General features: G+C 69.3%; 48 protein-coding genes, 1 tRNA gene and 1 other RNA gene (2 of these 50 running past the window's edge). 19 read left to right on the forward strand and 31 right to left on the reverse strand.

All coding sequences use genetic code 11. The annotated features are described in order from the left end of the window. On the reverse strand, positions 1–963 hold the 5' portion of the coding sequence (locus HFP89_RS03840; RefSeq protein WP_168716315.1) for a penicillin-binding protein activator. 828 nt of this gene lie to the left of the window's left edge; only the first 963 of its 1,791 coding nucleotides appear in the window; its start codon is at positions 961–963; its stop codon lies off the left edge, out of view. Positions 964–1,066: 103 nt separating this feature from the next. On the opposite strand from HFP89_RS03840, the gene rsmI reads away from it, so the two are divergent. The 3 genes from rsmI (at position 1,067) to HFP89_RS03855 (ending at position 4,091) form a co-directional block, all read left to right on the forward strand. Continuing rightward, entirely contained in the window at positions 1,067–1,939 is an 873-nt protein-coding gene (gene rsmI / locus HFP89_RS03845; RefSeq protein ID WP_206212209.1) for a 16S rRNA (cytidine(1402)-2'-O)-methyltransferase, read from the forward strand. Between the two features lie 11 nt (positions 1,940–1,950). Next, positions 1,951–2,625: a zinc metallopeptidase gene (locus HFP89_RS03850; RefSeq protein ID WP_168716377.1), complete on the forward strand. Its 675-nt coding sequence runs from the start codon at positions 1,951–1,953 to the stop codon at positions 2,623–2,625. Between the two features lie 134 nt (positions 2,626–2,759). After that, positions 2,760–4,091 (forward strand): substrate-binding domain-containing protein, encoded by a 1,332-nt coding sequence (locus HFP89_RS03855; protein WP_168716317.1) that lies wholly within the window; start codon positions 2,760–2,762, stop codon positions 4,089–4,091. A 392-nt stretch (positions 4,092–4,483) separates the two neighbouring features. On the opposite strand, the gene HFP89_RS03860 is transcribed toward HFP89_RS03855, so the two are convergent. Then, entirely contained in the window at positions 4,484–4,774 is a 291-nt protein-coding gene (locus HFP89_RS03860) for a ferritin (protein WP_168716318.1), read from the reverse strand. A 266-nt stretch (positions 4,775–5,040) separates the two neighbouring features. On the opposite strand from HFP89_RS03860, the gene HFP89_RS03865 reads away from it, so the two are divergent. The 4 genes from HFP89_RS03865 (at position 5,041) to HFP89_RS03880 (ending at position 7,522) form a co-directional block, all read left to right on the forward strand. Next, positions 5,041–6,348 carry an N-acetylmuramoyl-L-alanine amidase gene (locus HFP89_RS03865; RefSeq protein ID WP_168716319.1) on the forward strand — a complete coding sequence of 436 codons (1,308 nt, stop codon included), beginning with the start codon at positions 5,041–5,043 and terminating at the stop codon, positions 6,346–6,348. Positions 6,349–6,452: 104 nt separating this feature from the next. Then, positions 6,453–6,881, forward strand: a complete 429-nt coding sequence (gene rplM / locus HFP89_RS03870) for a 50S ribosomal protein L13 (RefSeq protein ID WP_168716320.1) — start codon at positions 6,453–6,455, stop codon at positions 6,879–6,881. Between the two features lie 19 nt (positions 6,882–6,900). Then, on the forward strand, positions 6,901–7,293 hold the full coding sequence (rpsI, locus tag HFP89_RS03875) for a 30S ribosomal protein S9 (RefSeq protein ID WP_168716321.1): 393 nt from the start codon (positions 6,901–6,903) through the stop codon (positions 7,291–7,293). Positions 7,294–7,448: 155 nt separating this feature from the next. After that, positions 7,449–7,522 (forward strand) — tRNA-Gln (locus HFP89_RS03880). Between the two features lie 402 nt (positions 7,523–7,924). Here HFP89_RS03880 and HFP89_RS03885 read toward each other — a convergent pair. Then, the gene (locus HFP89_RS03885; protein ID WP_168716322.1) at positions 7,925–8,737 is read right to left on the reverse strand and encodes a hypothetical protein; all 813 of its coding nucleotides are present in this window, start codon (positions 8,735–8,737) and stop codon (positions 7,925–7,927) included. A 173-nt stretch (positions 8,738–8,910) separates the two neighbouring features. Here HFP89_RS03885 and HFP89_RS03890 point away from each other — a divergent pair, with 173 nt between their 5' ends. Together HFP89_RS03890 and HFP89_RS03895 are read left to right on the forward strand one after the other, a co-directional pair. After that, the gene (locus tag HFP89_RS03890) at positions 8,911–10,743 is read left to right on the forward strand and encodes a DUF1800 domain-containing protein (protein ID WP_168716323.1); all 1,833 of its coding nucleotides are present in this window, start codon (positions 8,911–8,913) and stop codon (positions 10,741–10,743) included. Positions 10,744–10,756: 13 nt separating this feature from the next. Beyond that, on the forward strand, positions 10,757–12,193 hold the full coding sequence (locus HFP89_RS03895; protein ID WP_168716324.1) for a DUF1501 domain-containing protein: 1,437 nt from the start codon (positions 10,757–10,759) through the stop codon (positions 12,191–12,193). Positions 12,194–12,215: 22 nt separating this feature from the next. Here the strand turns inward: HFP89_RS03895 and queA are convergent, their stop codons facing one another. Continuing rightward, on the reverse strand, positions 12,216–13,238 hold the full coding sequence (gene queA, locus HFP89_RS03900) for a tRNA preQ1(34) S-adenosylmethionine ribosyltransferase-isomerase QueA (protein ID WP_168716325.1): 1,023 nt from the start codon (positions 13,236–13,238) through the stop codon (positions 12,216–12,218). Positions 13,239–13,678: 440 nt separating this feature from the next. Here queA and kynU point away from each other — a divergent pair, with 440 nt between their 5' ends. Both kynU and HFP89_RS03910 read left to right on the forward strand, forming a co-directional pair. Continuing rightward, on the forward strand, positions 13,679–14,905 hold the full coding sequence (kynU, locus tag HFP89_RS03905; RefSeq protein ID WP_168716326.1) for a kynureninase: 1,227 nt from the start codon (positions 13,679–13,681) through the stop codon (positions 14,903–14,905). Positions 14,906–14,956: 51 nt separating this feature from the next. Continuing rightward, positions 14,957–15,691 carry a VTT domain-containing protein gene (locus tag HFP89_RS03910; protein ID WP_168716327.1) on the forward strand — a complete coding sequence of 245 codons (735 nt, stop codon included), beginning with the start codon at positions 14,957–14,959 and terminating at the stop codon, positions 15,689–15,691. A gap of 6 nt (positions 15,692–15,697) precedes the next feature. Here HFP89_RS03910 and nadD read toward each other — a convergent pair whose 3' ends face one another. The 6 genes from nadD to HFP89_RS03940 form a co-directional block, all read right to left on the reverse strand. Next, positions 15,698–16,402, reverse strand: coding sequence for a nicotinate-nucleotide adenylyltransferase (gene nadD, locus HFP89_RS03915; protein WP_168716328.1), 705 nt, complete (start codon positions 16,400–16,402; stop codon positions 15,698–15,700). Continuing rightward, on the reverse strand, positions 16,399–17,424 hold the full coding sequence (gene holA / locus HFP89_RS03920; protein WP_168716329.1) for a DNA polymerase III subunit delta: 1,026 nt from the start codon (positions 17,422–17,424) through the stop codon (positions 16,399–16,401). Before holA ends, nadD begins: the two co-directional genes overlap by 4 nt. After that, entirely contained in the window at positions 17,421–17,909 is a 489-nt protein-coding gene (gene lptE, locus HFP89_RS03925; protein WP_168716330.1) for an LPS assembly lipoprotein LptE, read from the reverse strand. The genes holA and lptE overlap by 4 nt, the downstream gene beginning before the upstream one ends. Beyond that, complete coding sequence (gene leuS / locus HFP89_RS03930) at positions 17,909–20,506, reverse strand: leucine--tRNA ligase (protein ID WP_168716331.1); 2,598 nt, start codon at positions 20,504–20,506, stop codon at positions 17,909–17,911. Before leuS ends, lptE begins: the two co-directional genes overlap by 1 nt. A 165-nt stretch (positions 20,507–20,671) precedes the next feature. Continuing rightward, complete coding sequence (locus tag HFP89_RS03935; RefSeq protein WP_168716332.1) at positions 20,672–21,229, reverse strand: hypothetical protein; 558 nt, start codon at positions 21,227–21,229, stop codon at positions 20,672–20,674. A 44-nt stretch (positions 21,230–21,273) separates the two neighbouring features. After that, the gene (locus tag HFP89_RS03940) at positions 21,274–22,329 is read right to left on the reverse strand and encodes a beta-eliminating lyase-related protein (protein WP_168716333.1); all 1,056 of its coding nucleotides are present in this window, start codon (positions 22,327–22,329) and stop codon (positions 21,274–21,276) included. A 145-nt stretch (positions 22,330–22,474) separates the two neighbouring features. Here HFP89_RS03940 and HFP89_RS03945 point away from each other — a divergent pair, with 145 nt between their 5' ends. Then, entirely contained in the window at positions 22,475–23,794 is a 1,320-nt protein-coding gene (locus HFP89_RS03945; RefSeq protein ID WP_168716334.1) for a hypothetical protein, read from the forward strand. Continuing rightward, positions 23,791–25,833, forward strand: a complete 2,043-nt coding sequence (locus tag HFP89_RS03950; RefSeq protein WP_168716335.1) for a TonB-dependent receptor — start codon at positions 23,791–23,793, stop codon at positions 25,831–25,833. Before HFP89_RS03945 ends, HFP89_RS03950 begins: the two co-directional genes overlap by 4 nt. Before the next feature lie 24 nt (positions 25,834–25,857). On the opposite strand, the gene msrA is transcribed toward HFP89_RS03950, so the two are convergent. Both msrA and msrB read right to left on the reverse strand, forming a co-directional pair. Further along, positions 25,858–26,505, reverse strand: a complete 648-nt coding sequence (msrA, locus tag HFP89_RS03955; RefSeq protein ID WP_168716336.1) for a peptide-methionine (S)-S-oxide reductase MsrA — start codon at positions 26,503–26,505, stop codon at positions 25,858–25,860. Beyond that, positions 26,502–27,035: a peptide-methionine (R)-S-oxide reductase MsrB gene (gene msrB, locus HFP89_RS03960; protein WP_168716337.1), complete on the reverse strand. Its 534-nt coding sequence runs from the start codon at positions 27,033–27,035 to the stop codon at positions 26,502–26,504. Before msrB ends, msrA begins: the two co-directional genes overlap by 4 nt. 144 nt (positions 27,036–27,179) lie before the next feature. On the opposite strand from msrB, the gene HFP89_RS03965 reads away from it, so the two are divergent. Together HFP89_RS03965 and HFP89_RS03970 are read left to right on the forward strand one after the other, a co-directional pair. Then, positions 27,180–29,276 carry a TonB-dependent receptor gene (locus tag HFP89_RS03965; RefSeq protein WP_168716338.1) on the forward strand — a complete coding sequence of 699 codons (2,097 nt, stop codon included), beginning with the start codon at positions 27,180–27,182 and terminating at the stop codon, positions 29,274–29,276. Between the two features lie 138 nt (positions 29,277–29,414). Continuing rightward, complete coding sequence (locus HFP89_RS03970; RefSeq protein ID WP_168716339.1) at positions 29,415–30,311, forward strand: NAD-dependent protein deacetylase; 897 nt, start codon at positions 29,415–29,417, stop codon at positions 30,309–30,311. A 28-nt stretch (positions 30,312–30,339) separates the two neighbouring features. Here HFP89_RS03970 and HFP89_RS03975 read toward each other — a convergent pair whose 3' ends face one another. Next, positions 30,340–30,972, reverse strand: a complete 633-nt coding sequence (locus tag HFP89_RS03975) for an ECF-type sigma factor (RefSeq protein ID WP_168716340.1) — start codon at positions 30,970–30,972, stop codon at positions 30,340–30,342. 333 nt (positions 30,973–31,305) lie between these two features. On the opposite strand from HFP89_RS03975, the gene HFP89_RS03980 reads away from it, so the two are divergent. Beyond that, positions 31,306–32,142 carry a hypothetical protein gene (locus HFP89_RS03980; protein WP_168716341.1) on the forward strand — a complete coding sequence of 279 codons (837 nt, stop codon included), beginning with the start codon at positions 31,306–31,308 and terminating at the stop codon, positions 32,140–32,142. A gap of 261 nt (positions 32,143–32,403) precedes the next feature. After that, complete coding sequence (locus tag HFP89_RS16290) at positions 32,404–34,470, forward strand: NADPH-dependent 2,4-dienoyl-CoA reductase (protein ID WP_168716342.1); 2,067 nt, start codon at positions 32,404–32,406, stop codon at positions 34,468–34,470. 814 nt (positions 34,471–35,284) lie between these two features. On the opposite strand, the gene secA is transcribed toward HFP89_RS16290, so the two are convergent. Further along, on the reverse strand, positions 35,285–38,026 hold the full coding sequence (gene secA, locus HFP89_RS03990) for a preprotein translocase subunit SecA (RefSeq protein ID WP_168716343.1): 2,742 nt from the start codon (positions 38,024–38,026) through the stop codon (positions 35,285–35,287). Between the two features lie 354 nt (positions 38,027–38,380). Here secA and HFP89_RS03995 point away from each other — a divergent pair, with 354 nt between their 5' ends. Continuing rightward, a complete protein-coding gene (locus HFP89_RS03995) occupies positions 38,381–38,707 on the forward strand; it encodes a DciA family protein (RefSeq protein ID WP_168716344.1) in 327 nt (108 codons plus the stop codon). Positions 38,708–38,734: 27 nt separating this feature from the next. On the opposite strand, the gene lpxC is transcribed toward HFP89_RS03995, so the two are convergent. The 16 genes from lpxC to rnpB all read right to left on the reverse strand — a co-directional run bounded on the left by lpxC (position 38,735) and on the right by rnpB (position 55,668). Continuing rightward, positions 38,735–39,649, reverse strand: a complete 915-nt coding sequence (gene lpxC, locus HFP89_RS04000) for a UDP-3-O-acyl-N-acetylglucosamine deacetylase (protein WP_168716345.1) — start codon at positions 39,647–39,649, stop codon at positions 38,735–38,737. Between the two features lie 217 nt (positions 39,650–39,866). After that, entirely contained in the window at positions 39,867–41,063 is a 1,197-nt protein-coding gene (gene ftsZ, locus HFP89_RS04005; RefSeq protein ID WP_206212211.1) for a cell division protein FtsZ, read from the reverse strand. Between the two features lie 132 nt (positions 41,064–41,195). Next, the gene (gene ftsA, locus HFP89_RS04010) at positions 41,196–42,431 is read right to left on the reverse strand and encodes a cell division protein FtsA (RefSeq protein ID WP_346775186.1); all 1,236 of its coding nucleotides are present in this window, start codon (positions 42,429–42,431) and stop codon (positions 41,196–41,198) included. Then, positions 42,421–43,182, reverse strand: coding sequence for a cell division protein FtsQ/DivIB (locus tag HFP89_RS04015; protein ID WP_168716347.1), 762 nt, complete (start codon positions 43,180–43,182; stop codon positions 42,421–42,423). Before HFP89_RS04015 ends, ftsA begins: the two co-directional genes overlap by 11 nt. Next, positions 43,179–44,117: a D-alanine--D-alanine ligase gene (locus HFP89_RS04020; RefSeq protein ID WP_168716348.1), complete on the reverse strand. Its 939-nt coding sequence runs from the start codon at positions 44,115–44,117 to the stop codon at positions 43,179–43,181. The genes HFP89_RS04015 and HFP89_RS04020 overlap by 4 nt, the downstream gene beginning before the upstream one ends. Further along, positions 44,114–45,532, reverse strand: coding sequence for a UDP-N-acetylmuramate--L-alanine ligase (gene murC / locus HFP89_RS04025; protein WP_240955927.1), 1,419 nt, complete (start codon positions 45,530–45,532; stop codon positions 44,114–44,116). Before murC ends, HFP89_RS04020 begins: the two co-directional genes overlap by 4 nt. Beyond that, positions 45,529–46,662, reverse strand: coding sequence for an undecaprenyldiphospho-muramoylpentapeptide beta-N-acetylglucosaminyltransferase (gene murG / locus HFP89_RS04030; protein ID WP_346775185.1), 1,134 nt, complete (start codon positions 46,660–46,662; stop codon positions 45,529–45,531). The genes murC and murG overlap by 4 nt, the downstream gene beginning before the upstream one ends. Then, positions 46,659–47,843, reverse strand: coding sequence for a putative lipid II flippase FtsW (gene ftsW / locus HFP89_RS04035; protein WP_168716349.1), 1,185 nt, complete (start codon positions 47,841–47,843; stop codon positions 46,659–46,661). The genes murG and ftsW overlap by 4 nt, the downstream gene beginning before the upstream one ends. Then, positions 47,843–48,919, reverse strand: coding sequence for a phospho-N-acetylmuramoyl-pentapeptide-transferase (gene mraY, locus HFP89_RS04040; RefSeq protein WP_168716350.1), 1,077 nt, complete (start codon positions 48,917–48,919; stop codon positions 47,843–47,845). Before mraY ends, ftsW begins: the two co-directional genes overlap by 1 nt. Continuing rightward, entirely contained in the window at positions 48,913–50,280 is a 1,368-nt protein-coding gene (murF, locus tag HFP89_RS04045; protein WP_168716351.1) for a UDP-N-acetylmuramoyl-tripeptide--D-alanyl-D-alanine ligase, read from the reverse strand. Before murF ends, mraY begins: the two co-directional genes overlap by 7 nt. After that, the gene (locus HFP89_RS04050; protein WP_168716352.1) at positions 50,277–51,728 is read right to left on the reverse strand and encodes a UDP-N-acetylmuramoyl-L-alanyl-D-glutamate--2,6-diaminopimelate ligase; all 1,452 of its coding nucleotides are present in this window, start codon (positions 51,726–51,728) and stop codon (positions 50,277–50,279) included. The genes murF and HFP89_RS04050 overlap by 4 nt, the downstream gene beginning before the upstream one ends. Beyond that, complete coding sequence (locus tag HFP89_RS04055) at positions 51,725–53,428, reverse strand: penicillin-binding transpeptidase domain-containing protein (protein ID WP_168716353.1); 1,704 nt, start codon at positions 53,426–53,428, stop codon at positions 51,725–51,727. The genes HFP89_RS04050 and HFP89_RS04055 overlap by 4 nt, the downstream gene beginning before the upstream one ends. Beyond that, a complete protein-coding gene (gene ftsL / locus HFP89_RS04060) occupies positions 53,421–53,690 on the reverse strand; it encodes a cell division protein FtsL (protein ID WP_168716354.1) in 270 nt (89 codons plus the stop codon). The genes HFP89_RS04055 and ftsL overlap by 8 nt, the downstream gene beginning before the upstream one ends. After that, positions 53,687–54,637: a 16S rRNA (cytosine(1402)-N(4))-methyltransferase RsmH gene (rsmH, locus tag HFP89_RS04065; protein ID WP_168716355.1), complete on the reverse strand. Its 951-nt coding sequence runs from the start codon at positions 54,635–54,637 to the stop codon at positions 53,687–53,689. The genes ftsL and rsmH overlap by 4 nt, the downstream gene beginning before the upstream one ends. 3 nt (positions 54,638–54,640) lie before the next feature. Beyond that, entirely contained in the window at positions 54,641–55,093 is a 453-nt protein-coding gene (gene mraZ, locus HFP89_RS04070; RefSeq protein WP_168716356.1) for a division/cell wall cluster transcriptional repressor MraZ, read from the reverse strand. A 220-nt stretch (positions 55,094–55,313) separates the two neighbouring features. Beyond that, positions 55,314–55,668, reverse strand: an RNA gene (gene rnpB, locus HFP89_RS04075) — RNase P RNA component class A. A gap of 222 nt (positions 55,669–55,890) precedes the next feature. On the opposite strand from rnpB, the gene HFP89_RS04080 reads away from it, so the two are divergent. After that, a complete protein-coding gene (locus HFP89_RS04080; RefSeq protein ID WP_168716357.1) occupies positions 55,891–57,627 on the forward strand; it encodes a hypothetical protein in 1,737 nt (578 codons plus the stop codon). A gap of 40 nt (positions 57,628–57,667) precedes the next feature. On the opposite strand, the gene HFP89_RS04085 is transcribed toward HFP89_RS04080, so the two are convergent. Next, positions 57,668–57,671 carry the 3' end of a hypothetical protein gene (locus HFP89_RS04085; RefSeq protein ID WP_168716358.1) on the reverse strand. Its footprint extends 680 nt past the window's final position, so only the last 4 of its 684 coding nucleotides appear in the window; its start codon lies off the right edge, out of view; it ends in the stop codon at positions 57,668–57,670.

Raw genomic sequence — 57,671 nt, forward strand, 5'->3', positions numbered from 1 at the left:
AGCCGGGATCTGGGCCCGGTCGAGCGGCCCGAGCACGAAGTCGGCGCCGCGCTCGCGGGCCTCGAACCAGGCGCCGACCGCGGCGTCCGGGCCGCGGCCGACGGCAATGAAATCCAGCACCGGCCGGCGCGCTTCGGGCAGCGCCAGCCAGGCCGCGACGATGCCGTCGCGAAGCACCTCGCCGGCGGTTTCGAGCGGACCTTCGCCGGGCAGCAGCACCGCGACCCGCGCCGGCATCGGCTGCTGCGTGCGCCAGGCATCGACCCAGTCGATCACGTTGCCGGCATCGAGCCCGGCCGCCGGGTAGGCACGCGCCCAGGCGCCGACCGCCGAACGCAGCGCCGGCGGGTCGAGCAAGCTGCCGCGCACCGCCACCGCCAGGTCCATCCACGGCGCCAGCTCGGCATCGTCGGCGAACCGGTCGCGCATGTCCTCGAGGCCGCCCAGCGGGACGTCGATCAGCAGGGCCAGGGCCAGGGTCGGATCGAAGTCCCGCTCGGCCAGCGCACCGCGCAACGCTTCGACGCGCGCTTCCGGCGATTCCGGATCGACCGCTTCGAGCCGCTCGCGCAGCCGCTCGAGGCGCGGAACAAGCTCGGCCGGCACCCGGTCCGGCGCCAGCGCGACCACCCGTTCCGCGGCAGAAAAGTCGCCCCGGACCAGGGCCAGTTCGGCCTGGACCAGGTCGTAGCGGAAGCGCTGATCCCGCGTCAGTCCGGCCGGCTCGAGCGCATCGAGCAGGGCGACCGCGCGCTCGGAACGGCCAGCGGCCAGCCAGGCCTCGGCGGCGCGCAGGCGCGCATCGATGCCGGGTTCCGGACCGGCCAGCCAGGCCTCGGCGGCCTCGGCGAAGCGTCCGGCCTCGAACAGCGTCTGCGGATCGTCGAACTCGGAGGGACCGTCCGGACGCGGCGCGGGTGCGGCGCAGCCGTTCAGCACGGCGAGCACGAACAGAAGCGGCACGACGGCGACCGGACCGAACCGGCCGAGTCGCGGAGTAGCGGAAATCCGGGGCATCGTCATGGGTGCAATAATACCCGCCGATCCGCGCCGAGACCGCGCCGCCTTGCCTGCATCCGACGCTCCCGACTCGACCGGCACGCTGTACGTGATCGCCACGCCGATCGGCCATCTCGGCGACCTGTCGCCGCGCGCCGCCGAACTGCTCGGCCGGGTCCCGGTGATCGCCGCCGAGGACACCCGGACCAGCCAGAAGCTGGTGCCGTCCCGCGCCATCCCGCCGCACTGGATCGCCCTGCACGACCACAACGAAGCGCGCGCCGCCGAGCGGGTGCTGGACCACCTCCGGGCCGGCGACGACGTGGCGCTGGTCTCCGACGCCGGCACCCCGCTGGTCTCCGATCCGGGCTATCGCCTGGTCGACGGCGCGCACGCCGCCGGCCTGGCGGTGCTGCCGGTGCCCGGACCGTGCGCGGCGATCGCTGCGCTCAGCGCGTCGGGGCTGGCCAGCGACCGGTTCGCGTTCGAGGGCTTCCTGCCTGCAAAGGCCGGCGCCCGCCGCAAGCGGCTGGCCGCGCTGGCCGAGGCGCCGCACACCCTGATCTTCTACGTCCCGGCGCGTGACCTGGTGGGCGTGCTCGGCGACCTGGCCGAGGCCTTCGGCGCCGAACGCCCGGGCTGCGTGGCGCGCGAGTTGACCAAGCGCTTCGAGCAGGTCCGCCGCGACGGACTGGCCGCACTGGCCGAGTGGACCGCCGCGGATCCCGATCGACAGCGCGGCGAAGCCGTGGTCCTGGTCGCCGGCGCGCCCGGGACCGACGGCGCGACCGCATCGAAGGTGACGGCCTCGGCGCTGGCCGATGCGCTGGCCGGCGAACTGCCGCCGGCCCGGGCCGCGCGGGTCATCCGGGCCCTGACCGGCCTGCCCCGGGCCGACGCCTTCGCGCTGGTCGAGGCGCGCCGCGAGCGGGAGAGCTGAGCGTGCCGATCGTGCTGGGTCTGGTGCTTCTGGCCGCGGTCGTGGTGCTGCCGGGGTGGTGGGTGAAGCGGGTGATGAAGCGCCACCACCAGCCGGCCGACCGCTATCCGGGCACCGGCGCCGAGCTTGCCCGTGACCTGCTCGACCGGGTCGGGCTGGACGCGGTTCCGATCGAACGCACCGACCAGGGCGACCACTACGACCCCGAAGCGCGTACCGTGCGGCTGAGCCCGGACAACCACGATGGGCGTTCGCTGACCGCGATCACCGTCGCCGCCCACGAGGTCGGCCACGCCATCCAGCACGCGGTCGGCTATGGCCCGCTGGTCTGGCGGACCCGGCTGGTCAAGACGGCCCAGCGGGTCCAGCGGATCGGCCTGCTGCTGATCGCCGCGATGCCGATCGTGCTGCTGGCGCTGCGCCTGCCCCGTGCCGGCCTGACCCTGCTGGTGTTCGGCCTGGCCGCCCTGGCCTCGGGCATCGTCGTCCACCTGGTCACGCTGCCGACCGAGTTCGATGCCTCGTTCCGGCGCGCGCTGCCGCTGCTCGACAAGGGCGGCTACCTGAAGCCCGAGGACCGCCGACCGGCCCGTCGCATCCTGACCGCCGCGGCACTGACCTACGTCGCCGCATCGCTGATGGGGCTGCTGAACTTCTGGTGGTGGCTGCGTATATTGCGACCCTGATCACGCCCGGGACCCGGTCCCGTGACGGCCACGACGCCGTTCAACAAACCCGCAACGTGACCGGCATGAAAGGGTCATGAACGACTCAGAAACTGCCCGACGGATCTTCACCATCCAGTCGAAGGGTCGTTCCCATGCTTCGTCGCTTCTCGCTCCTCGTCGTTCTTTTCGCGGCGTTCGCCACGCCGGCCACCGCCCAGCTCCGCCTGCACGGCTCCAACACCGTCGGCGAGCAGCTGGCGCCGGCCCTGGTCCGTGCCTGGCTCGCCGAAAACGGCTTCGACCGCATCGAAACGGTCGAGGACGCGCCGCTGGAGCGCACCATCACCGGCACCAACGCGGCCGGCGACACGCGCTGGGTCGAAATCCACGCGCACGGCTCGTCGACCTCGTTCCGCGACCTGGACGCAGGCCTGGCCGACATCGGCATGTCGTCGCGCCGGATCCGCGACTCCGAGGTCGCGCGCCTGCAGCCGCTGGGCCGACTCGACCGACCGAGCAACGAATTCGTCGTCGGAATCGACGGCCTCGCGGTCATCGTCCACCCGGACAACCCGATCGCAGCACTGTCGATCGAGCAGATCCGCGACGCCTTCTCCGGCCGGGTCGAGAACTGGCGGACCTTCGGCGGCCCGGACCGTCGGATCACCCGCTACGCGCGCGACGAGAACTCCGGCACCTGGGACTCGTTCGAATCGATGGTGCTGCAGGACACTGCGCTGGCCGCGGGCAGCGCGCGCTTCGAATCGTCGTCGGCGCTGTCCGACCGCGTCGCCAGCGACCCGGGAGCGATCGGGTTCATCGGCCTGCCGTACATCGACCGGGCCCGGGCGCTGGCAGTGTCGGCCGGCGGCGAGGCGGTGCCGCCGGAGCGCTTCTCGTCGGCCACCGAAGACTATCCGCTGAGTCGCCGTCTCTATATCTACGTGCCCGATCGCGAGCTCGACGGGCTCGGCGGCGACCTGGCCCGCTTCGCGGTCCGTGCCGAAGGCCAGGAGATCGTCGACGAGATCGGCTTCGTCGGCCAGGAGATCCAGCTGCAGCGCGTGGCCATCCCGGCCAGCGCGCCGCGGACCTACCGCGAATTCGTCGACGGCGCGCTGCGCGCGTCGCTGAACTTCCGGTTCGAAGCCGGCCGTCCGGTGCTCGACAGCAAGTCCGAACGCGACCTCGATCGGCTGATCGACTTCCTCGGCTCCGAGCGCGGCCGCGACATGAACGTGATGCTGATGGGCTTCGCCGATCCGTCGGAAACCCTGCGCTACTTCAGCGTGACGCTGTCGATGGAACGCGCCGACTACGTCGCCGCGCTGCTGGCCCGGGCCGGCATTCCGGTCCGTCGCACCCGCGGCTTCGGTGATGCGCTGACGCTGGCCGAAGGTACCGGCTCGTCCAGCGCGGCAAAGAACCGACGGGTCGAGGTCTGGCTGATTGCCGATCGCGCCGGCGCCGCCGGCAGCCGCTAGCCCGCATTATTCATGAATCGCCGCGATGATTGCGCCGGGAATTGTTCGCACAGGGGATGTTCCGACCGAGCGGAATACCATGCTGTATGTCCGAGCGAGGACGATTCGCTGTGCGGACAAGGACCAGGCAAGGGCGCGAGCGCATTCATGAATAATGCGGGCTAGTGGGCTATGTGGATCGTTCGGTACCGCTCAGAGCCGCTGTGCCGGTGCGAATCCAAGGCGCGTTTCGCAGCGAATGGCAGCGTCCTTTCCAAAGTGACAGAACGCCGCGGATGAATGCTCCCCGGCTCGCCATACGTCACACAATGCGTGGCGGGGTCCACCAGGCCAGCGATGCACGCGCTCCGGGCCTCAGCGGCCCGGGGCGCGTGCCGGGCTGCGCCACCGACTCAGTGGTGATCCATCACCTCGCCGTCCTTGAACAGGAAGGCGCGAAGCTGCTCGTCGAAATCCTTGTCGTTGCGGCGCAGCCACTCCAGGATCATGGCCGCGTGCTCGACCTCTTCGCGCATGTTGTGCAGCAGGATCTCGCGCAGCGCGTCGTCCTCGCAGTCGTCGGCGCGCTGACGGTACCAGTCGGCCGCTTCCAGTTCTTCCATCAGTGAAACGATGGCCTGGTGCATCGACAGCGTCTTCTTGCTCAGCCGTTCGCGCGGCGCATGCAGTCCTTCACTCGACATTCTCGGCTCCTCGAAAAGTTGGGTGGGTCGAATCGCGGAGCGCTTCAGCCGCGATTCAGCGACTTCGGCACATCCTGCATGCCCAGCATAGCCAATCCCGCGGCGGCATCGTGCGTGGAAACGGGAACCGCCAACTCCAAGACAGCGCGTCACGAAGTTACGGTAGAGCGCTGAGAATGAAAGGTTTTAGTGGCTTGAAATTCGAACCGATCCGGTGCATCATCGGGGTATATCGAGCAAACGTCCGGAGCCGCCGGCCAGCGATCATGTCCAGATTCTTCGTCCTCGCACTGCTGCTGACCGCATTCGCCGCGCCCGCGGGGGCCGGTGACGTGCAGAACGTGCGCATCTGGGCCGGACCGGACAAGACCCGCGTCGTTCTCGACCTCGACGACCAGGTCGACTACCGCCTGTTCACGCTCGACGACCCCCACCGGCTGGTGGTCGACATCGACGGAGCGCGGATGACCGGCGCACCGGAACTCGATCCGGAGCACGCCGGCGTGGTCCAGCGCGTCCGCCACGGCATCCGCGACGGTGAGGACCTGCGCGTGGTGCTCGACCTCGGCGCCCGGGCCCGGGCCCAGAGTTTCCTGCTCGAACCAACCGGCCGCTACGGCCATCGCCTGGTGCTGGACCTGTTCCCCGAGGGCGCCGAGAGCGCCTCGGAGCGGGTCCGCCAGGTCGCGCGCACCCTGCCGGAGGACGACCGCGACATGATCGTGGCCATCGACGCCGGCCACGGCGGCGAGGATCCGGGCGCGATCGGCCCGGCCGGAACCCACGAGAAGAACGTGGTGATGGCGATCGCGCGGGAACTGGCGCGCCAGATCGACGAGGCGCCCGGCATGAGCGCGGTGATGATCCGGACCGGCGATTACTACGTGCCGCTGAAGGAACGCTACCAGCGTGCCCGCGACGCCCGCGCCGACCTGTTCGTGTCGATCCACGCCGACGCCTTCCGCGACTTCCGGGTCCGGGGCAGCTCCGTCTACGTCCTGTCGCGCCGCGGTGCCTCGTCGGAAGCCGCCCGACTGCTGGCCCAGAGCGAGAACGCGGCCGACCGGGCCGGCGGCGTCAGCCTCGAGCAGAGCGACGACATGCTGCGCTCGGTGCTGCTCGACCTGTCGCAGAACGCCTCGATGGAATACAGCAACGCCGCCGCCCAGACCATCCTCGACGAGCTCGGCCGGGTCGGCAAGACCCATCGCCGCCAGGTCGAACGCGCCAATTTCGTGGTGCTGCGCTCGCACGACGTTCCCAGCGTGCTGATCGAGACCGGCTTCATCAGCAATCCGGACGACGAGAAGAACCTCGGCTCGCCGCGCTATCGCGCGCGGATCGCCTCGGCCATTCTCGGCGGCATCGAGGACCATTTCCGCCAGACCGCACCGCGCGGCACCTGGTTCGCCGCCAACCGGGACAATGGGGCGGAATACGTGGTCCGGCGCGGCGACACCCTCGGCACCATCGCCCAGCGATACTCGGTCAGCCTGGCCCAGCTGCGGCGAGCGAACCGGCTCGACAGCGACATGATCCACCCGGGCGCCGTGCTGGTGATCCCCTCGAGCTGAATCCGGGCACGCAATCGCGCTCGGGCCTTGCCTCGCCGGAGGAATTCTAGTAACATCCCCGCTCTTTACTGAATCGCGTTCCAAATTCGGAGCCCACGCTTTCCATGAAAACGTTCAGCGCCAAGCCGCACGAAGTGCGCCGCGAGTGGCTGCTGGTCGACGCCGAAGGCAAGACCCTCGGACGACTGGCCAGTGAAATCGCCCGCCGGCTGCGCGGCAAGCACAAGCCGGAATTCACGCCGCACGTCGACACCGGCGACTACGTGGTGGTCGTCAATGCCGAGAAGGTCGCGGTCACCGGCCGCAAGATGACCGACAAGGTCTACTACCGCCACACCGGCTACATCGGCAACATGAAGTCGATCACGCTGGAAAAGCAGCTGGCCTCGCATCCGGAGCGCGTCATCCAGGCCGCGGTCAAGGGCATGATGCCGAAGAACACGCTGGGCCGCGCGATGATCAAGAAGCTCAAGATCTACGCCGGTACCGAGCACCCGCACACCGCTCAGCAGCCGCGCGCGCTGGACCTGTAAGCAACGGACGAAATACGACATGGCAACCGAACAGTTTTACGGCACCGGCCGTCGCAAGACCTCGACCGCGCGGGTGTTCCTGCGCCGCGGCACCGGCCAGATCGTGGTCAACCAGAAGCCGATCGACCAGTTCTTCGGCCGCGAGACCGCGCGCATGATCGCCCGCCAGCCGCTCGAGCTGGTCGAACTGGCCGACAAGTTCGACATCTATGCCACCGTCTCCGGCGGCGGCACCACCGGGCAGGCCGGTGCGCTGCGCCTGGGCCTGGCCCGCGCGCTGACCGAGTACGACGAAAGCCTGCGCGGCCAGCTGCGCATCGCCGGCTACCTGACCCGCGACGCGCGCGCCGTGGAGCGGAAGAAGATCGGTCTGCACAAGGCACGAAAGGCCACCCAGTACTCCAAGCGCTGATTCTGGCGGCACTTCGCCGACCTGCCCGGCGTCGTGCGGTGCTCGGATTCCTCATGGGCTCCAATGCCCACTCCGGATCCTCCGCTCCGCGCGCCACCGATCAGATCGGCGAATCACTCGCCAGACTCGTGAGCTTGACGAGTCAACGATCCAAATGGGGGATCGTCTAGTGGTAGGACTACGGACTCTGACTCCGTCAGCGGGGGTTCGAATCCCTCTCCCCCAGCCAACTCGCGAATGCCCGGCTCTGCCGGGCATTTTTTTTGCGAGTCGGCCGGGGGAGAGGGATCGATGCAAGGCCGCGCAGCGGCCGCCGCAACCCGAGTAAAGCGAGGGCAAGCCGCACAGCGGCGCAGTCCATCCCACCCGCGACGCTGCCTCTCTTCCAGGCCGAGCCCGCCGGGCTTTTTTTCCGGCTGGGGGAGAGGGCGGGATGAACGCGAGTGCAGATCGGCACGGCCAGTATCACCCCGCGACTCCGTCGTGCCGGGGTCGGCGAAGCCGGAACCCGGAATCTCCGGCCGCCGGCGCCTCGCCACCGACAGCGCTCCATCAGGAGATGCCGGATCTCCGCTCCGCTGTGTCCGGAATCACGGTGAGCGCCGGAACGCGCGACTCACCGACAGCGGTGTCAGGCCGGCCGGATCCGCAAGCTGCTCGCCAGAGCGGCCAGTGCCAGCACGGCGAGGACCAGCAGCACGATGCCCCAGCCCCCAAGGGCCGGCACCGCCCGCGCCTCGGGCAGCAGCAACGGTTCGAAGTCCACCGTCAGCACCGGCGCCAGCGCCGTATTCTCGCGGCTACCGACGCGGCGGGCATTCTGCGGGTTGGTTTCCTCGCCGAGAATCACCCAGCCGAAATTCTGGCTCGGATCGTCGACCCAGGCCTGGACATCGGCCAGCAGGCCGGGTGAGGACGGAAAGGTGATCGGCCCGGTACCGGCCCCGACCGCGGCGAGTCCGCTCGGTACCGCCTGGAAATCGCCGCCGGGCGAGGTCCACAGCACGGTATCGAACTCGCGGTGCAACCAGGTCGCATCGGGCGCCACCGCCGGGGCACCGCCGCCGCCGGCGCCGAGCGCGACCGAGGCCCCTTCGCCCCAGTCGGCGTCGACCCGATGGATCGAGGCATCGAACCCGGTCGCCGTCGGCGGCACCAGGTCCACCTGCAGCGTCAACTCCACGCTGTTGACCGTCGAGCCGGGCGGGATCGACGAGAGGTCGAAGCGGATCAGCGTCCGCCGCAACAACTCGCCGGCATTTGCGCCCGTTCGACCGAAGAACAGGCCGGTCCCCGAGCCATTGGACAGGTCCCCGGCGGGTCGCTCGAACAAGGTGTTGTCGCGATCGGGCGCGAGCTGGATCGTATCGGCAACGGCCGACCCGGCGGCCAGCAGCAGCGAGGCGAGGAAAACGGTGCGACGAAGGGGCAACGGAGACGACATGTGATGGACCTCGAGATTCGGGCGGGAATTTGCGAAGTGCCGACGAAAACCCAGGGGATCTTCAGCAAGAACAACGTTGAACAGCCACCCCCCACAGAGTATGTTAGACGACTCAGGACCGATGCGAACTGCGCATCGGATGCAAGGGGAAATGATGCATGGAACGGGACACCATGAACAGCACCCCGAGCAGCACCCAGGATTCTCCTCGACCCGACGCTGCAGGCGCTGACTCGCGCCGACGATTCCTGCTGGGCTCGGGCACGCTCGGCCTGGCTGTGGCCGGCATCGGCGCGGGCCTGATTCCGATCACCGCGCTGGCCGAACAGGTCCGCCTGACCTCGCTGTGGCCGGCCCGGCTGCCGAGCGCCGGTCGCGGCGCCGCGCTGCCTTCGCTGGCCTACCGCGTCTACTCCAAGCTGGCCTTCGGGCCGCGCCCGGCCAACCCGGCCAACCCCGGCGACGTCGACGACCTGACCTGGTTCCAGGGCCTGGGCACGAGCGATGCGCAACGGCTCGACGCCTGGCTGAACGAGCAGATGAGCCCGGGCCCGGACCCGGCCGTCGATGCCCGACTGTCCGCCAATCCGCACTGGCGCACGCTCGGACAATCACTGCAGCAACTCTGGACCGAGCATCACCGCTACTCCGGTCCCGACGGCTGGCCGATGCGCAACCGGCCGTACTGGGAAATGCAGATGCTGGCCCTGACCCGCATGGTGCATTCGCGCTGGCAGCTACGCGAGGTGCTGGCCGACTTCTGGCACAACCACTTCAATGTCGACGGCGGCGAAGAGGTGGTTCGCTCGACGCTGACCAGCTACGACCGGGATGTGATCCGCCCGCAGATCTTCGGCAACTTCCGGGTGATGCTCGAGGGCGTGGTCAAGCACGCCGCGATGATGTACTACCTCGACAACCGCCGGAATTCCACGCCCAACCCGAACGAGAACTACGCGCGCGAGCTGCTCGAACTTCACACCCTCGGCGCGGTGGAGAACTACTACGGGTTCGTTCCGCCGGGCCAGGTCCCGACCAATGTCGACGGCGAGCCGGCCGGCTATGTCGAGGCCGACGTGCTCGAGACCGCCCGTCTGCTGACCGGCTTCGGCGTGGCCGACGGCGACGACAGCGCGCCGGACACCGGGGCCTTCCTGTTCCGTTCGGACTGGCACGACTGGACGTCCAAGACCATCCTCGGCCGGACCTACCCGGGCACCGGCGAACAGGAACTGAGCGACCTGCTGGACGACCTCGCCCGGCACCGCGGCACCGCCGAGTACGTGTGCTGGAAGCTCGCCGTGCGGCTGATCGGCGACGGCTTCAGCGCGTCCTCGCCGGTGGTCCAGGCCGCCGCCGACCTGTTCCAGGCCGGCTGGGACCAGCCCGACCAGCTGCAGCAGGTCTATCGCGCACTGATCCTGTCGAGCGAGTTCCAGTCGACCTGGTCCGACAAGGTCAAGCGCCCGACCGAGATCATCGCCTCGGCGCTCCGGGCTGCCAACGCGCCGTACGACTTCGAACTCAACAGCGCCGCCGACAACGCCGGCTTCCCCGGCTTCTACTGGACCTGGCGGCTGACCGGCCAGCTGCCGTTCAACTGCGAACCGCCGACCGGCTACCCCGAGGACGCCGCGTTCTGGAAGGGTTCCGGTCCGCTGGTCATGTCGTGGCGCACGGTCACCCGGATGCTTCGCGACGTCGCCTCGGCCAACGCGCCGACGTGGATCAACTTCGCCGAACGGACCAACGCCGCCGGCATTGCGCTGACGCCCGATGCCATCGCCGACTACTGGCTGAACCGGATCCAGGGGGCAGGCCACGCGACCTCGGCGGCCAAGCGCGCGGAGCTGGTGGCGTTTCTGCGCGAGCAGGGCAACGCCGCGGGCAACGATCAACCGCTGGCGATCGACACGAGCAACACCGCGGAGTGGAGCACCTACCAGCACCTGATGCGCGGGCTGTTCACATTGATCGCGCTGCTGCCCGAACGCATGGCCCGTTGAGCGGAGAACGATGATGAACCGAATCAAACGACGCACGTTCCTGGCCGGCGGCGCTGCCGGTGCCGCGACCTCCCTGCTCCCGGGCCTGAGCATGGCCACGGGCACGCGCGGCGACAACGACCAAGTCCTGATCTACGTGTTCCTGCGCGGCGGGATCGACGGCCTGAGTCTGTATGCACCCGGCAGCGGCCACCCCGATCGCGGCTTCTACGAGAGCCTGCGGCCGAGCTTGAGCGTCCGGCTGCCGATCTCCGGCGGCAACGCCATGCTGCCGCTGGCCGACGGCTTCGGGATCAATTCCGCCGCGGCGGCGCTGCGCGAACTGTGGACCGAGGGCGACCTGGCCATCGTCCACGCCACCGGCCTGCCGATCGTCAACCGCAGCCACTTCGAGGCCGAGCGCTTCATCGAGCTCGGCACCCCGGGCGCCACCGTCGGACTGCCGCCGGACCAGCCGCAGATCGACGGCGTTCGGACCACCTCGACCGGCTGGTTGACCCGCCACCTGGCCAGCGCGACCAACCTGCCGTCGACCATGACGATGCCGGTGGTCGCCACCGAAACCCAGGTCACGCTGTCGCTGACCAACGAACCGGCCGCGACCACCCTGCGCTACCCGGACGATTTCGACCTGGCGCTGAACACCTTCGAAGAACAGGTCGAGGACCGACTGACCAGCATCTACGCCGCCGACGGCTCCGACATCGGGATTGCCGGCGAGCAGGCCATGATCGCGCAGTCGCTGATCGAAGAAGTATTCGACGTCAGCAACAAGGACTACAACATTGCCTTGGGCCGGCCCTACCCGATCCGCGATCCGGCCGACCCCGACAGCAACCTCGAGACCATCAGCGACAAGCTGATCACCCTGGCCCGCCTGATCAAGGCCGAACCGAGCCTCGGGCTGCGCATCGCCCAGGTCGACTACGGCGGCTGGGACGATCACACCGTCCAGGGCTCCCTACCGCAGGGCACGAGCGGATCCTCGGGCAATTACTACAACCGACTCGAGCGCCTCTCGCTGGCCGTCAACGCCTTCTGGGCCGACATGGCCGGCCAGTTCGACGCCGGGCAGGATCGCCGGTCCAGGGTCACCGTGATCTTCCACAGCGAGTTCGGCCGGCGCGCCTACAACAACGCCGACAACGGCACCGATCACGGTTCCGGCAACCCGATGCTGCTGCTCGGCGGCAACGTCAACGGCGGGCAGTTCCACGGCGAATGGCCCGGAATGAGCCCGGGCGAGCTCTTCCAGGGCAACGACCTGAGAACCACCAACGACTTCCGCCGCGTGCTCAGCGAGGTGTTGATCCGGCGCCAGGGCAATCCGAACCTCGGCATGGTCTTTCCGTACTACTACAACTACCAGCCCATCGGCGTGGTCAACGGCCCGGACCAGCTGCCGAACTACGGCCCGGGCGACGACATGACGAGCGACGGCTTCGAGTGACGCCGGGCCCGGGCCGGGAGGCTCAGAGCATGAGCATCGCGTCGCCGTAGCTGAAGAAGCGGTACTTCTGCTCGATGGCGTGCGCATACGCCGCGAGGATCGCCTCGCGGCTCGAGAACGCCGAGACCAGCATCACCAGCGTCGATCCCGGCAGGTGGAAGTTGGTGATCATGCCGTCGATGGCCTTGAACTCGTAGCCCGGATAGATGAACAGGCGGCTATCGCCGGTAAACGGCGCCAGGCCGCCCTCGGCGGCCGTTTCCAGCGAGCGGACCGCCGTGGTGCCGACCGCGATCACCCGCCTGCCGGACGCCCGCGTTTCCTCGATCGCCGCGACCAGCTCGGCCGATACGTTCAGCCACTCCGGGTGCATCTCGTGGTCCTCGACCTTGTCGACCCGGACCGGCTGGAACGTGCCGGCGCCGACGTGCAGCGTGCAGAAGGCCCGCCGGACACCCCGTTCGTCGAGGGCGGCAAGCAGCGCCTCGTCGAAGTGCAGGCCGGCGGTCGGCGCGGCCACGGCGCCCGGTTTGTCGGCATAGACGGTCTGGTAGCGTTCGCGGTCCTCGTCGGCGTCCTCGCGCGTGATGTAGGGCGGCAGCGGCACGTGGCCGTGTTCGTGCAGCAGGTCCAGCCAGCCCGGCGCCCCGTCGGCAAGCTGCAGGCGCCAGAACGCATCGTCCCTGCCCTCCACCTCGACGTCGATATCGGTGCCGTCGATCCGGATCCGGGTGCCCGGCGCCGGCTTGCGGTTGGCGCCCAGCTGGACCAGCGCCCGGCGTTCGTCGACGATGCGCTCGACCAGGACCTCGACCCTTCCGCCGCTGTCCTTGTGCGCGTTCAGCCGGGCAGGAATCACGCGGGTGTCGTTGAACACCAGCAGGTCGCCGGGGTCGAGCAGGTCGAGCAGGTCGCGGAAGGTCCGATCCTGCAGCGCGCCGGTGCGGCGATCCATCACCAGCAGCCGGCTGGCCGTGCGCTCCTGCAGCGGCTGCTGGGCGATCAGTTCCTCGGGCAAGTCGAAGTCGAAGTCGGCAACGTCCATGGGTCGGGTCCATCGGGTCGGCCCCGGATTCTAGCCCGCATTATTCATGAATGAGCTCGCGCCCTTGCTTGGTCCTTGTCCGCACAGCGAATCGTCCTCGCTCGGAAATACAGCATGGTATTCCGCTCGGTCGGGAAATCCCCTGTGCGAACGATTCCCGGCGCAATCATCGTGGCGATTCATGAATAATGCGGGCGAGTGTACGCCGCCGTTCATCGGGCAACGTATAGCGAGTCGGAGAGCGTTCGGCTGCAAGGCCCGTCTGGCAGGGAACGGCAGCGTCCTTTCCAGGCGACAGAACGCCGCAGATGAATGCTCTCCGGCTCGCCATGCGTCAAACAACGAGTGGCGGGGTACACTCGCCGCGCCGGCGCGCAGGACCAACGCCGTTTGCACGAATCTGGCATCCTGTCGGCCGTTCCCGCCACGGATTCCGAACCATGCAGACCGCTGCATTCCGCCACCGATTCTCGTTCCCGCGCCACGGCGACGATGGGCACAAGACCTACTTCTGCGGCAACTCGCTGGGGCTGATGCCCGACGCGGCGCGCGCGGCCGTCGAACAGGAACTCGAACGCTGGTCGACGCTGGGCGTCGACGGCCACTTCCAGGGCGATCCGGCCTGGCTGGGCTATCACCGCCAGTGCAGCGACGTGCTCGCCCGGCTGACCGGCGCGCAGCCGCGCGACGTGGTCGCGATGGGCGCGCTGACGATCAATCTGCACCTGCTGATGACCAGCTTCTATCGGCCCGAGGGCTCCAAGCGAAGAATCCTCATCGAGCGCGGCGCCTTTCCGTCGGACCGTTATGCCGTGGTCTCGCAGCTCGAGCTGCACGGCCACTCCGAGGCCGACCTGATCGAGATCGATCCGGGCGAGGACGGCCTGATCGACGAGGACCGGGTCATCGCAACGATCCGCGACCGGGCCGACGAGCTGGCCCTGGTGCTGTGGCCCGGCGTGCAGTACGCGACCGGCCAGCGGTTCGACTGCAGCCGGATCGGCCGCGCCGCGCACGAAGCCGGAGTGACGATCGGGCTGGACCTGGCCCATGCGATCGGCAACGTTGCGCTGGCGCTGGAAGACGGCGAGATCGACTTCGCGGTGTGGTGCAGCTACAAGTACCTCAACGCCGGCCCGGGCGCGGTGGCCGGGCTGTTCGTGCATCCGCGACACGCCGATTTCCGCGGGCCGCGGCTGGCCGGCTGGTGGGGTCACGATGAATCGACGCGCTTCCTGATGGGCCCGGACTTCGAACCGATCCGCGGCGCCGAGGGCTGGCAGGTATCGGGCGCGCCGGTGCTCAACCTGGCGGCGCTGCGCGGCGCGCTGGACGTCTATCGCGAGGCCGATATCGACAGCCTGCAGGACGCCGAGACGGACCTGACCGAACGGTTGATGGCCGGCCTCGACGACCTGCCCGGCCAGCCGCTGCGCATCGTCACGCCGCGCGAGCGGGATCGACGCGGCTGCCAGGTCTCGATCGCGGTGCGCGCCGGTCGCGATGCCGGTCGCGCGCTGTTCGACCGGCTGCAGGACCAGGGCGTGGTCGGCGACTGGCGCGAACCGGACATCATCCGGATTTCGCCGAACCCGCTCTACAACAGCGTCGAGGACGTCGACCGGCTGATCGGCTTGCTGCACGATGCCCGGCTGGACGCGGCCTGAACCCGACAACGGCGAGGCCCCGGTGCTGATTCGGTCGGATCGCCCACGGTCGTGATCCGTCGCGAACACGGCCTGGCCTGGGCGACCGGCCTGCTGATCCTGCTGGCCAGCGCGGCCGGCCTGTACCTGCTGTTCCTCGACGAGGGCCGGCCGCTGCTGGAACTGCTCCGGGCGCTGGAGGCGCGGATCCAGGCCGCTTCGCTGCAGGCCATGATCGCCTTTGTCCTGCTGATGGCCGTGACCACCTGCCTGACGCTACCGACCGCGACCCTGCTGTCCCTGGCCGGCGGCTTCCTGTTCGGGGCACTGGCCGGCACGCTGTTGTCCTGGGTCGGTGCGGTGACCGGCGCGGTGCTGACCTTTCTGATGATCCGCTTCATTGCCGGCGAACGCTTGCGCGGGCTCCTGCTGCGCGGCCGGACCCGACCGCTGGTCGAACTGATCGAGCGCGACGCGTTGTTCTACCTGACGATTCTGCGGCTGGTGCCGGTCGCGCCGTTCTTCGCGATCAACGCGGCCGGCGCGACCCTTCGGGTCCGGCTGCCGGGCTTCGCCCTGGCCACCGCGCTGGGCCTGCTTCCGCTGCTGGCGATCTATGCCAGCATCGGCGCGGGCGCCGAGAGCCTGGTCGAGCTCGATCGGATCGACACGAGCACGGTGCTGGCCCGGCCGGAGCTGTTGCTGCCGCTGCTGGGCCTGGCCTCGCTGCTGGGCTTCGGCTGGGCGATGCGGCGCTGGCTGCAGCGACGGGAAGCGGCCCGGGCTGACCTGCCCGCACCGGACTGACGTCGGTCAGGCCTCGGGCGAAGCGGCTCGCCCGCAGGCGTCGCGATACAGGCCGTGCTTGCGGATGTAGGCCAGCACGGTCGACGGCAGCAGGAAGCGCGGGTCGCGGCCGCGCGCGAGCTGGTTGCGGATGTCGGTCGAGGAAATCGCCAGGCAGGTCACATCGACGTTGCAGATCCGTCCCGCCGGCGCATCCATCAGCGCCCGGGGGTCTTCGACCCAGCGCCCGGCAAGAACCCGGGCCACCTCGTCGGAATACTCCGGCTCCGACTCCGGCCGCGTCATCACCAGCAGGTGCGCCCGCTCGATCAGCCGGGTCCATTCGTGCCAGCGATCGAGCTGGTTGGCCGCGTCCTGTCCCAGGCACAGCACCACCGGCAGCTCGCCGGCCTGTTCGCGGATACTGGCCAGCGTATCGGCCATGTAGGACGGACCGGAGCGCTGGACTTCGCGATCGTCCACCGACAGGTCGGCGTGCGGCGCCAGGGCCAGCTCGAGCATGGCCATCCGGTGACGCGGCGGCGCCCAGGTACTGTCCCGGTGCGGCGGCTGGCCGGCCGGCAGCAGCCGGAAATCCGACACCCCGAGCCGCTCGGCCACCTCGGCGGCGGCCCGCAGGTGGCCATAGTGAACCGGGTCGAAGGTGCCGCCGAAGATCGCGATGGCGTGGTGCGTGGCGGCATCGCCGGAACGCTTGCCGTGGTCGGTCATGCCGCCGCCCGTCCCGGTCGGCCGGGCGATGCGGCCAGGCGCACGCAGAGCCGCTCCAGCTCGACCCAGAAGTCACCGCTGGCGCGACCCTTGGCGATCCGGTCCAAGCGACTCAGCGTGCCGATCGCGGCATCGAGACGGGCCGGACCGACGCGGCGGATGCAGGCCTGGATCGCCGGCTGGCGCGAGGTCCAGACGCGCAACGCGCCGAACACCCGCGCGATCGGCTCGCTGGCGCTGCGGTGAGCGACTTCGCGGGCGATGTCGAGCTCCCGGCCCAGCGCCCACAGCACCGCCGGCGGCGGCGCGTCGGATTCGCGCAGGCCGCGCACGCAGCGCAGCGCGCCGCCCGGTTGCCCGGCCAGCACCAGCTCGGCCAGCCGGAAGCCGTCGAAACGGGCGCTGTCGGCAACCGCCTCGCGAACCGCGTCGAGCGCCAGGGTCCGGCCGGGAAACAGCAGTGCGAGCCGGTCGACTTCCTGGGCGGCGGCCAGCAGGTTGCCTTCCAGGCGCATCGCGAGAAAGCGCGCGATCTCGTCATCGGCGGCCAGGCCGCGACTGCGGATGCGGTGCGAAATCCACTGCGGCAGCCGGTCGGGCTTGACCGGCCAGCACGGCACGTACACGCCCGCGCCGTCGACGGCCTTGAACCAGGCCGCCTTCTCCTGGTTCAGCTCCCATGCATCGCAGATGATCAGCAGGACGTCGTCGCGGTCGGCCTCGGCCCAGGCGCGCAGCGTCTTGCCGCCCTCGGCCCCGGGCTTGCCGGTCGGCAGCCGCAGTTCGACCAGGCGCCGGCTGGCGAACAACGAACCGGTCTCGGTGGCGCGCTCCAGTTCGTTCCAGTCGAACCGGCCGTCGGCCGACAGCCGGATGCGCTCGGCAATGCCTTCGGCCCGGCCGGCTTGACGGATCCGGTCGCAGGCTTCCTCGACCAGCAGGCGTTCGGAGCCGGCGACCAGGTAGACCGGAGCCAGCCCGCGCTGGAGCGCGTCCGGCAGGCGCTCGGGAAACAGCTTCAAGGCGTGCGGACCGCTTCGAGGCGCCGGATCAGGGCCGAGGCCATCGACCGGCGCAGGTCTTCGCGCAGCAGCTCTTCCTCGCTGGTCGCGCCGAGAATCTCCTGCTCGTCGAACTGGAAATCGCGGGCCAGGCGCAGGCTCTCGGGCGCGACCAGCGTCTCGCCGCCCGGGCCGTCCAGCGCAAAGCGCAGCTCGAAGACCAGTTCGAACTCGCGGACCCGGGCGTTGCCCGACACCGTCAGCGTGCGCCGATCGATCCGCTGCCGCAGGATCCGGAGCACGGCCGCGTCCTCGGCGGCGTCGACCAGGGTCACACCGTTGGCCTCGAGCAGCAGCCGCAGCTCGCGAGCGAACAGGCTGTCGGGATCGGCCACCTGCAGCCGGGTGCGATCCATCTCCGCCGGCAGGCTGGCCGATCCGCGCAGCTCGAAGCCGCAGCCGGCCAGGGCCAGCGCGCACAGTGCGATCGGGAGGAGCCGCGCCATCAGCCGGCCACCACGATATTGACGAGCTTGTCCGGCACGACGATCACCTTGCGCACGTTCCTGCCGTCGACGAAGCGCTTTACGTTCTCCTCGTCCAGCGCGGCCTGCTGGACCGTGTCGCGCTCGGCGCCCGGCGCGCACTCGATGCGCCCGCGCACCTTGCCGTTGACCTGCACGACCACGGTCACCCGGTCCTGGACCAGGGCGCGCTCATCGACCTCCGGCCAGCCGGCTTCGAGAATCGACTCGGCGTGGCCGAGCTTCGACCACAGCGCCTGGGCGATGTGCGGCGTGACCGGTGCGATCAATCGGACCAGCGCCTCCCAGCCCTCGCGGGCGACGGCGCGCTCGGCCGGGTTGGCCGGCTCGAACCGGGCCAGGTGGTTGCTGCACTCCATGACCGCGGCGATCGCGGTGTTGAAGGTGTAGCGGCGGCCGAAATCGTCGCTGACCTTGGCGATGGTCTCGTGGACGCGGCGGCGCTGGTCGCGGGCCGCCTCGCCCAGCGCGTCGGGGTCCAGCGCGCCGGGCGCCTCGCCGGCCAGGTGGTCGCCGACCTGCTGCCAGAGTCGTTTCAGGAACCGCCAGGCGCCTTCGACGCCGGCATCGGACCATTCCAGCGACTGCTCCGGCGGCGCGGCGAACATCGAGAACAGGCGCACGGTATCGGCACCGTACTGCTCGACCAGCGTCGACGGGTCGACGCCGTTGTTCTTGGACTTGGCCATCTTCTCGATGCCGCCGAACCGGACCGGCTCGCCGTCTTCGGCCAGCACCGCCGACTCGATCCGGCCCTTGCCGTCGCGCTTGACGTCGACCTCGGACGGGTTGAACCAGGTCTTCCGGCCGGCCGCGTCCTCGCGGAACCAGGTCTCGGCCAGGACCATGCCCTGGGTCAGCAGGTTGGCGAACGGCTCGTCGACCTCGACCAGGCCGAGGTCGCGCATCACCCGGGTCCAGAAACGGGCGTACAGCAGGTGCAGGATCGCGTGCTCGATGCCGCCGATGTACTGGTCGACCGGCATCCAGGCCCGGGTCCGCTCGTCGACCATCGCCCGGTCGTTGTCGCTGCAGGGATAGCGCATGAAGTACCAGGACGAATCGACGAAGGTGTCCATGGTGTCGGTCTCGCGCCGGGCCTCGGCGCCGCAGTTCGGGCAGCGGCAGGCCAGGAATTCCTCGTGTTTCGTCAGCGGGCTGCCGCTGCCGTCCGGGACCAGGTCCTCGGGCAGCACCACCGGCAGGTCGGCCTCGGGCACCGGCACGTCGCCGCAGTCGGGACAGTGGATGATCGGGATCGGGCAGCCCCAGTAGCGCTGGCGGCTGACGCCCCAGTCGCGCAGCCGGTACTGGACCCGGCGCCGACCCAGCCCCCTGGCTTCGAGCGCCGATGCGATCGCGTCGAAGCCGGCCGCGTAGTCGAGGCCGTCGAACTCGCCGGAGTTGACCAGCCGGATGCCGTCCTTGGCCGCGTACGCGTCGTGCCACTGGGTGGCGTCGTAGTCGTCGCCGTCCGTCGTCGCGATCACCTGGGTGATCGTCAGGCCGTACTTGTTGGCGAATTCGAAGTCGCGCTCGTCGTGGCCCGGCACCGCCATCACGGCCCCTTCGCCGTAGCCGATCAGCACGTAGTTGGCGATCCAGACCGGCAGCGCCTCGCCGGTCAGGGGGTGTTCGACGGTGAAACCGGTGTCGATGCCGCGCTTTTCCTGGGTGGCCAGCTCGGCTTCCGAGACTCCGCCGGTGGAACAGGAGCGGATGAAATCGGCCACCGCCTCGTCGCGCTGGGCAGCGCGCACGGCCAGCGGATGCTCCGGCGCCACGGCCATGTAGGTCGCACCCATCAGGGTATCGGGGCGGGTCGTGAAGACCTTCAGCCGGCCGCCGTCGTACGGGAACTCGATCTCCATGCCGTGACTGCGGCCGATCCAGTTGGCCTGCATCGCGCGGACCCGCTCCGGCCAGCCGTCCAGTCCGTCGAGCGCGTCGAGCAGCTCGTCGGCATAGTCGGTGATCTTCAGGTAGTACATCGGGATTTCGCGCTTCTCGACCAGCGCGCCGGTGCGCCAGCCGCGCCCGTCGATGACCTGCTCGTTGGCCAGTACGGTCTGATCGACCGGATCCCAGTTCACCGTCCCGGTCTTCTTGTAGGCGATGCCCTTGTCGAGCATCTTCAGGAACAGCCACTGGTTCCAGCGGTAATAGGCCGGATCGCAGGTCGCCAGTTCACGGTCCCAGTCGATCGCGAAGCCCAGCGTCCGAAGCTGGTCGCGCATGTGGTCGATGTTGTCGCGGGTCCACTTCGCCGGCGGCACGCCGCGCGCGATCGCCGCGTTCTCGGCCGGCAGACCGAACGCGTCCCAGCCCATCGGCTGCAGCACGGGCCGGCCGTTCATCCGGTGGAACCGCGAGATCACGTCGGAGATCGTGTAGTTGCGCATGTGCCCCATGTGCAGCTTGCCCGAGGGGTACGGAAACATGCTGAGGCAGTAGTAGGCATCCTCGCCCGGCTGGTCGGGCGAGCGGAACGCGCCCTCGTCCTGCCAGCGCTGGCGCGCGGCAGGCTCGAGGGACGCCGGATTGTAGGCTTCGGTCACGGTCGGGGCGGCATATCGAAAATCGCAACCGGAAGGATAACCGAAGCGACCGTCACGGGCCGCAGGCCGAGCGAAATCGACCGGGCCTGAAACGAAACGGACCCGCCGCGGCCGAGCCGCGGCGGGTCCTCGTGAAGCGGCCCTCGTGAAACCGGCCGTGTGCGGTCAGCCGTCGCCGCCGCCTTCGTTCTCGTCGTCGGTCAGTTCGTTCCAGCGCGACTGGACCTCGTCCATCGCGTTGTTGGTCCGCTCACGCAGGTCCGACCAGGCCTCGCCGCCGTATTCCTGCGCCTCGGCCAGCGCCTGCTGCGCCTGTTCACGCGCCTCCGCGGCTTCGCGGCTGAGTTCGTTCCAGGCATCGCTGCCGCGCTCCAGGCCGGAATCGATCAGCGCCTGGGTCCGTGCCCGGGCTTCTGCCGCCGCTGCTGCCGCCTCCTGCCAGGCTTCCCGGGCACCGTCCTGAACGTCACCGGCCATCTCGTTCATCGCGCTGCCGGCCTCGTCGGCCGCGTCGCGCATCCGGTCGCCGGCCTCGTCGGCCGCTTCCATCGACTCGTCGTAGATCGCCTCGGCGGTATCGCCGGCATCCTCGGCCTCGGGCTCGGCCTGCTCCGGCGTCGGATACGGGATCGTGTCGTCGGTGGAGCCGTTCGAATCGTCGTCGCGCTGACAACCGGCCAGGACCAGCCCGGCACTGATCAGCAGAATCATCCAGTAGTTCATCGTCAACTCCCTGTGCTGCGGTGTGGACCGACTACCTTACCGAATCAGCCGGGACCATTCGTTACGTTTGCGTTCAGCGCCTCGATCAGGCGATCGACCTCCTCGTCGGTGGTCGCGAACGAACAGACCAGCCGCGCCAGGTCGTCGTGACCGGGCCAGATATGGAATTCGAAGCCCTGCCCATGCAGCCCGGCCAGCGCCTCGGGGGTCAGCTGCATGAACACCTCGTTGGCTTCGACCGGCCAGGCCAGCCGAGCCGCCGGGTGCGCCTCGATCGCTGCAGCCAGGCGCGCGGCCTGCCGATTGGCCGAGCGTGCCAGGTCCAGCCAGAGCTCGTCGTCGAGCATGGCCAGCAGCTGGGCCGACACGTAGCGCATCTTCGACAACAGGTGGCCGCCGCGCTTGCGCATCCGGGCCATGGCCTCGAGCACGGCCGGATCCGGGTCGTCGCCGAACACCACGATCGCCTCGGCGGTCAGCGCGCCGTTCTTGGTCGCGCCGAACGACAGCACGTCGACCCCGGAGCGCCAGGTCGCTTCGGCCGGCGAGACCGCCAGGTGGGCCACCGCGTTGGCGAAACGCGCGCCGTCCATGTGCAGCGGCAGGTCGCGCGCATGGACGACTTCGGCCAGTGCGGCGATCTCGTCGGGCCGATAGGCCGTGCCGCATTCGGTGGCCTGGGTGATCGACACCACCGCCGGCCGCACGTTGTGCACACCGTGCACGCCGGCGCCGTCGATCGCTGCGGCCAGCGGCCCGGGCGAGAGCTTGCCGTTCTCGCCGTCGAGCGGCAGCAGCTTGGCCCCGTGGGTGTAGAACTCCGGCGCACCGCCCTCGTCGTTGTGGATATGCGCCGAGCGGTGACACATCACCGCGCCCCAGGGCGGGCTGAACGCGGCCAGCGTGACCGAGTTGGCGGCGGTGCCGGTGGCCAGCGGAAACACTCGACAGCGGGTCTCGAAGCAGGCCGAGAAGGCCTCGTCGAGGCGCCGGCTCCAGCGATCTTCGGCATAGGCCGCGGCATGGCCTGCATTGGCCTCGACGACGGCCTGGAGGATGCGCGGGTGGGCCGGGGCTTCGTTGTCACTCTTGAACTTCATGGGCGGGTTCGCAGCGGTGGTGGAGGTCGGCAGGCCGGACAGGATATTCGATCGACGGGACGGCGGCAGCCCCGGCTGCACGCGGTGCCCCCGTCCATCCTCCATAATGATGGGTCACTCCGCGCCGCCCCCGAGTTCCGACCACGTGTCCTCGAAGTCCTCCCTGCCGTTCGTCGCGCGGACCCTGATGCCGCGGGAAGTCCAGGTCAACGCGCTGATGGCGGTGACGCTGGGCGCGCTGGAAGGCGGCCTGCTGGGCGTGATCGTCAAGACCGGCTTCGACGGCGTGGCCGGCACGGCAACGGTGAACTTCGCGGTTGCCCTGGTCACCGGCGCACCGGCGCTGGCCAACGTGGCCAGTCTCGGCTTTGCCAATCTCGCCCACGGCCGCAGCAAGACCGCATGGGTCTCGACCCTGATGGCGCTCACCGCGCTCGGCGCACTGATGATCGCGCTGGCCCCGGTCTCGGCCTTCGGTCTGATCTGGCTGACGGCCTGGATGATCGTCGCCCGGCTGGCCTACTGCGGCGTGATCACGCTGCGCGCGGCGATCTGGCGGGCCAATTTCCCGCGCCACGTCCGGGCCACGATCACCGGGCGCATCGCCGTGACCTACTCGATCCTGATGGCCATCACCGCCGCGCTGATCGGCCTGGCCATGGAATGGCGGGCCGATGCATGGCGGGGGCTGGTGCCGCTGGCCGCGCTGCTCGGCCTGGTCGCGGCCTGGCGCTACCGGCGGTTCACCGTCCGCGGCCAGGGCCGCCTGCTGCGCGAGGAAGCCGCGGCGCGGGGCGACCGGGCCGGCGGCGTGCGCTTCGCCGACGCCGTCGAGGTGCTCCGGAACGACACCTGGTATCGCCGCTACATGCTGACGATGTTCCTGTTCGGCTCCGGCAACCTGATGGTGATCGCGCTGCTGGTGGTGATCCTGACCGAGCAGCTCGGCGCGGCGCGCTTCGTCCAGGTGCTGATCACCACCACCGTCCCGCTGCTGGCCGTGGCCGTGCTGACGCCGTTCTGGGCCCGTCGCCTCGACAAGGTCCACATCCTCGACTACCGGGCGAAGCATTCCTGGACGTTCGTGCTGGCGCTCGGCCTGTTCGTGCCGGGTGCGATCTTCGGCCACATCGAGTTGTTCTGGGCCGGCGCCGTCGCGCTGGGCGCCGCCTTCGCCGGCGGCAAGCTGGGCTGGAACCTCGGTCACAACGACTTCGCCAGCGACGGCCGCTCGACGCTGTACATGGGCATCCACGTCAGTCTGACCGGCGTGCGCGGCCTGATCGCCCCGGTCGTCGGCGTGGCGCTGTACCAGGCGCTGGAGCGCCGCGAGCCCGGCCTGGGCCGCTACGTGCTGGTGTTCCCGGCGCTGCTGACGCTGGCCGGTGCCGTGACCTTCGGCGTGCTGGCCGGCAAGCGTCGGCGCGAACGACTCTCCCATTCGAACCGCGAACCCTCCTCATGAACCTGACACTCGCCTGGCTGCCGCTGGTCGCTGCCGCGGCCGCCACCACCGCCGAAGATCTCGATCCGATGACCGTCACCGGGCGCGACCTCGACCCCGAGGCCCCACGTGCAGTGGCCGAACTGGACCGGGCCGACATCGAAGCGATCGCGCCGACCCATCCCGCCGAGCTGTTCGCTCGGATCCCCGGTGCCTGGGTCACCCGAGGCAGCGGCCAGGAGCACCTGACCGCGATCCGCTCGCCGCTGCTGACCGGCGCCGGCGGCTGCGGCGCACTGCTCTACCTGGAGTTCGGCGTGCCGATCCGGCCGCCCGGCTTCTGCAACGTCAACAACCTGTTCGAGGTCGACCTGGTCCACGCCGCGGGCCTGCGCGTGCTGCGCGGCCCGGGCGGCCTCGGGCACGCCTCGGGCGGACTCCACGGCGTCATCGACGTGCGACCGCGCGATCCATGGGCCGACCCGGTCAACGGCGTGGCCTTCGAGTACGGCAGCGACGAGTTCCGCGAAGTCCGTCTGCGCCTGACCGGCCGCGGCGAACGGGGCGCGCTGGGCATCGACGCCCGCTACACCGACGCCGGCAGCTTCCGCGACGACGAAGGCTACGAGCACGGGTTCCTGACCGCCCACCATCGCTTCCGGCTCGGCGAGGCCGAGGGCTCGACGCTGTTGAGCTTCGCTCAGCTCGACCAGGACACCGCCGGCTTCATCACCGGCTTCCAGGCCTACCGCGACCCCGACCGACGGACCGACAACGACAACCCGGAAGCCTTCCGGTCGGCCAGCGCGGCCCGCTTGATCAGCCGCTTGAGCTGGCTGGACGACGACGGCGGCGAGCGTCGGCTGACCGGCTTCGTGCGGCGCTCGCGGATGAACTTCCTGCAGCACTTCCTGCCCGGCAAACCGCTGGAAAAGAACGGCCAGGTCTCGGCCGGGCTGCAGTTCGACCGGGTCAGACCGCTGGAGAGCTGGACGCTGGAGTGGGGCCTGGACGCGGAAGTCTTCGACGGCTTCCTGTTCGAAGTCCAGGACCGGCCGGCCGAGGGCTCGCCGTTCCTGGTCGAGACCCGCCCGGTCGGCGTCCACTACGACTACACGGTCGTCGGCCAGCGCGCCGGCGGCTACCTCGCCGCGGCCGTCGATTTCGGCTCGCGCTGGCGACTTCGGGCCGGCCTGCACGGCGACTGGATCCGCTACGACTACGACACCGACCTGGCGCCCGGCAACCTCGACGACCAGGGCAACGAATGCGGCTTCGGCGGCTGCCTGTTCACCCGCCCGGCCGATCGCACCGACCGCTTCACCGAGCTGGCGCCGGAACTGACCCTGACCCGGCGTCTCGATCGCGCCCGAACCTGGCTGCGCATCGCGCGCGGGTATCGCGCCCCGCAGGCCACCGAGCTGTATCGGCTGCAGCGCGGCCAGACCGTGGCCGACCTGGCGTCGGAAACCCTCGACGCGGTAGAACTGGGCGCGGCCGGACGCGGCTGGGCCGACTGGCAGCTGGTCGGCTTCGCCCAGCGCAAGCGCAACTTCATCTTCCGCGACGGCAACGGCTTCAACGTGTCCGAAGGACGGACCCGGGCGCTGGGCGTGGAGTTCGATCTCGAAAAGGCGCTGGGCGGCGACCTGGTGGCCGGCCTGCGCGGCAGCTGGGCGCGGCATCGCTGGGATTTCGACCGCGCGCTCGGTGGCGAGGTGATCGAGTCGGGCAACTCCATTGCCTCGGCCCCCGAACGACTGGCCAGCGCCGACCTGACCTGGCGACCCGACCCCGGATGGGTGCTGCAGCTGGCCGCCGAGTCGACCGGCCGCTACGATCTCGATGAAGCCAACCTCCGCCGCTACGACGGGCACCTGCTGGTGCACGGCTTTGCCGGCTATCGCTCACCGACCGGCTGGTTCGTGGATCTCAAACTGCGCAACCTGGGCGACGAGCGCTATGCCGAGCGGGCCGACTTCGCCTTCGGTTCCTACCGCTACTTCCCCGGTCCGGGCCGGAGCCTGTTCGTGCAGGTCGGCTGGCGCGACCGGCCCTGAAGGCCACGCCCCGGACGTCTCGGTTCAGCCGCCGGCTTCGTCGCCCCAGAGCGCCTCGAGCCGCTCGTCGCGTCCGCAGCGCCAGCGATAGTACTTGTAGCGAACCGAGTTCTTGCGGTAGTAATCCTGGTGGTAGTCCTCGGCCGGCCAGAACGTTCCGGCCGTCTCGATCGGCACGACGATCGGCTGCTCGAAGCGGCCGGAATCGACCAGCTCGCGTCTGGAGATCTCGGCCGCGACGCGCTGGCCGGCGTCGTGGGCGAAGATCACCGGCCGGTAGCTTTCGCCGGCGTCGCAGAACTGGCGATTGTCGGTCAGCGGATCGATGTTGCGCCAGAACACGTACAACAACTCCTCGTAGCTGACCCGCTCGTCGTCGTAGCGCACCTGCACCACTTCGACGTGCCCGGTGCCGCCGCGCACGACCTGCTCGTAGCTCGGATGGTCGACGGTGCCGCCCATGTAGCCCGAGGTGGTCGAGATCACGCCGTCGATGTCGTCGTAGGGCGGCTCCATGCACCAGAAACAACCGCCGCCGAAGGTCGCAACGCGCTCCTCGGCCCGCGCCGTGGCCGCCACGAGGACGGCGGCCACGGCGACCAGCAGCAGCGCCGAAGCGTTCACTCGCGGCGCGGTCGGTCGCGCCGGCACCCTGGTCGTCGAAGGCGTCATCCGCGCAACTCCGGCAGGTCCCTGCCTTCGGGCACGAACTCCAGCGCCAGGCCGTTGTTGCACCAGCGCTGCCCGGTCGGCGGCGGGCCGTCGTCGAACACGTGGCCCTGGTGGCCGCCGCAGCGGCTGCAGTGGTACTCGGTGCGCGGCCAGATCAGCTTGTAGTCGCGCTTGGTGCCGATCGCTTCGGCGTCGATGGGCTGGAAGAAACTCGGCCAGCCCGTGCCCGAATCGTACTTGTGCCGGCTGGAAAACAGGGGCTGGTAGCAGGCCGCGCAGACGTAGGTTCCGTCGCGTTTCTCGTCGTTCAGCGGGCTGGTGCCGGCACGCTCGGTCTGCTCCCGGAACAGGATGTCGTAGCGATCCGGCGGCAGGATGCGCCGCCAGTCTTCGAGCGTGTAGCCCACCGTCGGTGCTTCGGGGGCATCGGCCGGCAGGCTCGCGCCATCGTCCTGCGCGATCAGGCGGGCGGCGAGTCCCGCGCCGAGGGTGCCGGCCAGGGCGCCGGTGATCAGATGTCGTCGTTTCATGACCGATGGGACCGGTGAAAGACCCGATAGATTGCAGCCCGGCCGTCCAGCCCGCGTGAGCGTCGAGACGCCGATCCGCTTGCCGTTCATGAAAAAAATGTTATAACATTCCATCTTTAACCCAACCACCGGAATCATCGCCTCATGAAGCTCCGACGCTCTCCTCTTGCCCACGCCGTTTCACTGGCGCTGGCCGTCTCCCTGGCCGCGACCGCTCACGCTCAGTCCGAGGCCGACGCCGCCGAACCGGAAGCGGTCGAACTCGACACCGTCGAGGTCCGCGTGCTGCCGCAGGGCGGCACGCCGCTGGATTCCACCCAGCCGGTCGACGTGATCACCGGCGAGCAGCTCGATGACCAGAAGGAAGCCACGCTGGGCGAAACGCTGGCCACCGAACTGGGCATCCATTCGACCTACTTCGGCCCCGGCGCCGGCCGGCCGATCATCCGCGGTCTCGGCGGCAACCGGGTCCGGATCACCGAAGACGGCCTGAGTTCGCTCGATGCCGCGGCACTGAGCCCCGACCACGCGGTCTCGGCCGAACCCCTGCTGATCGACCGGATCGAAATCCTGCGCGGGCCGGCCAACCTGCTGTACGGTTCGACCGCCTCGGGCGGCGTGATCAACCTGATCGACAACCGCATTCCCGAGCAGCGCCAGGACTTCAGCGCGCAGGCCGAGTTCCGCGCCAACACCGCCGCCGACGAACGGGCCGGCGTGGTCCGCCTCGACGGCGGCATCGGCGCGTTCCAGTTCCACATCGACGGCTTCCAGCGCGAAACCGACGACTACGAGATCCCGGGGTTCGCGCTGACCGCCGAAGAACTGGCCGAGCTCGACGCCGAGGAGCGCGCCGAGCAGGAAGAGGGCGTGCTGAAGAACACCGCCCAGGAAAGCGAGGGCGCCACGATCGGCGTCTCGGTGGTCGGCGACTGGGGCTTTGCCGGCGTGGCCTGGAAGGGCTTCGAGACGCTCTACGGCGTACCCAAGAAGGAAAAGGAAGAAGACGACGACGATGAACTTCCGAGCATCCTGGCCAAGGGCGGCGGCGACGAGCCGGTCAGCATCGACCTCGACCAGGATCGCTACGAGTTCCGCGCCGGCTTCTGGCAGCCGGTCGAACTGATCGACGAGTTCCGCATCAAGTTCGCGCGCAACGAGTACCAGCACATCGAACTGGAGGGCGACGAGATCGGCACCACCTTCGACGTCGAAGGCCAGGAGCTGCGGCTGGAAGCCCGCCACGCCCCGATCGGCCGCCTGTCCGGCGTGGTCGGTTTCCAGTTCGAGGACACCACGCTCGAGGCCGTCGGCGAAGAAGCCTTCATTCCGGCCGCCGACACCCAGTCCAAGGGGCTGTTCGTGATCGAGGAATTCGACCTCGACCCGATCCTGCTGTCGGCCGGACTGCGTCTGCAGACCGACGAGATCAGCCTGGCCGATTCGGTCCTGGCCGACGGCACCCGCTCGCGCGACTTCGACCTGCTGTCGCTGTCGGCCGGTGCGGTCTGGCGCTTCGCGCCCGACTGGCAGGCCAGCGCCAACTGGCAGCGCTCCGAGCGGGCACCGACCCAGGAAGAGCTGTTCGCCAACGGCCCGCACATCGCCACCCAGAACTTCGAAGTCGGCGACCCGTCGCTGGGCAAGGAAACCTCCAACAACATCGATATCGGCATCCACAAGTACGCCGGCCCGTTCCACTTCCGCGCCGATGTGTTCTACAACGACATCGAGGACTTCGTCTACCTGGCCGACACCGGGGACATCGAGGACGGCCTGCCGGTACAGATCTGGAGCCAGGCCGACGCCGAGTTCTGGGGCCTGGAAGCCGAGGCCAGCGTCAAGCTGCCGGAAACCTCGTTCGGTGACTTCGAACTGCGCGGCTTCGGCGACACGGTCGATGCCGACATCGACGTCGGCAACGGCAACGTGCCGCGGCTGTCGCCGACCCGGCTCGGCGCCGGGCTGGACTGGCACCGCGGCGGCTGGCGCGGCAACGTCGAGTTCGTCCGGGTGTTCGAGGTCGACGACGTGGCCGAATTCGAGTCCGAGACCGACGGCTACAACATGCTGACCGCCAACCTGGCCTACCGCTGGACCATCGGTATGTCGGAGTTCGAGCTGTTCCTGAAGGGCGCCAACCTGCTCGACGAAGAGCAGCGCGTGCACACGTCGTTCCTGAAGGACGTCGCGCCGCTGCCGGGCATCAACATCACCACCGGTCTGCGCGCACGGTTCTGAGCCGGACCCGAGCGAACCCCGGCCGCCCGGGGTTCGCCACGGCAACGCTTCCGACGGCAGCGTTCCGGGTTCACCGGAACGTCTTTTCCCGGGCGGACCTCCGCCCGGGCTTCATTCCGACCCGCTACGATCCACCGCATGGATCGTAGCGCTCCTGGCCGGTCGCCCGGCATCCGCATTCCCGAGTTCCGCGACGGCAACGGCCCCGCCGCGCCGGCCGGCTCGCCGGCCTGCCTGGCCGCGTTCATCGAGCGACACGCCCCGGTGCTGGCGCTGACCGGTGCCGGCTGCTCGACCGCTTCGGGCATCCCGGCCTACCGCGATGCAACCGGCAAATGGAATCGGCGCCAGCCGATCCTCTACCCCGACTTCGTCGCGTCGGCCACGGTCCGCCGCCGCTACTGGGCGCGCAGCTTTCTCGGCTGGCCGGTCATGCAGGCCGCCCGTCCCGGGCCGGCCCACCACGCACTGGTCGAGCTGGACCGGCGCGGCCTGCTGGCCGGACTGGTCACGCAGAACGTCGACGGCCTGCACCAGGCCGCCGGTCAGCCCGGGGTGCTCGAGCTGCACGGCGGACTGCAGCGGGTACTCTGCCTGGATTGCGGCGCGCCGATCGACCGCAGCGTGCTGCAGGACCACCTGCTGACCGCCAACCCCGACTGGGCGCCCGACGTGCTGTCGATCAATCCGGATGGGGATGCCGAACTCGACGAAGCCGCCTACCCCGGGTTCCGGGTCGTGGCCTGCGGCGGATGCGGTGGCCGGCTGAAACCCGACGTGGTGTTCTTCGGCGAATCGGTGCCGCGGGACCGGTTCGAGACGATCGGCGCGCGGCTCGACCGGGCCGGCGCGCTGCTGGTGGTGGGCTCGTCGCTGGTCGTGGGGTCGGGCTACCGGATCGTCCGCGAGGCGCAGCGACGCGGCTTGCCGATTGCCGCGGCCACCCGGGGCCGGACGCGAGCCGATGCGGTGCTGATGTTCAATGTGCACGCCGACTGCGGCGAGACCCTGGTCGAGGTGCTGGCCGCGCTGTGAGCTTCGGCCTGCCGGATCGACGGCTCGCTCAGCGCGCGCTCCGGTAGTCCTCGAGCTCGGTTTTCAGCCAGGCCCGAGCCCGGGTGAGATCGCGACTGACGGTGCGCCCCGACAGGTCGAGCATCTCGGCGATCTCCTCGATCGAGAAACCGGCGAAGAACCGCGCCGAAACGATCTCGGCCATGCGCGGGTTGCTGGTCTCCATCTGCTCGAGAATGGTCTCGATGGCCAGTACCAGGTCGCGGTCGGCCGCGTCGACGTCGGCCACGCGATCGTCCTCGAACTCGACCGGCACCTGGCCGCTGCCGCGCTTCTGCGAGTTCTGGCGACGAGCGTAATCGAAGATCAACTGGCGCATGACCATCGCGGCCAGCCGCCGCAGGTGAGCGCGGTTCTCGATCTCGCCCGACGAGTGCTCCTTGAGCTTGATGAAGGCCTCGTGGACCAGCGCGGTGGTCTGCATGGTCAGGCTGGAGGCGTACTGCTTGCGCTGGTTGTGGCCGATCCGCTTCAAGTCGTCGTAGACCATCGGCACGACCTGGTCGAACAGGTCGGGTTCCGACCGGATCTTCTGCAGCAACTGGGTGACCTCGTGTTCCGGCAACGGCTTGAACGGACCGTCGTCGGCGGACGTGCGAGCTGCGGAATCGGTCGTGGTCATGGTGGCTGCGGTCCGTGTGCGATGGGCACGCTGCAATACTACCAGCCGACCCTGAACCGGACCTGAAATCGCCGTGCACGAATCACTTCGCCGTGTCCGCCGGTCGCCGGCCTGCGGCTGCGGGTGCAGGAGCGAACCGCCGGGCCTGCAGGCGCTGCGCATGCGACGCTCCCGCCCGGAGGGCCGGGCGGACATCGGGGCCGAAGCGTGACGCGGTTCATGGCACGGTCGGGGCCGTTGTTGCTATATTCCACGCTGTTTGCACGTCGCCCGGACCGGCCGTTCGGGCCCCATCGGCGACGTCCATGAACCGACTCGAGGGGTATGCCCACCGTGGCTGAAGTTCGTCTGCACCTGGACCTGGAGCGGGCCTCCGGCGTCCTGGCCGGTATTGTTGCCGCCCTGGCCCAGCAAGGCCTGGAACTGAAGACCCAGAAGCTGACCCGCGCCAGCGAAGGCCGCGGCGGCACGCTGGACATTCGCGCCGAGGGCGACCCGGACGACATCGAGACGCTGGCCGAACGGATGGCCACGGCGCGCGGCGTCGGCCGGGTCGTGGCCATCGAACTCGACGGCGAGCCGGTCTTCGCCGACGGCGCGGTGATCGTGCCGGCCGTCGAAGCGCCGCCGGCCGACGACGTCGAGTCCGAACTCGATGCCTTTCTCGAACCCGAGCCGGCACCGGTCGCGACTCCGGCTCCGCCGCCGGACCCCGACGCACCGCTGCAGCCCGAGCTCGAGCCCGAACCGGCTCGGCGACCGGCAGCGCCGGCGCCACCGGGCGACGACGAGCTGGGGCCGCTGCTGCACCCCGGCGATCCCGAAGACGCCGGCCTCGCGGCCGATGAGAAGGAAGCCGGAAACGCCGTCGGCAGGAAACCACTCGAACCCGCGCCGGGCGACGACGACCCGACGACCGAGGCCGACGCCGGCTCCGGCTGGGGTGACGAGGAACTCGACAACTGGGCCGACGAGCTGGACGAGGCCGAGCGTGACGCCGCGCTCGCAGCGGACGAGACCGCGACCGACCAGCCCGAGCCCGAGGCCCCCGACGCGACCTTCGAACGCGAGCACGAGCCCCCGTCCGAGCCCTCCCGGCCGGACACTGTGGCCAACGACCCGGACCGCACCGCGGCCACGCTTCGCCGGCGGCGCCGGCGGCGCCGCTGAGCCCGGCCCGGGCTCGCTGAACGTTACCGGGTGAACGACGGGGTACACTGGCCCGCAGTATTCATGAACGAGCTCGCGCCCTTGCCTGGTCCTTGTCCGCACAGCGAATCGTCCTCGCTCGGAAATACAGCAGGGTAGTCCGCTCGGTCGGAAAATCCCCTGTGCGAGCAATTCCCGGCGCAATCATCGCGGCGATTCATGAATAATGCGGGCTAGAATCGGCAGCCTGCCTGCTCTGCGTTCCACCGCGAAGGACCGGCCGTGACCCACGCCCCACGTTATCCCCACATCTTCGAACCGCTCGATCTCGGTTTCACCACGCTGAAGAACCGACTGCTGATGGGGTCGATGCACACCGGCCTCGAAGACCGGGTCTGGGACTACGACCGCCTGGCCGCCTACTTCGCCGAGCGCGCGAAAGGCGGTGTCGGCCTGATCGTGACCGGCGGCATCGCGCCCAACCGCCGCGGCAGCCTGGCGCCGCTGGCCTCGAAGCTGACCAACCGCTGGGAAGTGCAGCGCCACCGCAAGGTCACCGAGGCCGTGCATGCCAACGACGGCAGGATCTGCATGCAGATCCTGCACGCCGGCCGCTATGCCTACCACCCGTTTTCGGTCGCCCCCAGCGCGATCAAGGCGCCGATCAACCCGTTCAAGCCGAAGGCGCTGTCGAGCAAGGGCGTGGAGAAGCAGATCCGGGATTTCGTTCGCTGCGCGAAGCTGGCGCAGGCCGCCGGCTACGACGGCGTCGAGGTGATGGGCTCGGAGGGCTACTTCATCAACCAGTTCCTGGTCCCGCGCACCAACCACCGGACCGACGAATGGGGCGGCAGCTTCGAAAACCGCATGAAACTGCCGGTCGAGATCGTCCGCCGGATCCGGGCAGCCGTCGGCCGCGAGTTCATCATCATCTACCGGCTGTCGATGCTCGACATGCTGGCCGACGGCAACAACCGCGAGGAAGTCGTCGAACTGGGGCGGGCCGTCGAATCGGCCGGAGCAACGATCATCAACACCGGCATCGGCTGGCATGAAACCCGCATCCCGACCATCGCCACCTCGGTGCCGCGCGCGGCCTTCACCTGGGTCACGCGGATGATGCGCGACGCGATCGACATTCCGCTGGTGACCACCAACCGCATCAACATGCCCGACACCGCCGAGGCGGTGCTGGCCCGCGGCGACGCCGACATGATCTCCATGGCCCGGCCCTTCCTGGCCGACCCCGACTGGGCGGTCAAGGCCGCCGAGGACCGTGCTGACGAGATCAACACCTGCATCGGCTGCAACCAGGCCTGCCTGGACCACGTGTTCGAGAACAGGAAGGCCAGCTGCCTGGTCAACCCGATCGCCGCGCGCGAAACCGAGATCGTGATCACGCAAACGGACGCACCGAAGCGCGTGGCCGTCATCGGCGGCGGCATGGCCGGCCTGTCGGCGGCGACCACCGCCGCGAAGCGCGGCCACCAGGTCACGCTCTACGAGGCCAGCGACCGGATCGGCGGCCAGTTCAACATGGCGTTGAGGATCCCCGGCAAGGAAGAATTCATCGAGACGATCCGCTACTTCAGCCGCCAGATCGAACTGACCGGGGTCGAACTGAAGCTCAACAGCAAGCTCAGCGCCGGCGAGCTGGCCCGCCAGCGCTTCGATGAAGTGATCATCGCCACCGGCGTCAAGCCGCGCATCCCCGGCATTCCCGGCGAGGACCGACCCAACGTGCTGAGCTATGCCGAAGTGCTGGCCGGCAACGCCGAGGTCGGAAAGAAAGTGGCCGTGATCGGCGCCGGCGGCATCGGTTTCGACGTCTCCGAATACCTGCTGCACGACGATGTCCCGCTGCAGCCCGACCCCGACGACGTCTCGGTCGAGGACTTCTTCGCCGAATGGGGCGTGGACATGGACTTCCGCACCCGCGGCGGCGTCGAGGGCGTCGAACCGAAGCGGCACGAACCGGCCCGCCAGATCTGGATGACCCAGCGCAAGACCAGCAAGCCCGGCAAGGGCCTGGGCAAGACCACCGGCTGGATCCACCGCACCACCTTGAAGAACCACGGGGTGAAGATGCTCTCCGGCGTCGACTATCGGAAGATCGACGACCAGGGCCTGCACATCACCGTCAAGGACAAGGAAGGCAACGAGACCAGGCAGGTCCTCGAAGTCGACACCATCGTCCTGTGCACCGGCCAGGTCTCGGAGAACGCCCTCTTCGATGCCCTGAAGGACGCCGGCCAGTCCGTCCACATCATCGGCGGCGCCAAGCTCGCCGCCGAGCTCGATGCGAAGCGGGCGATCGAGGATGGGGTGCGGGTGGCGGTGGAGATCTGATCGCGCTGCGGGCGATGGGCCGCCTGATCCAACACCACTGGGCCGCACGGATCCGAATCTGCCGATCCAGCTGGACTCGGGCCGACTTGAACATCAAGAGCGTCTCGCCCGCCCGCTTCGCGGGCTGATGGCGAGGTACTTCTGGTGCGCCGAAAGGACCCAAGAGCGCTGCGCGAACATCGCCGCCCGGCCTGCGGCCGCCCCCCTGCGATCCGCAGTGCGAGCGGGGCAAAACGAACTCGCTTCGCTCAGGCACCTTTTTGCCTGTTTTTCTCGCTCGCCCTTCCGCGTCTCGACGGCGCTGACGCCGATGCAAGTCGGGATCCGATCCCAAGCATTGCCCGCCCCGGTCGCCCCGGACTTGATCAGGGGTAGACAACATCCCCGGGTGCGCTTCGCTTGGCCATGCTACGGGAATACCTCCTCGAGCAACACCATCACGCTCGTTCCCCGCCCGTCCAGTTCAGCAGATACAAAAAATCCCTTCGCGTCGTCGGTCCGTTGGTCAGGAACTGTGGATCGGTTTCCGACCTGTTCCATCGTCAGCCCCGGGAAGAAGCGCGGAGCCCGCACGGACCGCGAACCGGAGGCACCCGACCGCAGGCCGGGCGGCGAGGTTCGCGCAGCCCGCTCGGCACTGTTCGGAGCCGAGCCGCGGGCCGGCGATCTGCTTCGGAGGGATGAGGGCGCGGAGAACAGGGAAAAGGGGAAAGGGGAAAGAGGAAAGGGGCAAGCGCTCAGGGACGAGTCCATTCCGTGAAGGAGTGAGACTCGCCCCTCGCTGCTCGCCCCTGTTCCGGGGCAAGGCCCGGACCTAATCGAGCTTGCCGTGGCACTGCTTGTACTTCTTCCCGGAACCACACGGGCACGGTTCGTTGCGGCCGATCTTGCGGCCGTCGCGGACGAAGGTCTCGGGCGCCTCGGCGCTGCCCGCTGCCGGTCCGCCGGCCGAAGCACCGGCGGCGCCTGCCGCCGCGCCGGCCGTGGCCAGGCTGCCGGCCTGCTGGTGCCGGAACTCCATCGGCTGTTCGCGCCGGCGCTGCTGGTCGACGGCCTCGACGTCCTCGTCGCTCTTGATCTGGACGCGAGCGAGAATCCGGATGACTTCGTAGCGGACGCTGCCGAGCATCTCGGTGAACATGTCGAAGCCTTCCCGCTTGTATTCCTGCTGCGGCTTCTTCTGGGCATGGGCCCGCAGCCCGATGCCACGGCGCAGGTAGTCCATGCTGGCCAGGTGTTCCTTCCACTGCTGGTCGAGCACGTTCAGCATCACGGCCTTCTCGAAGTGGCGCATGACCTTTTCGCCGGTGGCCTCTTCCTTGGCCTTGAAGTGGGCGTCGACGACGTCGAAGACCTTCTTGCGCAGGCCGTCCTCGTCGAGTTCGTCGTCCTCGTCCAGCCACTTGCGGACCGGTGCGTCGAGGCCGAAGTCGCTTTCCAGCGTCTTCTCCAGGGTTTCCGGATCCCACTGATCGTCGATCGAACCCGGCGGGATGTGGCGGGCGAACAGCTCGCCGAACACTTCGTCGCGGATCTCGGCGATGAAGTCGCCGATTTCCTCGGATTCCATCAACTCGTTGCGCTGGGCGTAGATCACGCGGCGCTGGTCGTTGGCCACGTCGTCGAACTCGAGCAGGTTCTTTCGCATGTCGAAGTTGTGCGCTTCGACCTTGCGCTGGGCGTTCTCGATGGCGCGGGTCACCCACGGATGTTCGATGGCCTCGCCGTCCTGCATGCCGAGCTTCTGCATCATCGCGCCGAGCCGGTCGGAGGCGAAGATGCGCATCAGGTTGTCCTGCAGCGACAGGTAGAAGCGGCTGGAGCCCGGATCGCCCTGGCGGCCCGAGCGGCCGCGCAGCTGGTTGTCGATGCGCCGCGATTCGTGTCGCTCGGTACCGATGATGTGCAGGCCGCCGGCCTCGAGCACCTTGTCGTGACGCTTCTGCCACTCTTCCCTGACCGCGCGCACCTTGTCGTCGGACACATCGTCACCGAGCTCGGCCAGTTCGGCGTCCAGGCTGCCGCCGAGCACGATATCGGTGCCGCGCCCGGCCATGTTGGTGGCGATGGTCACCGCACCCGGCCGGCCGGCCTGGGCGATGATCGTCGCTTCGCGCTCGTGCTGCTTGGCGTTGAGCACTTCGTGCTTGATCTTCGCCTTCTTCAACTCGCGCGAGAGCAGCTCCGAGGTCTCGATCGAGGTCGTCCCGACCAGCACCGGCTGACCGTTGGCGGTGCGCTCGACGATGTCCTCGATGATGGCCTGGTACTTCTCGGCCGGAGTCAGGAACACCAGGTCGGCGCGATCGTCGCGGATCATCGGCTTGTGGGTCGGAATGGCGACCACTTCGAGGCCGTAGATCGACTGGAACTCGTAGGCTTCGGTGTCGGCCGTGCCGGTCATGCCGGCCAGCTTCTCGTACAGGCGGAAGTAGTTCTGGAAGGTGATCGAGGCCAGCGTCTGGTTCTCGCGCTGGATCGGCACGCCTTCCTTGGCCTCGATGGCCTGGTGCAGGCCGTCGGACCAGCGGCGGCCCGGCATCGTGCGGCCGGTGAACTCGTCGACGATGACCACTTCGCCGTCGTTGACGATGTAGTCGACGTCGCGGTTGAACAGGTGATGGGCGCGCAGGCAGGCGTTCAGGGTATGGACCAGGGCCAGGTTCGAGGCATCGTAGAGGCTCTGCTCTTCCTCCAGCAGGCCGTCCCGGGTCAACAGCTCCTCGACCCGCGCCATGCCGTCTTCGCTCAGATGCACCTGCTTGGTCTTCTCGTCGAGCGAGAAGTCGCCCGGACCGTCCTCTTCTTCCTGGACCGAGAGTTCCGGAACGATGCGGTTGATCTTGACATAGAGCTCGGGCCCTTCGTCGGCCGGGCCGGAAATGATCAGCGGCGTACGGGCCTCGTCGATCAGGATCGAGTCGACCTCGTCGACGATCGCGAAGAACTGGCTGCGCTGGACCTTCTGTTCCTGCGAGAACGCCATGTTGTCGCGCAGGTAGTCGAAACCGAATTCGTTGTTGGTGCCGTAGGTGATGTCGCAGGCGTAGGCGGCGCGCTTGGCGGCCGAGGTCATGCCCGGCACCGACACCCCGACCTCCATGCCCAGGGCACGGTAGACCGGCCCCATCCACTCGGCGTCGCGACGGGCCAGGTAATCGTTGACGGTGACCACGTGCACGCCCTTTCCGGTCAGTGCGTTCAGGTACACCGGCAGGGTGGCGACCAGGGTCTTGCCCTCGCCGGTCTTCATCTCGGCGATCTTGCCCTGGTGCAGCACCATGCCGCCGATCAACTGGGCGTCGAAGTGACGCATGCCCAGCGTACGAAGCGCCGCCTCGCGGACCACCGCGAAGGCCTCCGGCAACAGTGCGTCCAGCGAGGTACCGTCGGCATGCCGCTGCTTGAACTCTTCGGTCTTGGCCTTGAGCTGCTCGTCGCTCAACGGCTGGATTTCGGCTTCCAGTTCGTTGATTCGGACGATGTCCTTCTGCAGCTGCTTCAGGAGCCGGTCGTTGCGGCTGCCGACCAGCCTGGTGATCATTCGCTTCAGCATGGTGAATCCATTGCGTTTGTGTTCGGGTCGCCCGGCCCTGCGACCGGCGATTTCTGAGGATTGGGGCGCCCGACGCGAACCGCAAGAAGGCCCGGCGCCCGGCACACGACATCGATCCGCCATTCTAGCCCGGATCGTTCATGAAGCCGAAGGCCGTGACACCGCCAGGCCCCGCATCCGCGGCGTTTCGCCCGACCACGAAGCCTCCGCGGATGTTCGGGTCCGAGCGCGACCCGGTCGATCGCCGAACACTCCGGGTGCCGGGGCCGGGGGTCGCCTCGCGACGTGGATCGACGAATCATCCGGGCGAGCCGATCGAACACGGCCGCAGCGCTGCGGACCTACAATGTGCCGATGGCAGGAAAACGCGAAACCCGTGCCCGCAACGTCCGTGAGATCGCCCGCGACGCCGGTGGCCAGGCCGGCGGCCTGCGCCAGGCGCTGCGTCGGGCCGAAGCCTACCTGGCCCTGAACGAGCGGCTGGCGCCGATGCTGCCGGACTCCATGCGCGACGCGGTGCGGGTGGCCTGCATCGAGGACACCACGCTGGTCCTGGCCGCCGCATCGCCGGCCCGGGCCACCCAGGCCCGGCTGCAGCAGGCGGTCGTTCTCGAAGCCGCGAGCCGGCTGTGGCCGACACCGCTGACGGAGGTTCGCGTGATCATCGTTCCGGACGAGTAGTGTCCGAACCGGCCGCGATCGGTTCGGTCAGAACGCCTGGGCAGGCTGCAGGTAGGAAATCGGCGCGCGTTCCGGCGCGTCGAAGGTGACGCTTTCCCAGGCCGTTTCGTCGGCCAGCACCTTGCGCAGCAGCAGGTTGTTCAGCTCGTGCCCGGACTTGTAGCCGGTAAACCGGCCGAGCGGGCTGGCGCCGAGCAGGTACAGATCGCCGATGGCGTCCAGCGCCTTGTGCTTGACGAATTCGTCTTCGTAGCGAAGGCCGTCGGGGTTGAGCACGCGGTAGTCGTCGACGACCACGGCATTGTCGAGGCTGCCGCCCAGCACCAGATTGCGCTGGCGCAGGTATTCGATGTCGCGCATGAAGCCGAAGGTGCGCGCCCGGGCCACTTCCTTCAGGTAGGAGGTGGTCGAGAAATCCAGTTCGATCCGGCAGTTGCGGCGACGGAACACCGGGTGGTCGAAGTGGATCTCGAAATTCACCGCGAAGCCGTCGTAGGGCTCGAACCGCACCCACTTGTCGCCGTCTTCGAGCGTGATCGCCTTGCGGATACGGATGAACCGCTTCGGTGCGTTCTGCTCGGCGATGCCGGCGGACTGGATCAGGAACACGAACGGGCCGGCGCTGCCGTCCATGATCGGCACTTCCGAGGCGGTCAGGTCGACGTAGAGGTTGTCGATGCCCAGTCCGGCCAGCGCCGACATCAGGTGCTCGATGGTCGCGACCCGCACGCCGTCGCCACCGACCAGCGTGGTCGACAGCGCGGTATCGCCGACATTGTGGGGCTCGGCGCGGATTTCGAAGGCCGGATCCAGGTCGACCCGGCGAAACACGATGCCGGTATCGGCCGGGGCCGGGCGCAGCGTCATGATGACCTTCTCGCCGGAATGCATACCGACGCCGGTCGCTCGAATGACGTTCTTGAGGGTGCGTTGCTGGATCACGGGGAAATTTCGCGCGGATAACCGTTGGATGGTAGCACAGCCTTCGGGTTCCCGACGCGTTTTTGCCACATTCCGGTAACAAACGTGGCGTAAACGCAACGAGCCGACGCGTCCCGAGTGACCCGGCGAGTGGCCACCCGGAATCGACGCCGGCTCGTTGCGGACGCTTGTCCGCGACCCTGGACCGCAGCGCGTCCAGCGCGCCGCGGACGCCGACTCAGTCCGCCTGGTTGCGCAGGAAGGCCGGAATGTCGAGGTAGTCGAACTCCTTCTGCTCGGCATCGCTGCGACCACCACGCTCGCCGGCGCCCTGCGCACCGGCGCCCGAGTGGCGGCTGCCGACGGTCCGACCGGTCGGCACGCGGCCCTGCGGTTCGTCGTCCTCCTCGCTGAACACCGGACGATCGTCGGTGCCGGTGCGGACCAGTTTCATCGGCTTCTCGCGCTCGATGCGCTTGTGGCCGAGACCGGTCGCGACGACGGTGACCCGGATCTCGTCGTTCATGTCCGGATCGATGACCGTGCCCATGACGACCGTGGCGTCCTCGCTGGCCAGATCGGCGATGGTGGTGCCGACCTCCTCGAACTCGCGCATCGACAGGTTCATGCCGGCGGTGACGTTGACCAGGATGCCGCAGGCCCCGGACAGGTTGATGTCCTCGAGCAGCGGCGAGCCGATCGCCGACTGCGCGGCCATCAGCGCGCGGTCCTGGCCGGTGGCGCTACCGGAGCCCATCATGGCCATGCCCATCTCCGACATCACGGTGCGCACGTCGGCGAAGTCGACGTTGATCAGGCCCGGGCGGGTGATCAGCTCGGCGATGCCCTGGACGGCGCCGGACAGCACCTGGTTGGCCGCCTTGAACGCGTTGAGCAGCGTGATGTCCGGACCGAGCACGCTCAGCAGCTTGCTGTTCGGGATGGTGATCAACGAGTCGACGTGATGACCGAGTTCGTCGATGCCCTGCTGGGCCACGCCGAGCCGGCGCTGGCCTTCGAACGGGAACGGCTTGGTGACCACGGCCACGGTGAGGATGCCCATTTCCTTGGCGGTCTGCGCGATCACCGGCGCTGCACCGGTGCCGGTGCCGCCGCCCATGCCGGCGGTGATGAAGACCATGTCGGAGCCTTCCAGCAATTCCGCGACCCGGTCACGGTCCTCCAGCGCGGCCTGGCGACCCACTTCCGGGTTGGCGCCGGCGCCGAGCCCCTTGGTCACGTTGGAGCCGATCTGCAGGGTCGACTTGCCGGCAAAGCTCTTCAGCGCCTGCGCGTCGGTGTTGACCGACACGAACTCGACGCCTTCGATGCTCGCCTCGACCATCTGGTTGACGGCATTGCCGCCGCCTCCGCCGATACCGAGGACCTTGATGGTCGCGCTCGGGGTGTAGTTCTCGATGAGTTCAAATGCCATGATGATTCTCCTGTTGCTCGCCGTTGAGAAATGCGGGGCCGGAAAAGACGCGGCGCGCACCTTCTTGCTGGGTGCTCTGCGCCGCATCCGGCTGGAACCGCATGCTTGAATGAGATGCAAGGGGATGCATGCTCAGAATTCCCCCTGGAACCACTGCTTGAGCCGCGACACCATGCCGCCGGAGCTGCTTCGCCCCAGGCCGCCGTGCCGCGGGCGATCGAGCTTGCTGCCTCGGAGCAGCAGGCCGACGCCGGTGGCGTGAATCGGGTTGTCGACGACCTCGGACAGGCCGCGGACGTGCTGCGGCGCGCCGAGGCGCACCGGCATGTGCATGATTTCCTCGGCCAGTTCGACGACGCCTTCCATCCGCGCGCCGCCGCCGGTCAGGACCAGGCCGGCCGGAATCAGGTTCTCGCAACCGGACTGGCGCAGCTGCTTCTGAACGTGATGGAACAGTTCGCGGTAGCGCGCCTCGACCACCTGGGCCAGGGTCTGGCGCTCGAGCCGGCGCGGCGGTCGATCGCCGACCGACGGCACCTGCAGCGTCTCGTCGCTGGCGGCCAGCTGCTCGAGCGCGCAGGCGTACTTGATCTTGATTTCCTCGGCGTGCAGCGTCGGCGTGCGCAGCGCCACGGCGATGTCGCTGGTCACCAGGTCGCCGGCGATCGGGATGCAGGCGGTGTGCTGGATCGCGCCCTCGGCGAACACCGCGATGTCGGTGGTGCCGGCGCCGATGTCGATCAGGCCGATGCCCAGCTCCTTCTCGTCCTCGCTGAGCACCGATTCGGCCGAGGCCAGCGAGTGCAGGATCAGGTCGTCGACCTGCAGCCCGCAGCGCGCAACGCACTTGGTGACGTTCTGGACCGCGCTGTTGGCCGCAGTGACCAGATGGACCTGGACCTCCAGCCGCACGCCGGACATGCCGACCGGCTGGCGGATGCCGTCGGTGGAATCGATGACGTAGCCCTTGGGCAGCACGTGCAGGATGCGCTGGTCGGCCGGAATGGCCACCGCCCGGGCCGACTCGAGCACGCGCTCGACATCGGAATCGGTCACTTCGGCATCGCGGATGGCCACCGCACCGTGCGACTGGCGCGACGACACGTGGGTGCCGGCGATGCCGGCGAACACCGAGTGGATCTCGCAGTCGGCCATCAGTTCGGCCTCTTCGACCGCACGCTGGATCGACTGCTCGGTCGACTCGATGTCGACGACCATTCCGCGCTTGAGCCCGCGCGAGGCGTGCGAGCCCAGGCCGATCACTTCCACGCCGCCGTCGGGCTGGATCTCGCCGACGATGGCGACGATCTTGCTGGTGCCGATATCCAGTCCGACGACCAGCGACTTGTCGGTTTTCCTAGCCATGATCTCCGTCCCTGTGCGGATCGGGCCGACGAACGGACTCGTCGCGCGCGGCCAATTCGTTGATGGGAGGTGCCGACCGGCTCAGCGCCAGCCCGTTCGGATAGCGCAGGTCGACGCGGCGCACGCCGGGCACCTCCGCCAGGCGGTCCTGGACGGCCAGGAACCGATCGACCCGCGACTCGAGCTGCTCGCGCCCGAGCAGCAGCTCCCAGCCGGTGTCGAGCACCAGCATCCAGGCACCGCGCGGGTTCAGCTCGACCCGCGCGATCTCGACGCCGAAACTGCGCATCCGCCGGTCCAGCGCCTGCCAGGTGTCGAACACCTCGGCGCGCCGGGCGTCCGGACCGCGCAGCTGGACCAGGCCCTGCATGCCCGAGGTGCCAGCGACGTCGAACACTTCGCCTTCGCGGCTGACCAGCGCACGGTCGTTCCAGCGCGCCACCGGCTGGTGTTCACGGACCTCGACGGTCAGCGCATCGGGCCACTCGCGGCTGACCGACGCGGCGGCCACCCACGGCAGGTCCTCGACCGACCGCCGGGCGCGCTCGACGTTGATCACGAAGAACCCGCGCCGGGCCTCGGCGGCGACCGCGGCGCGGACCTGCGCTGCGGTGGTGCGCTCGAGCTGGCCCTCGACGTCCAGCCAGCGGATCGGCCAGCGGTCCGGGTCCTGCCAGCCGCCGAACAACCAGACCGCGGCGGCCAGCACGGCCAGCGCCGCCGGCGTCATCAGCATCCACAATCCCCGGTTCATCGCGCAGCCTCCCCGCCGACGGCGGTCTCGAGAATGCGGCCGACCAGCGCGTCGAAGTCCAGGCCCGCGGCCTGCGCGGCCATCGGCACCAGCGAATGATCGGTCATGCCCGGCACCGTGTTGGCTTCGAGCAGCCACGGCCGGCCGTCGCGGTCGAGCAGGAAGTCGACCCGCCCCCAGCCGCTGCAACCGAGCACCCGGAAGGCCTCGCGGGCCAGCGCCGCCAGCGCGGCTTCCTCGTCGGCGGCCAGGCCGCAGGGGCAGTGGTACTGCGTGTCGTTGCTGGCGTACTTGGCGTCGTAGTCGTAGAAATCGCGGGGTGTTTCGATCCGGATCAGCGGCAGCACGTCGTCGTGCAGCAGGCTGGCGGTGTACTCCGGACCGTCGACCAGTCGCTCGACCAGCGCCCGCTGGTCGTGCTTCAGCGCATTGGCCAACGCCGCTTCGAGCTGTTCGGGGGCGTCGACCCGGCCCATCCCGACGCTGGAGCCCTCGCGGGCCGGCTTGACGAACAGCGGCGGTTGCAGCGTCGCGGCGATCCGCGCGGCGTCTCGGTCCGATTCGGCCACCTGCCAGTCGGGCGTCGGCAGGCCGCAGGCCCGCCAGATGCGCTTGGTCTGCAGCTTGTCCATCGACAGCGCCGAGGCCAGCAGGCCCGAGCCGGTCAGCGGAATGCCGTAGGCCGCCAGCGCGCCCTGCAGGCAGCCGTCTTCGCCGCCCCGGCCGTGCAGCACGTTGAACACGCGGTCGATGCGACCGGCGGCCGCGGCCTCGACGGTTGCGCGCACTCCGTCGAGTTCGACGAATTCGACGCCCAGCCGGGCCAGCGCCTCGGCCACGGCGCGACCGCTCCTCAGCGAGACCGCGCGCTCGGCGCTGTCGCCACCCAGCGCCAGCCCGACGCGTCCGAAGCGCTGTGCGTTGAAGGCGCTCATACCGCGGCCTCCTTCAGGAGTTCGGGCAGCCGGCCGATGTCCCCAGCCCCCATGATCAGCACCAGGTCGCCGTCGCGGACCCGCTCGTTGAGTGCGTCCGGCACGTCGTCGACGCCAGCCACGCGGGTCACGCGGGCCGGACCGCGCGCTTCGACGGCGCTGGCCAGCGTGTCCGACGAGATGCCGGCCACCGGGGCTTCCCCGGCGGCATAGATGTCGGTCAGCACGACATCGTCGACCGCGGCCAGCACCCGGGCGAAAGCATCGAACTGGTCCCGGGTGCGGGTGAAGCGGTGTGGCTGGAACACCAGCACGATACGTCGCTCCGGCCAGCCGGCCCGGGCCGCCTGGAGCACCACGTCGAGCTCGGTGGGGTGGTGGCCGTAGTCCTCGAATAGCGCCGCGCGACCGTGCGGGAACGCGTGCTCACCGAGTTCGGCGAAGCGCCGGCCGATGCCGGCGAAACCTTCGAGGCCGCGGCCGATCGCCTGCGGGCCGGCGCCGACTTCCCAGGCCACCGCCGCGGCGCCCAGCGCGTTGAGCACGTTATGCCGGCCCGGCTGGGCCAGCCGCGCGGGCAGCGGTTCGTCGCGACCGGGCAGCCACAGATCGAAGGCCATGGTCCGCCCGGCCTGGCGGATGTCGGTGGCGCGCACGTCGGCGTCCGGGTGGCTGCCGTAGGTCAGCGTGGTGCGACCGACCTCGGGCACCAGTTCGGCCACGTGCGGATCGTCGATGCACAGCACCGCCACGCCGAAGAACGGCAGGTGATGCAGGAATTCGAGAAAAGCCTGCTGCAGGCGGTCGAAACTGCCCTGGTAGGCGTCGAGGTGGTCGCGATCGATGTTGGTCACGACCGAGATCACCGGCTGCAGCAGCAGGAACGAGGCGTCGGACTCGTCGGCCTCTGCGACCAGGTAACGGCCCTGCCCGAGCCGGGCGTTCGAACCGAAGGCGTTGACCAGGCCGCCGATGACGAAGGTCGGGTCCATGTCGGCGGCTGCCAGCAGGCTGGCGATCAGCGAAGTGGTGGTGGTCTTGCCGTGGGTACCGGCCACGGCGATGCCCTGGCGGAACCGCATCAGTTCGCCGAGCATCTCGGCGCGCGGAACGACCGGAATGCGCGCCGCGCGGGCGGCCTCGAGTTCGGGGTTGTCGTCCGGCACGGCGGTCGAACTGACGACCACGTCGGCGCCGGCCACCGCCGCCGGGTCGTGGCCGATCGCGACCCGGATGCCGGCCTCGCCCAGCGCGCGGACGGTGCTCGAGTCGCGCAGGTCGCTGCCGCTGACCTCGAAACCCAGATCCGCCAGCACCTCGGCGATGCCGCTCATGCCGGCGCCGCCGATGCCGACGAAGTGGATCCGGCGGACGCGGTGCATCAGGGTCGGTGCCGGGCGTGGATCGGGCGTCATGCCATCACCTCCCGACAGGCCGCCGCGACCTGTGCGGCGGCGTCGAAATGTGCCCGCTCGCGGGCCCGCTCGGCCATCGGCAGCAGCCGGCTGCGGTCGAGCTCGGCGATCCGCTCGGCCAGCGCCTCGGGCGTGAAGTCCCTCTGCGGCATCAGCCAGGCCGCATCGGCGTCGGCCAGGTAGCGCGCGTTGCCGGTCTGGTGGTCGTCGACCGCGGCCGGGAACGGGACCAGGATCGCCGGCACGCCGGCCGCGGCCAGCTCGGCCACGGTCAGCGCACCCGATCGGCAGATCGCAAAATCGGCCCAGGCCCAGGCTGCCGCCATGTCGTCGATGAACTCGACGACCTCCGCATCGACACCGGCCTTGGCGTAGTTGTTCTCTGCCGGTTGCAGTTGTCGACCGGCCTGATGCCGGATCACGGGGCGTTCATGTGACGGCAGCCGGGCCAGGGCCTCGGGCACCACCTGGTTGAAAACGGCCGCTCCCTGGCTGCCGCCGATCACCAGCAGACGCAGCGGGCCGCTGCGATCGCCGAATCGGTCGGCCGGGGCGGGCAGGCGAGAAATCTCCGCACGGACCGGGTTGCCGGTCACGCGGGCGTCTTTCAAGGTATCGGGAAATCCCGTACAGCGGATCCGCGACAGCGGAGCCAGCAGCCGGTTGGTCAGCCCGGCCACGCTGTTCTGTTCGTGCAGCACCAGCGGGATGCGCAGCGTGCGCGCCGCTACCCCGGCCGGGCCCGCCGCATAGCCGCCCATGCTCAGCGCGCAGTCGGGCCGGTGCTGCTTGAGGATCCGGCGTGCCTGGAGCAGCGCCCGCAGCACCCGGAACGGGGCCGCCAGCCAGCCCGTCAGGCCGCGGCCGCGCAGGCCGGTGATCGCGACCCGGTCGAGCTCGATGCCGGCAGCGGGAACCAGCCGGTTCTCCAGGCCATGCGGCGTGCCCAACCAGCGCACCTCGACATCGGCAGCGCGCAGCTCGGCAGCCACCGCCAGGCCGGGCACGATGTGTCCACCGGTGCCCCCGGCCAGAATGGTCACGCGCGGCACCGGCTGTGCGGACTGCGCAAGCATGCCGAAGTCTGCAAGGGCGCTCCGGGTCGCGGCGTTCGGGAGGCCGGGGATCATGCCGCCCACTCCTTGCGCCGACGGGGTCGGGCGAGTTCGGCACGATCGAGCTCCCAGCCGATCCGAAGCACCAGGCCCAGGGCGGCCAGCGTCATCATCAGGCTCGAGCCACCGGCCGAGACCAGCGGCAGAGTCAGACCCTTGGTCGGCAGCACGCCGAGGTTGACGCCGATGCTGACCAGCGCCTGCAGGCCCAGCCACAGGCCGACGCCGAACGCGACGAAGGCGGGAAACGGCCGCTCGGCGCGCTGTGCCTTCAGGCCGATCCGGAAGATCCGGAACACCAGCACGCCGAACAGCGCCAGGACGGCCAGGATGCCGATCAGGCCCAGTTCCTCGGCCAGGATGGCGAAGATGAAATCGGTGTGCGCTTCGGGCAGGTAGAACAGCTTCTGCACGCTGGAACCCAGCCCCACCCCGGTGACCTGGCCGCGGCCGACCGCGATCAGCGCCTGGACCAGCTGGAAGCCGGCGTTGTAGGGATCGGAGAACGGGTCGCCGAGAATCGCGATGCGGCGGAAGCGGTACGGTTCCAGCGCCGCGAAGGTGACCAGCGGCAGCGCGCTCAGGCCGAGCAGGGTCAGGTACTTCCACGCCGCGCCGGCCAGCCAGACCATGCCACCGATGATCGCCAGGATGACCATCGCCGAACCCATGTCCGGCTGCTGCAGCAGCACCGCGGCCAGCAGCGCACCGACCAGCAGCGGCTTGAGCGTTTCGGCGAAGCCGGCGGTCGACAGCATCGGGCGCTGGGCCAGGTAGCCGGCGACGTAGAGGATGATCAGCAGCTTGACCGCCTCGACCGCCTGGAACCGGGTGATGCCGAGGTTGATCCAGCGCTGGGCGCCGTTGACCGTCACGCCGAGGCCCGGAACGAAGACCAGCGCCAGCAGGAACAACGAAGCGACCAGGCACCAGCGGCCGGTCGTTTCCAGCCAGCGGGTGTCGATCCACTGGAAGCCGGCGGCCAGGCCGAGGCCGAGCAGCACGAAGATCACGTGCCGGCTCAGGAAATGCCACTCACCGACCGAGTACTTCTCGGCCACCGCCACCGAGGTCGAGGCGACCATGACCACGCCGATGCCGAGCAGCGCCAGGGCCGCCAGCACCAGCGGTCGGTCGAAGCCGCCCGAGCGGGTCGGCTCACCGTGGCGTCGGGCCTGTCTGCGCACCGCGGCCATCAGCGCACCTTCAACGTGGCGAGGCCGACCAGGACCAGCACCACCGCGATGATCCAGAACCGGACGATGACCTTCGGCTCCGGCCATCCCTTGAGCTCGAAGTGGTGATGGATCGGCGCCATGCGGAAGATCCGCTTGCCGGTCAGCTTGTACGAAGCGACCTGGAGAATGACCGACACTGTCTCGATGACGAAGATGCCGGCCATCAGCACGAACACCAGCTCCTGGCGGACGATGACGGCAACCACGCCGAGCGCGGCGCCGACGGCCAGCGCGCCGATGTCGCCCATGAAGACCTGGGCCGGATAGGTGTTGAACCACAGGAAGCCAAGCCCTGCCCCGGCCAGCGCGGCGCAGAAGATCGCGACCTCGCCGGCGCCCGGAATGTAGGGGAAGCCGAGGTAGTCGGCGAAGATCGTGTTGCCGACCGCATAAGCGAAGATGCCCAGGCCGATCGCGACCATCACCGCCGGCACGATCGCCAGCCCGTCCAGACCATCGGTCAGGTTGACCGCGTTCGACGAACCGACGATGCAGAAGTAGGTCAGGACCACGAAGCCCAGCCCCAGCGGCACCGCGACATCCTTGAAGAACGGCACCAACAGCTCGGTCGCGCCCGGCACGTCGGCGGTGAGGTACAGGAACACGGCGGCGGCCAGCGCGGCGACCGACTGCAGCGCATACTTCGCCGCCGCCGAGATGCCGCGCGAATCGTTGTACTTGAGCTTGCGCCAGTCGTCGACGAAGCCGATCGCGCCGAAGGCCGTGGTGGTGAACAGTACGGTCCAGACGTAGCGGTTGGCCAGGTCCGCCCACAGCAGCGTGGCCAGCACGATGGAAATCAGGATCAGTGCGCCGCCCATGGTCGGCGTGCCCTGCTTGTCGAAGTGGGTCTGCGGGCCGACCGCGCGGATCGGCTGACCGAGTTTGCGCGAGATCAGGAAGCGGATGTAGATCGGGCCGACCAGCAGCGACACCGCCAGCGCGGTCAGGGCGGCCATGATGGTCCGGAAGGTGATGAAGCCGAACAGCGCGACATCGAGCGCGAGCAGGTCTTCGAGCAGCCAGATCAGCATGCCTCGCCCTCCCCGGTCGCCTGCCGATCGATCAACCGGGCGATCACGTCTTCCATGTGGGCCGAGCGCGAGCCCTTGACCAGGCAGACCACGCCGTCGTGAACCGCCTCGGACAGCGCCGCGGCCAGCGTTCCGGTCGAGTCGAAGGCCGCGCCGCCCGCACCGAAGGCCACGGCCGCGCGGGTCGCGTTCGGGCCGGTTGCATACAGCCGGGTCACGCCGAACTCGGCCGCCGCGCTACCGACCTCGGCATGCAGTTTCTCGCTGTCCTCGCCCAGCTCGGCCATGTCGCCGAGCACCAGCCAGCGTTCGCCGGGCTGCTCGGCCAGCACCGCCAGCGCCGCGTACAGCGAGGCCGGGTTGGCGTTGTAGGTGTCGTCGATCAACGTCCAGCCGCCGGTCATGTGGCGAACGTCGAGCCGGCCCGGCACGCCGTGGACGGCGGCCAGACCGGCCTCGACGGTGGCCGTGGGCACGTCCAGCGCCAGCGCCGCGGCGGCGGCGGCCGCGGCATTGGCCCGGTTGTGCGCACCGGGCAGCGCCAGGTGCAGTTCGATCGTGCCGGCGGGCGTCTCCAGCCGCGGCGCACCGTCGCCTTCGATCAGCTGGATGTCGGCCGACGCATCGCGGCCGAAGCTCAGGACGCGCGCGTTACCGGCGCGCTCGATCCAGGCCGCACAGAACGGATCGTCGCGGTTGACGATCACGTGGCCGGCCGCACCGCGCAGCTCACCGACGGTTTCGAACAGCTCGCCCTTGCAGCGGGCCACGCCCTCGACGCTGCCCAGGCGCTCCAGGTGGGCCGGCCCGGCGTTGGTCACGATGCCGACCGTAGGCCGGGCCAGCCGGGCCAGGTACTCGATGTCGCCGGGCTGACCGCAGCCCATCTCGATCACCGCGAAGCGGTGTGCGTCGTCCAGCCGCGCCAGCGTCAGCGGCACGCCCAGTTCGTTGTTCAGGTTGCCCTCGGTGGCCAGCGTCGGCCCGACCCGGCCCAGCACGCCGGCGACCAGGTTCTTGACCGTGGTCTTGCCGTTGCTGCCGGTGATGCCGACCACCGTCACGTCCAGCGACTCGCGCCAGGCCGCGGCCAGCCGGCCGAGCGCGCCGGCGACGTCGTCGACGACGAGCTGCGGCAGCGCAGCCTCGACTTCGCGGGCCACCAGCGCCGCCGCGGCGCCGGACCGGGCGGCCGCCGACACGAACGCGTGGCCGTCGACCTGCTCGCCGGGCAGCGCGCAGAACAGCTGGCCGGGCCGGACGGTGCGCGAATCGATCGCCACGCCTTCGAAGGTGGCGGCCTCACCGACCGCGCGCCCGCCGGTGATCCGGGCCGCCGTTGCGAGATCGAAGCGGATCATGCGGCGGCCTCCAGCGCGGCACGCACCGCATCGAAATCCGAAAACGGCCGGGCCGTGTCGCCGACGATCTGCTCGCGCTCGTGACCCTTGCCGGCCACCAGCACGACGTCGTCGGGGCCGGCCTCGCGGATCGCCAGCCGGATCGCTTCGGCGCGATCGCGCATCACCCGCGATCGGTCCGGACGCTGCATGCCGGCCTGGATCTCGCGGACGATGGACAGGCCGTCTTCGTGCCGCGGGTTGTCGTCGGTCAGGATCACCCGGTCGGCCAGGCCTTCGGCGATCCGGCCCATTTCCGGGCGCTTGGCGCGATCGCGGTTGCCGCCGCAGCCGAACACGCAGATCAGCTGCCCCCGGGTCAGCGGGCGCAGCGCGGCCAGCGCGTTTTCCAGGGCATCCGGGGTATGGGCGTAGTCGATCACGACCCGACGCTCGGCGCCGTCGACCCGGTTCATCCGGCCCGGCACCGGTACCAGGGCCGCCAGCTTCGCGGCGATCGCTTCGCGGTCGACGCCGCGCTCGGCCAGCTCGCCGGCGACGATCATCAGGTTCAGCACGTTGACCCGGCCGATCAGCGGCGTCTCGGCCTCGACCCGGCCGTCGGGCAGGTGCAGGGTCAGGGCCAGGCCGTCGAGATCGGCGCGCCGGATCTCGGCGGTGACATCGGCGCCTCGGGACGGATCCAGCGCATAGGTGCGCAGACCGTCGTTGCCGCGCAGGTTCGAGGCCAGCGCGCGACCGAAGGCGTCGTCGAGATTGATCCACTGGCGCCGGCTGGCGTGATCCCGGAACAACCGCGCCTTGGCCGCGCCGTAGGCCTCGCGGCTGCCGTGGTAATCGAGATGGTCGTGACCGAGATTGGTGAATGCGGTCGCGGTAAAGGTCAGGCCGGCCAGTCGACCCTGGTCCAGCGCATGCGACGAGGCTTCCAGCGCCACGTGGCGAACGCCCTGGCGAGCCAGCTCGGCCAGCGCGGCCCAGGTCGCGAACAGATCCGGCGTGGTGTGGCTGGACTCGACCATCGCACCCGGCCGGCCGATGCCCAGTGTGCCGATCATCGCACCGTCCAGTGCCTGGGCCATCAGCCAGGCCACCGAGCTCTTGCCGTTGGTGCCCGTGACGGCGAACAGGTCCAGCCCGGCGAGCGCATCGCCGTGGAACCGGCGAACGAGATCGACGGTGCGCGCACCGAGCCCCTCGATCGCCACGCAGCGATCGGCCAGCTCGGTCGGCGGCGCGTCGGCGGCGTCGTGCAGGACCACCACGGCCCCGGCGGCCAGCGCCTCGGCAGCGAACTCCAGGCCATGCGCCTGCGCACCCGGCAGCGCGACGAAGGCATCGCCGGGTCGAACCCGGCGGCTGTCCCGGGTCAGCCCGCCGACATCGAGCGGAGACAGCAGCCCCGGGGATACCGGCCAGCCGCTGAGGAGCGTCGCCAGCCGGGTCATTGCGGGTCTCCGAGCCGGGCGATCAGGGTGCCGACATCGTCCGGGGGCACGTTCATCAAACGCAGCGCATCGGCCATCACGCGACCGAACAACGGTCCGGCCACGGCACCGCCGTAGTACTCGTCGCCGCCGGGGTCGTGGATCACGACCACCGCAGCCAGCCTCGGTCGCGAGACCGGTGCGAAGCCGCCGATGCTGGCCACGTAGCGATCGCCGTAGCCGCCGACCCCGACCTTGCGCGACGTGCCGGTCTTGACTGCGACCCGGTAGCCGGGCACGTCGGCGCGGGTGCCGGTGCCGCCCGGCAGCGTGACGGTTTCGAGCATGTCCTGAAGCTCGCCGGCCAGCGACGGATCCATGACGGTCTGGACCGGGTTGTCGCTGCCGAGCACGAAACTGGGCTGGCGCAGCCGGCCGTCGTCGGCGATCGCCGAAATGGCGCGGACCAGCTGCAGCGGGGTGACCGACAGGCCGTAGCCGTAGGACAGCGTGGCCTGCTCCAGCTTGCGCCAGCGCTCGTGGTCGCGCAGCACGCCGGCCGACTCACCGGGGAACCCGGTGCCGGTGACCTGGCCGAAGCCCAGTCGCGAATACATGCTCCACAAGTGGCGCGAGTCCATGCCCAGGGCCAGCTGGACGACGCCCACGTTCGACGACTTGGTCAGGATGCCGGTGACGGTCAGTTCACCGAAATTCCGGATGTCGCGAATGGTGTGGCCGGAGACCTGCATGGTGCCCGGCGCGGTGTCGACGACCAGGTCGGGGTAGGCCAGGCCGGCCTCCATCGCGGCGGCGACGACGAAGGGCTTGACCACCGAACCCGGCTCGAGCACGTCGGTCAGGGCGCGATTGCGGCGACCGTCCGGGTTACCGAGGTCGCGCGCGTTCGGATTGAACGACGGCACGTTGACCATCGCCAGGATCTCGCCGGTGGTCACGTCCAGCACCACCACCGAACCCGAACGCGCCTGGTGCTCGGACACGGTGCGGGTCAGTTCGCGGTAGGCCAGGTACTGCAGGCGGCGGTCCAGGGTCAGGGTCAGGTCCTGGCCGGGCCGCGCTTCGCGCACCTGCTCGATGTTCTCGACGACACGGCCGAGGCGGTCCTTGATGACGCGTTTGGCGCCGCTGCGGCCCATCAGCCAGCTGTCGTAGGCCAGCTCCAGGCCTTCCTGGCCGACCTCGTCGATGTTGGTGAAACCGACGACCTGCGAGCTGACATCGGAGGTCGGATAGAAGCGCCGGTACTCGCGCTGCAGGAACACGCCGGGAATGTCGAGTTCGCGAACCCGCTCGGCCAGGTCGGGCGCGATCCGGCGGATGATCCAGACGAACTCGCGGTCGGCGCGCTGGGTCAGTCGGCGCTCGATCGCCTCGGCGTTCTCGCCGAGCACGCCGGCCAGCAGCGGGATGCGATCGGCGGCCTGCAGCAACTCGCCGGGGTGTGCCCAGACCGACTCGACCGGCGTCGACACGGCCAGCGGCGCACCGCTGCGGTCGAGGATCGAGCCGCGCATGGCCGGGGTCTCGACCTGGCGCAGGAACCGGGCCTCGCCTTCGCCCTGCAGGAACTCGGTGTCCATGACCTGCAGCTTCACCGCGCGGGCGAGAAGGCCCAGCGCACACAGCGCCATGAGCGCCAGCAGCAGCGCCACGCGCAGCCGGCTGCCGGTGGGTCGTGCGGTCGTCGCCTCAGCCATCGCTGCGCACCAGCAGTCCGACGTCCCGCGGCTGGCGCATGCCCAGCGACTCCCGGGCCTGCGCCTCGATCCGGCTCGATTCGCCGAGGAAGGCCAGCTCCAGCTGCAGCCGCGACCACTCGACGCGTTCGGCATCGTGCTGTTGGGCGGCGGCCTCGAGCTGGATGAACAGCTGGCGGGCTTCGTGGCGCGCGCCGACCAGCGCCACCGCGCTCGCCACGGTGGCGGCCAGCAGGACGATCAGCGCGATCCAGGTCTTCATGCCGCACCCCCGGCTGCCGGCGTGGCAAGCCGTTCGGCCACGCGCATCCGGGCCGAGCGGGCGCGCGGGTTGGCCTGCTGCTCGGCCTGATCGGGCCGGACCAGCTTGCCGATCTCGCGCAGTCGGGCCGAGAACGGCGCGGCCGGCCTCCGGCGGCTGGCGGCCGGCGGCCGCGCGTGCTCGCGGATGAAGCGCTTGACGATCCGGTCCTCGAGCGAATGGAAGCTGATCACGGCCAGCCGCCCGCCGGCGGCCAGCAGCTCGAGCGCGGCGTCCAGCGCCCGTTCGATCGCGTCGAGCTCGCCGTTGACCGCGATGCGGATGGCCTGGAAGCTTCGGGTGGCCGGATCGATCCGGTCGCGGGCCGCTGCCGCCTTCGGCACTGCAGCGCGAATGATCCCGGCCAGCTGAACCGTGCCGGTGATCGGCGTCTCGGCACGGGCCCGGACGATGGCCTGGGCGATCCGACGCGAATGCCGCTCTTCGCCGAAGCGGAACAGCACCTCGGTCAGCTCGGCCTCGTCGACCGATGCCAGCCAGTCGGCCGCGGACGGCCCGGCCTCGGGGTTCATGCGCATGTCCAGCGGCCCGTCCTCGCGGAAGCTGAAGCCGCGCGCCGGATCGTCGAGCTGCGGCGAGGACACGCCGAGATCCATCAGCAGGCCGTCGACCCGGCCGCGCAGGCCGAGCTCATCGGCCCGCTCGCCGAGTTCGCCGAAGCTGGCCTGGACGAAGCGGACCCGGGCATCGTCGCCGAAGCGCTGCCGGCCCACCGCCAGCGCTTCGGGATCGAGATCGATCGCGATCAGGCGACCGGAGGGACCCAGCCGCTCGAGGATCCGCGCGCTGTGCCCGCCACGCCCGAAGGTCGCATCGACGTAGGTGCCGTCTTCGGTCACGTTCAGCGCATCCACCGCTGCCTCCAGCAATACCGGAACATGGGCCACGACTCAGAGCACCAGCTGGGCCATTTCGGGCGAGGCCTGCTCCTGCATGGAACGCTCTTCTTCCGCGCGCCGCTGGTTCAGCACGTTGTCGTTCCAGATCTCGAAGCGCGCGCCCATACCCATCAGCACCGCCTTCTTCTCCAGCCCGGTCACCTGGCGCAGGGTCTGCGGCAGCAACAGCCGGGCACTGGCATCGGGCTCCAGCGGCGTGGCCGAGCCGACCAGCCGGCGCTGCAGGCCGCGATGCGATGGATTGAAGGTGGTCAGGGCCATGACCTGGTCGCGGACGCGCTCCCATTCGGGTTCGGGATACAGCCAGAGGCAGCCGGCGTCGAACGCCGAGTAGGTAAGCACCAGCCGGTTCGCGCAGACCTCCTCGATGCCCGGGCGATAGCGCGTCGGAAGCGCCATCCGGCCCTTGGAATCGAGGTTGATTGCCGTTTCGCCGAAGAACATGGCTGGTCCTGACTCTCCACTGAATCCCACAATTTCCCACTGAGCGCCACAATAGACCCTCACCACAAGGCTGTCAAGCCGGTTTGCCCCGGAAAATCAGGGCGTTGAGCGGGTCCCACGGGCACGGCGAAGGGGCACTGTACGGAGATACAGCGAAGCGGAATTCGTGACGGAGATCACACCCGGCCGCCGCCTTCCGGCGACCGGGTGGAATCGAAGAAAAAGGAGTCGGCCGATAAGCCGGGTTCTGTCGTGGACAGTCATTCGTCTGGGACGGCTGTCACCAGCCGCCTCGAGCAGCCTACCCGGATGCAGCGCGGGCCACGCTATGGCATCCCTATTCGGCCTTGCTTCGGGTGGGGTTTACCGTGCCGCCGACGGTTACCCGCGACGCGGTGCGCTCTTACCGCACCTTTTCACCCTTACCGGCGACTGGATCAGCCGCAGGCGGTCTGTTTTCTGTGGCACTTTCCGTAGGCTCGCGCCCCCCAGGCATTACCTGGCACCCTGCCCTGTGAAGCCCGGACTTTCCTCCGGCCCCGAAGATCGGGACCAGCGACTGTCTGGCCGACTCCTCGCGAAGTATGACCGATCCGGCTGGGCGAAGTGCCGACTCGACGGCGATCCGGCGTCGGGTCGAGCCGGAGCGGGGTACAAGGGACTTGACAGTGTGTTACTGTTGTATAACACTATATATGCACCGCGCCCGGGGTCCGCCCCCGTCGACCTGTCCCGCACAGACCGACCGGGCCAGCCGACCGCCGGCGCATCCAACCCAACATCCTGGAGCCATGATCATGAGATTGCTGCCCCTTGCCCTGCTGAGCACTGCGCTGCTGCTGACCGGCTGCGGTGACGACAAGGCGCCCGACGCCACCGCCGATTCGGCCGCCGACCGCACCCCCGAGCAGGCGGCAGGCGAATCCGGGCCGACCTTCTTCGATCGAATCGACGCCGATACGCCCTACCTGTTCGCGAACCTCCAGCGCACGCCGGAGTCTCTGGTCGATGCGATGTGGGCGATCAACGACGCCTCGGCCGACAGCAACCAGGCCATGCTCGACGCCGTCGCCGAAGACGAGGAACTGCCGCCGGAAGCGCGCGCGCTGGTCAACGAGATGTCCAGCATGCTGACCCGCGAGGGCTGGGAAGCCGCCGGTCTGCACACCAACCCGATGTTCGCCATCCACGGCGTGTCGCTGTTCCCGGTCGCCCACGTCGAGCTGGCCGATACCGATGCCTTCCGGGCCAAGCTGGATCGCATCGAGGCCGGCCTCGAACGCCCGCTGTCGCGCCGCCAGATCGAGGGCCGCGAAGTGATCTGGTTCGGACTCGAAGCCACCCTCGGCATCGCCGTGCTGATCGAGGACGGCGTCGTCACCGCCGGCCTGGTGCCGGACCAGCCGGCGGTGCTCAGCCGCCTGGTCGGCGCCACCGATCCGGTCGACGCCATGGCGCCCGGCGCGCTGCGCGCGCTCAACCGCGAGATCGGCCTGACCCCCTACGGCAGCGGCTACCTCGACTTCGAGCGGGTCATCGCCCGCGTGCTCGGTCCCGACCCGGTGATCGGTGCGCTGGACGTCGACGGCGAACTGGACGCGTTTCGCAACGATCCGGCCTGCCCGGCCGAGTTCCAGGCCCTGGCCACGGCCATGCCGCGCATGGTGATGGGCTACTCCGAAATGACCGAAACCCGCGCCGATGCGCTGCTCCGGATCGAAACCTCGCCGTCGATCGGCCAGGCGCTGGCGCCGATCGCACGCGCCCCGGTCTCGATCGACCGCGAACTGAAGGGCCTGATGAGCTTCGGCATGGCCTTCGAACTGCTTGCTGCGCGGGACTTCGCCCGAGGCCTGGTCGACGGCTGGGTCGAGACGCCGCCGCAGTGCGAGGCCTTCGCCACCGTCGCTGAGCAGGCGCCGCAGGTGCAGGCTGCGCTGAACCGGCCGATTCCACCGGTGGTGACCAATATCAAGGGCCTGTTCCTCGAGGCCGACAGCCTGTCGTTCAGCGACGAGGGCCTGCCCACCGGCGGCGGCACCCTGGCCTTCTTCATGAAGAACCCGCAGCTGCTGGTCGGCATGGCGCAGATGTTCTCGCCGCAGGTCGCCGAGCTTCAGCTCGAGCCGGGCGGCGAGCCGCAGAAGGTGCCGGTCGAGGCCATTCCGCAGCTGGCCGGCACCGGCCTGGAGGCCTGGATGGCGATGAGCGAGAACGCCATCGGCATGGCGATCGGCGCCGAATCGGTCGACGGCCTGACCGCCGGCCTGGACCGCACCGAGGCCGACCCGTTCCTGATGACCGGCCGGATGGACTTCGACCTGCTGATCGATCTGATGGACGTCGGGATGAAATCGATGCAGTCCAGCGGCATGGACGTCGAGGCCGAGACCGCCGAGATGCTCGAAGCCCAGCGCGCCCAGTACGAGCGCATGGCCGAATACTACGACCAGGGCGCGTTCCGCATCGCCCTGACCGAAGCCGGCATCGACTTCGTGTTCGAGGCGCGGCTCAACGCCGACGCGATCGACTGATCGCAGCCCCCGATGCCGCGCGGCCTTCCGCGCGGCATCGTCAA

The organism is Wenzhouxiangella sp. XN79A, assembly GCF_012272825.1.
Classification (GTDB): Bacteria; Pseudomonadota; Gammaproteobacteria; order Xanthomonadales; family Wenzhouxiangellaceae.

Coding starts and splice junctions, on each gene's coding strand:
- HFP89_RS04055 (WP_168716353.1), bottom strand. CDS start 53,428: ATGGCTGAGGCGACGACCGCACGACCCACCGGCAGCCGGCTGCGCGTG.
- HFP89_RS03890 (WP_168716323.1), top strand. CDS start 8,911: ATGAACAGCACCCCGAGCAGCACCCAGGATTCTCCTCGACCCGACGCT.
- murC (WP_240955927.1), bottom strand. CDS start 45,532: ATGACGCCCGATCCACGCCCGGCACCGACCCTGATGCACCGCGTCCGC.
- HFP89_RS03885 (WP_168716322.1), bottom strand. CDS start 8,737: ATGTCGTCTCCGTTGCCCCTTCGTCGCACCGTTTTCCTCGCCTCGCTG.
- nadD (WP_168716328.1), bottom strand. CDS start 16,402: ATGACCGACCACGGCAAGCGTTCCGGCGATGCCGCCACGCACCACGCC.
- ftsW (WP_168716349.1), bottom strand. CDS start 47,843: ATGGCCGCGGTGCGCAGACAGGCCCGACGCCACGGTGAGCCGACCCGC.
- kynU (WP_168716326.1), top strand. CDS start 13,679: ATGCAGACCGCTGCATTCCGCCACCGATTCTCGTTCCCGCGCCACGGC.
- queA (WP_168716325.1), bottom strand. CDS start 13,238: ATGGACGTTGCCGACTTCGACTTCGACTTGCCCGAGGAACTGATCGCC.
- rplM (WP_168716320.1), top strand. CDS start 6,453: ATGAAAACGTTCAGCGCCAAGCCGCACGAAGTGCGCCGCGAGTGGCTG.
- secA (WP_168716343.1), bottom strand. CDS start 38,026: ATGCTGAAGCGAATGATCACCAGGCTGGTCGGCAGCCGCAACGACCGG.
- HFP89_RS03940 (WP_168716333.1), bottom strand. CDS start 22,329: ATGAAGTTCAAGAGTGACAACGAAGCCCCGGCCCACCCGCGCATCCTC.
- ftsZ (WP_206212211.1), bottom strand. CDS start 41,063: ATGGCATTTGAACTCATCGAGAACTACACCCCGAGCGCGACCATCAAG.
- HFP89_RS04050 (WP_168716352.1), bottom strand. CDS start 51,728: ATGACCCGGCTGGCGACGCTCCTCAGCGGCTGGCCGGTATCCCCGGGG.
- msrB (WP_168716337.1), bottom strand. CDS start 27,035: ATGAAACGACGACATCTGATCACCGGCGCCCTGGCCGGCACCCTCGGC.
- lptE (WP_168716330.1), bottom strand. CDS start 17,909: ATGGCGCGGCTCCTCCCGATCGCACTGTGCGCGCTGGCCCTGGCCGGC.
- ftsL (WP_168716354.1), bottom strand. CDS start 53,690: ATGAAGACCTGGATCGCGCTGATCGTCCTGCTGGCCGCCACCGTGGCG.
- HFP89_RS03855 (WP_168716317.1), top strand. CDS start 2,760: ATGCTTCGTCGCTTCTCGCTCCTCGTCGTTCTTTTCGCGGCGTTCGCC.
- msrA (WP_168716336.1), bottom strand. CDS start 26,505: ATGACGCCTTCGACGACCAGGGTGCCGGCGCGACCGACCGCGCCGCGA.
- rpsI (WP_168716321.1), top strand. CDS start 6,901: ATGGCAACCGAACAGTTTTACGGCACCGGCCGTCGCAAGACCTCGACC.
- mraZ (WP_168716356.1), bottom strand. CDS start 55,093: ATGTTCTTCGGCGAAACGGCAATCAACCTCGATTCCAAGGGCCGGATG.
- mraY (WP_168716350.1), bottom strand. CDS start 48,919: ATGCTGATCTGGCTGCTCGAAGACCTGCTCGCGCTCGATGTCGCGCTG.
- HFP89_RS03935 (WP_168716332.1), bottom strand. CDS start 21,229: ATGAACTACTGGATGATTCTGCTGATCAGTGCCGGGCTGGTCCTGGCC.
- HFP89_RS04015 (WP_168716347.1), bottom strand. CDS start 43,182: ATGAACCGGGGATTGTGGATGCTGATGACGCCGGCGGCGCTGGCCGTG.
- HFP89_RS03995 (WP_168716344.1), top strand. CDS start 38,381: ATGGCAGGAAAACGCGAAACCCGTGCCCGCAACGTCCGTGAGATCGCC.
- HFP89_RS04020 (WP_168716348.1), bottom strand. CDS start 44,117: ATGAGCGCCTTCAACGCACAGCGCTTCGGACGCGTCGGGCTGGCGCTG.
- HFP89_RS03970 (WP_168716339.1), top strand. CDS start 29,415: ATGGATCGTAGCGCTCCTGGCCGGTCGCCCGGCATCCGCATTCCCGAG.
- HFP89_RS03950 (WP_168716335.1), top strand. CDS start 23,791: ATGAACCTGACACTCGCCTGGCTGCCGCTGGTCGCTGCCGCGGCCGCC.
- HFP89_RS04080 (WP_168716357.1), top strand. CDS start 55,891: ATGAGATTGCTGCCCCTTGCCCTGCTGAGCACTGCGCTGCTGCTGACC.
- HFP89_RS03895 (WP_168716324.1), top strand. CDS start 10,757: ATGAACCGAATCAAACGACGCACGTTCCTGGCCGGCGGCGCTGCCGGT.
- HFP89_RS03865 (WP_168716319.1), top strand. CDS start 5,041: ATGTCCAGATTCTTCGTCCTCGCACTGCTGCTGACCGCATTCGCCGCG.
- murF (WP_168716351.1), bottom strand. CDS start 50,280: ATGATCCGCTTCGATCTCGCAACGGCGGCCCGGATCACCGGCGGGCGC.
- HFP89_RS03860 (WP_168716318.1), bottom strand. CDS start 4,774: ATGTCGAGTGAAGGACTGCATGCGCCGCGCGAACGGCTGAGCAAGAAG.
- HFP89_RS03965 (WP_168716338.1), top strand. CDS start 27,180: ATGAAGCTCCGACGCTCTCCTCTTGCCCACGCCGTTTCACTGGCGCTG.
- HFP89_RS03975 (WP_168716340.1), bottom strand. CDS start 30,972: ATGACCACGACCGATTCCGCAGCTCGCACGTCCGCCGACGACGGTCCG.
- murG (WP_346775185.1), bottom strand. CDS start 46,662: ATGATCCCCGGCCTCCCGAACGCCGCGACCCGGAGCGCCCTTGCAGAC.